This is a genomic window from Paenibacillus qinlingensis, assembly GCF_031455095.1.
Lineage (GTDB): Bacteria > Bacillota > Bacilli > Paenibacillales > NBRC-103111 > Paenibacillus_E > Paenibacillus_E qinlingensis_A.
The window spans coordinates 346,028-403,698 of sequence record NZ_JAVDSB010000004.1 but is presented as its reverse complement, the minus strand read 5'-3'; the positions used below and the strand labels follow the sequence as shown (position 1 = coordinate 403,698).

The window sequence follows — 57,671 nt, the reverse complement described above, 5'->3', positions numbered from 1 at the left end:
CAGGAATTTACAATCACAGCATAGGCGACGGACGTGAATTTGTGCTTACCGATCAAAGTGCCATGGAAATATCTGCTGAGGAAGGACGTTCCATTAAAAATATCAATATTACGCCTTTCATAAAATGGATACCCCAAGGTTCGGCTGAACAGTTTTCGACTGACTACGCCTCAGGTTCCACGTCACAAGCCGCAAATATTATGGAGGCCATCAACTATGGGTGTAAGCTAATTCTTATTGATGAAGACAGAAGTGCGACGAATTTTATGATTCAAGACAACAAAATGCGTTCATTAATCAAGCGTGAACCCATTACACCTTTTACAGAACGTGTCAGAGAGCTTTACGAGGTTGCCCAGGTATCCTCCGTTCTTGTTATTGGGGGTAGCGGTGAATTCTTATCCGTTGCCGATCAAATCATCCTGATGGACAATTTTGTGCCAATCAACGTAACCCAGGAAGCAAAAAGGTTATGCGAACACGATAAACCACACGAACGTATCCCGTTTACAAAATGGGAGATGGAAAGGAACATAACCTCCAATCACTTTTCGAGCTATCCGCAAGGTAGTGGTACAGAAAAGCTGAAGGTTTCAGCCATGGGATACTTGATGATAGGTGATGAACAAGTTGATATCAGAGGGCTTTACAATATCACATCACCAGCGCAGGTTGCGGCAATTGCTTTTTTAATTCGAAAAATCGCGATTAGTAATCAGGATCACATTATCATTCTTCATGAAAGGATCAAAAAAGCTCTAGACGATATTGAAAGGGAAGGCGTGGATATTGTATTTTCTTCCTTTTTTCCTGGTTTCGAAAGATGGCTTGAATTACCAAGAATAAATGAAGTATTATCTGTCATAAACCGAATGAAGCATTTGAATATTGTTCAATAGTCCTATGACCCGGAGGGTTGACACTTTAAAAAAAGTGCACACCCTCCGGGTCATTTACGTTAAATGGTTATTATCCTAAAAAAGTAAGATTCATCAAGTTAAAAAGGAAGATCCATCATTCTCTCTAGATTGAGGGTAGGCTTATAATAATACATGTTACCGTAATTATGATGGAGGAGGCATAACATGTACCAGGAGAGACAGGTTGATATAGTCATTTACGGAGGGACTGCGGCAGGCATTATGGCCGCTGTTCAAGCAAGAAAAATGGGTAAAAGTGCGGTCGTGGTCGAGCCAAGTCAGCGGATCGGCGGCTTGACAACTGGAGGCCTGGGCGATACAGACTTCGGGATGAAGCAAGCCATCGGGGGCTTGTCCTTAGAGTTTTACAAACGGGTAGCCCAGAAATATTCGCAAGATGGAGCTCGCTGGCTGTTTGAACCTAAGGTAGCGCTCGAAGTTTTGCAAGATTTGGTGGCGGAACATGACATTGAAGTTATATATGGAGAAAGGCTGCGACTTAAAGACGGGGTCACAAAGAAAGGTTCCCAAATTATCTCCATTTGTATGGAATCCGGGAACCTTTATCAAGGAAAAGTGTTTATTGATGCTACGTATGAAGGAGATTTAATGGGGAAATCGAGCATTTCCTACTTTGTCGGCCGGGAGTCTAATGCCCAATATGGGGAAACATTAAACGGTATTCATCCTGGCGATGAACTCAATGAACTACCCAGCGGGATCGATCCGTATGTCATAAAAGGGGTACCCTCGAGCGGCTTGCTTTTGCGTGTCAATCCTCACCGTGGTGGAGATTTTGGTGATGGAGACAACAAACTTCAAGCTTATAACTTCCGCATGTGTTTGACGAATAATCCGGACAATCGCGTGGAGATTGAAAAGCCTGAGGGATATAACGAAGCTGATTATGAAATTTTGTTCCGGGCTATTGAGCAAGGGCAAAGTTCAAAATTTTTTAAATTGAATATGGTAACTTCGGATAAGACAGATTCCAATAACAACAGTGGCATTTCTACGGATTACAACGGAATGAACCACAGTTATCCAGAGGCGGATTATGTTGAGCGGGAACAAATGTGGCATGCCCATCGCCTTTATCAGCAAGGCTATGTCTGGACCCTACAAAATCATCCACGAGTGCCGGAAGAAATCCGGGCAGTCTATAAGCCGTGGGGATTGCCGCTCGATGAATTTACCGAGACAGGTCACTGGACTCCCCAATTATACGTCAGAGAATCCCGCAGAATGATTGGCGACTACATCGTGACCGAGCATGTAGTTAGACTGGACAAACCAGTTCCTGATTCCATAGGCATGGGGTCCTTTGCGATGGATTCGCACCACACCCAATACTATGTAAACGAAGACGGGCATGTAAGCACGGAGGGTGGATTTTACGTAAAATTAAAAGCACCTTATCCGATAAGTTATCAGGCAATTGTGCCAAAACGGACGGAATGCACCAATTTAATCGTACCCGTATGCGTTTCAGCTACCCATGCAGCCTACGGTTCGATCCGAATGGAGCCCGTATTTATGATCCTGGGGCAATCGGCTGCTGCCGCAGCCGCACTTGCACTTGATACGGATGGCATCGTACAAAATGTAAAGTATGAGCAGCTTCATTCCTTACTCGTTGAAGAGAATCAGGTCTTATACGTAGACGCCCTAAGCCCGTATTAATAAGGATTGAGCCCATATCCAAATTTGCGCCGGTATTCGCCTGGGGGATGTCCAAATCGTTCGCGGAAAACTCGGCAAAAATGAGGGTAACTCTCAAATCCGGTATTTTCAGCGACATGCTCCAAAGCAAGATTGCTGTAGAGTACCTGCTGCTGCGCCAGCTTTAGTCTGACGTCAATACAGTAGGCGAACAGTGATTGGCCAAAAGCGGTTTTAAACAGATATGAGCAGCGTGAGACGCTTAATCCGACAGAGGCCGATATTTTTTCTAAACTAAGAGGTTCATTGGCATGACTTTCTATAAATAGCTTAAGTTTATGAGCGATATCTGCTCCTTTGGTGCGTTGTTTGCTCTGAATCACTTGCTCCAGTGTCAAACAAAGCGTTCTAAAAAGGTAGTCCATGATCTCTTCTTGGTTCTGCATGACTTTTTTCTTCTCGTTGATAATGTGCTTCCATAAGGTAATGACCGTATCATCAAAGCCAATGTTTGTTTTGGTAGGAAAGTCTTTGTTTTCCCACCAGGCGTCCAGCCATTCCCCGTTACCGGCCAGGAAGTAGTCGCCGACAGGTTGAACCGCATCCGAATCAGGAGCGCTTCGGGGCTGCACATTGAGTTCGTATGGCTGATGAGGAGGATAAATGAGCAGGTCACCGGGGATGATGGTTTCGGATTTCCCTCCCACCAGTGCGCGACAGGATCCTTCTGACTGAAGCCTGAACATGTAGAAGTTTAGCCCGTCTTTATACGTAACAGAGTGGGGCTTAGTGTGGGTGAAATAATTAGCATAAATGACGCTGGATTGGTGTTGAACTGACCTCGTCATAGGAAGATTCCTCCGGAAAATAACTATTCTGCTCCGATTATATAGCTTCTTCGTTGAGATTGACAGAGAAAAGAGAGGAATACGGATAATGAAACCCAATTTTAAATATGTAAATAAGCCGGTATTAGAACCGATACCAGGCTGTGACTGGGCCAGTAAAATGGTGCTGAATCCTGCCATCGTGCAAGATCCAGAGTCAAGCACATTGCATATGTTGTTTAGGGCAACGGGCCCTTGGGCACAAAAGCGGAGAGAAGGCTGCCACGACCCATACCCGATTTTCCTAGGTTATGCTACTAGCGAAGATAATGGGGAAACATGGGAAGCCGATTTCAGCGAGCCAGCGTTATCGCCGGCATTAGGCTATGAAGAACACGAACTTTACATTGCAGATATTCATGGCAATCGCGTACGCAATTATGCGAATGGCTGTATCGAAGATCCGCGTATTTTCCCAATTGAAGGGGAGCTATATGTTAGTGTGGCGTGTCGTCCATTTCCTCCGGGCCCATATTGGCTGTCGGATGTCCAGACGAGATTTGAATATGTACCAGAGTGGGTATTTAATGGAAGTGAAGAAGAAGACGCTTTTATTAAAACAGCGCGCTCCAATGATACGGTCACCGTTCTATATAAATTAGATTTGCAACAGTTGAAAATGCGTAACTATAGCGCAGCATTCCACTATATAGGTCCTCTGACGGAAGGACACGTTAGTGATAATCGGGACGTTTTTCTTTTTCCTGACAAAATGATGATTCAAGGAAGTTTACAATATGTGATGCTTCATCGTCCAATGAACGTGTTACCGTTCGAGCGAGGAATTGAGGTGAAGAAACCCTCTATCTATCTAGCAGCTGCCACTACGATTGAGGATTTCGCTTCCCCAAAAGCAACGCATCGTCTGCTTGCGACGAGTGTCTTTCACTGGGAGGATAACCGCATTGGTGCAAGTTGGCCGCCAATCCGTGTCTCGGACGACGAATGGCTCGTATCTTATCATGGAAAGAAAGATGTTGTGTTTGGCTACACGCAGTCCTTCATGATTGTGAAGGAGCAGCCGAACGATTTCCCCGTAGTAACACATCGTTGCTCAGAGCGGCTGATGTTCGCAGAAAGAGACTGGGAGATGCCTTCTGATTATCCGACGCCTTGCTTATTTACCACAGCTGGGATCGTCGTGGGAGATGAGCTGATCATGTCATACGGTGCTGCTGATCAGAAAATAGGAATTTCCTGGGTTAACTTTCAAGAGTTAACGGATTATATCCGTTGTTTCGATGAGAAAGGTAATAAACTGCTGTCTATCCATCGGTAAAGCTAAAAGACATGAGTCCGGTACAGTGCCGAATTCATGCCTTTTTAGTATTTATCGATTGGAGAGGGAAGCTCTTTCATTTATCTAAAACACCTTTTCGAAAAACAGTAAGATTCATCAAGTATAAAAGGAAGATCCATCATTCTCGCCAAACAGGAAAGCGTTTTATAATAGTGTTTGTAAGCTACTTGGAGGTGAACGTGATATGAGCGTTAGAACATTGGAAGTGAAACAACGTGTTGGAACAGCAAAGGTCAGCAAGAATCGGTGGAAACTGTTTCACACAAACATAGATCTCTATGTTTTGCTAATTCCAGGACTATTATTTTTACTGCTATTCAAATATACCCCGATGTATGGGATTATCATCGCGTTCATGGATTTTAACATTTTCGATGGGTTTATGGGAAGTAAATGGGTCGGTTTGGCGCAATTCGAGAAATTACTCCATTCAGAAGAGTTTATGCAAGTATTTATCAACACACTCTTAATCAGTTTGTACAAACTTGTGCTTCTCTTTCCAGTTCCGATTATGATTGCGCTACTGCTGAATGAAGTAAGGAAGAGCTGGTTCAAGCGTTCGATCCAAACGATTATTTTTCTGCCGCATTTCTTGTCTTGGGTCATTATTTCTGGACTGTTTATCACCATACTCTCCCCAAGCGGAGGTTTGGTTAACAATGTGATTCAGTTTTTCGGTGGTACCCCGATATCGTTCTTTCTTGATAATGACTATTTCCGAAGTGTGCTAGTGTTTACCGCAGGTTGGAAGGAATCCGGATGGAACGCGATCATCTTTATTGCGGCGATTGCGGGCATTGAGCAAGAGCAATATGAAGCAGCATCCATTGATGGTGCTGGGCGAATTCGCCAGATGATGCACATTACCCTGCCAGGTATCGTGCCTACAATCATCCTGATCCTTGTCTTGCGTCTTGGATACTTGCTCGAAGCAGGTACGGAACAAATTTTGACCATGTATAATTCCGTCGTGTATCAATCAGGTGATGTTATTGGGACTTATGTATATCGAATAGGTCTAGGACAGCAAGATTATAGCTTTAGTACAGCAGTAGGTTTGTTCAATTCCGTAATTGGTTTCCTCTTGATCGTGTTGGGTAATGAACTCAGCAAAAAAGTGGTCAAGCGAAGCATTTGGTAGGAGGTGCAGCTATGAAAAAGAAAACAATTGGCGATTGGTCCTTAGATATATGCGTATATGCTGCGCTGTTATTGTCTAGCGTGCTTACGCTATTGCCAATGCTTAACGTTTTATCCAAAGCATTAAGTGATGAATCATCCGTTATCTCAGGCAAGGTTGGCATCCTGCCAGTTGGGTTTCAATTAAATACCATGAAATATGTTGTATCCTCTAGCCAATTCTTACATTCGATATCGGTATCCTTAATTGTCATGGTTGTTGGGACAGTGCTGGCGATTATGTTGACGGCTTTAACGGCTTATCCCTTATCTAAGAAGCATCTCCCGGGAATTCCATTTGTTTTGATCTTGTTCATTTTTACGATGCTGTTTAATGGTGGCATCATCCCGAATTATTTACTTATGAAGGAACTACACCTCATTAATAGTTTATGGTCCTTAATGTTGCCTGCACTAATCAGCGTGTTTAATCTATTGGTCATTAAGAGCTACTATGAATCTTTACCCGAAGCGTTAGAGGAGTCAGCTAAAATAGATGGCGCCCGTAATTTTACGATTCTTTTTCGTATCATTCTTCCGCTCAGTACGCCGGTTATTGCTACAATTGCGCTATTCTATGCGGTGTATTTCTGGAATGATTACTTTCATCCTATGCTGTATATTTCGAAAGCAAGTTTGAAACCATTGCAATTATATCTAAGGGATATTGTCATGGATGCAGACAGCTCGACTGCCCTGAATAGCAGTGTGGATGACATGATGAAAATTTCTCCTGAAGGTATCCGATCCGCGACGGTTATTGCTTCTATTATTCCGATGCTGCTTGTCTATCCGTTTCTTCAAAAGCATTTCGTTAAGGGTGTTCTGATTGGCTCAGTGAAAGGTTAGAGCTTGCGTTAATGCCAAAGATGATTATCTGCGGCTTAATGATAATTACACAATGAACTAAGGGAGGGTTTTAAGTATGTTGAAAAAAAATAAAAAGATGCTGCTCGTTTCACTTACAGCTTGCTTGTCAGCTTCATCGCTCGTTGCTTGTTCCTCAGGTGGAACCAGTTCAAGTAGTAGCACGTCAGCGCCGGGGTCATCAACAGCATCGTCATCAGTACCAACGGCAGCGGCTGTAAAGCCGGAACTAAAGTCTCTGCAAATTTGGCAAAAGGATGATTATAACACGTACCCTGTTGCTACGTATTTAGAAAAAGCTACAGGCTATAAAGTTCAGTATGATATGCTTCCACAGGATAAACCCCAAGATAAACTGAATATCCTGATCGCTTCAGGAGAGGCGTACGATGCGGTGACTATATCAGGAACCACAGATTTTAAAGCGCTTTATTCCGATTATGCGAAAAAAGGGGCTTTAGTTGACCTTGGACCGCTCATTGATAAATATGGGCCGAATATTAAAGCTGTCATTGATCCTGAAGCTTTAGAGGCTGCCAAGGTAGATGGGAAGCTATATGCCATTCCAACGAAAAGTACCAAGACTGTTAATACAGACCTATATATTCGACAAGATTGGTTGGATAAAGTCGGACTCAAAATGCCGACAACCCTTGATGAATTAGTTACCGTTTTGAAAGCGTTTAAAGAAAAAGATCCAGGCGGGAATGGCGAAGGGAATATTCCTTTAACCGTCGGTGGTGATTCGTCCTTTATTCCAAATATTGTTGGTGCGTTCGGCATGCCGAATTTCTGGAATGATGTGAATGGTAAATTAACACCTCGTGTGTTAGACCCAGCTTTCAAAGATTATGCAGCGTTCGTAGCTGATTTATTTAAACAAGGCTTAATTGATAAAGAATTTGCCGCTAATAAGGCCGCAGCGACCAAAGAAAAATTTACAAGCGGTAAAGCCGGTATCCTGATGATGAACTGGTCGGATGTCCCTACAATTGCTGATGCTTTGACGAAAAATATTCCAACTGCGAAAGCCACATTTATCCCTGCAGTGAAAGGTAAAGATGGTAAAACGGGCCTATCCGCATCAAAAGGCTTTGACCGTATTACTTTCATCCCAAAAGCATCCAAGCATCCAGAGGATGCCATCAAATGGATGAATGCGAAGCTGGAGAAAGATACGTTCAGAACGATGGCGATTGGGGAAGAAAACAAGCATTACACGCTCAAAGATGGTGCCTATTCACCGATTCAACCGATTTTTACGGATGAGCGGAATCAAGCGAATAACTTTTTAACGGGAACGGACGATAAGAACTATCCTATTTATTGGCAGGCACGTGTACGTAAGGATATGCGTCTGTACGATGCCTGGAATTCATTGAATGGATTAGCACCTGAACCTACCAAAGTAACTGATCTGCTAGGTTACGCACCCTATATGGTGGAATTCTCAAAGAACTTCCAAACGCTAAATACGCAATCTAACGATTACACAACCAAGTTGATTTTTGGTGCTGAACCGTTTACGGGGATTGATGCATTCATTGCCAAATTCAAATCATCGGGCGGAGACGCTAGCTACAAAGAAGTTAATGACTGGTATGCAACTGTGAAGAAATAAGTAATTCATCATTATTTTATAATAAGAGGAGATCTTGCTTGCATGAACTGGAGTAGATCTCCTCTATTATCGGTGGAAAAGGGAAATGAATAATCATTTTAAGGAAGGATATGGTATAGCCATACAATCAACGTTCCCTTCGGGATATGTAACCTGGACTTGCAGACCCGACATAGCATCGACAACTTCCACTTGCAGCGGCTTGTCTCCCTCTGTGCAAGCACGGAAGATAGCAATAAACCGCGTGTTCTTCACTTGGAGCCGCCGGCGAATTATGGTACTGCGCTTGCCCATAGATGGCATGGCTGGAGACTCGGCCAAATAAATTTCTTCGGATGTTCCCTCTGTGGACGGCATTAGTCCATACACATCGAAATGATCTCCATTATGCTCCGCTTGATCCCAGCTCCATGTACGGTGCCATACCTCTGTCAGTTCCGGGCTCCATTGTATCGTTTGCTTAAGACAATCATAGCCATCTTGTTCTCCTAGCAAAATAGGCTCGACTGGCGTTTCCCGTCCTGCTGCCAGTACTGGAGAACCCTGTGTATGGATAATCCAATCCACATCCTGCGGTTCATCACAATAGACGTCGAACACATCTACCAGCAGCTTGTCAGTTAACACACAGTGCCTGCGTAGAACTGTTCCTGGATAAGCTTCACTCGTTTCAGTCTCCAGGTAAATCCAGCCCTTCTCATCCTGTTCGGCTTTCACAATAGTTCCTTCCGCCTCTGCTTGAGAGCAGCCCCCGATCGTAACTGTATTGTGAGCGATCGTTTGCTTGAAAAATCGCTCATGCATCGCATTGCCATACGGCAGCATCCCTGCATCATTCAACCAGGCATGGCCGCCTGTATAGTAGAGCAAGCTCAGCTTATCCCGATGACCATGATAGCCTCCATGCTTGCCAAAATCGACCATTGCCACCTGTGCAGATGCAGTCTGCTTCATGAGGATCATGCCGGCTTTTTTTAACTCTGTAAAGGCAGTTTCACGGCTGCTAGTCTGAGCTTCTCCATCCAGATGGGGAGGTCCATATAACAACGACATTAGCGAATCCCGCTCAGAAACGGCCGCTACCTCGTACCCTTCACCAAAGAACGCGCTGGAAAATTCAAAGAGATGCGAGAGCTTTTTCACATCAATCACATCCGAGTCATGAACAGGCGGCAGGGTACCGTCAGGAAGCATGCACTGCAGCGGTGCTCGGAACATCGACTGGAAGCGTTCATTTTTATATAAAGGTACATTCATATAGTGGGCCGCCAACACCAAATCAACTTGTGCACCCAACGTATAGAAGTGATAGCCCCAAGCCCCTTCGTACCAGAACCCGTCATCGGACAGACTATTTTCCATTTGAAATAAAAATCCATGCTTCGTGTCATACACGGCCTTCTCCAGTAAATCCTGCCGGTCAGTGGCCGCCGCTATCCATGCTCTTGCCGCATTGTGATACGACTGCCAGTTAGAAATGCCCAACTGGTTACCGTCGAGCAGAGGCACGATCTTTAACAGCCAGTTTTGCTCGATTCGCTGCTGTTCGGACAAGTTTACGACCCCATGTTGCTTCAAAATGCAGTACGCCTGGACCAGAGGAAGCACCCAGCTCGACTCTGACAGCGTCTGGCACATCACTTTCGCTGCGTCCTTGGACGTCCCACCAATGCGATCGTGCAGTACGTACTGCTCATAATGCTCTGCGTAAAACAAAAGCACTTGTTTAGTCCAAACCGCCGCACGCTCGGAGCCTGTTAGTCCATACAGTACAGCCATCTGCCAGGAGCCAACGCTGTAATCAATATGCTCATTTCTAATCGCTACTTCATCCCAAGGACTGCCGCTCCATATGTTGCCGCACGAAGGACAGCGGTGATGATGCCGGTCGATACGGACAAGCTTGGCCCCTTCGCCCGGACAATTATAGTCATGGCTCCAACCGCCCCCGAGCAGTGGAATGTCGATCAGACTTTCCCATCGTTTCTCCGCCTGCTGCTCCAATTTATCCAGAGCTTGCTGCGCCCAGGACACTTCATAGCACTTCTCCTGAATCTGCTTGAAAAACGCCGGGCTGAACAATGCTTCGTTCAATATGAACAACCCCCCCGTTAAAATTGTTAATTGTCACATCCATCTACTACATTATTCCATTAGTGAATAAACTACGCTACCATCTTTCCTTCTAACCGCCCCTCAATATCACTGTTTTATGCTATGCTTGGGTTAATCTATCTCTTTTATCAACATCAATTTAAACTTTGATTGTCGTTTCAACAAATTGATGGTAACGCATACAATTGCAAAATGTTAGATTAAACATAGAGGTCAGTTCATTTAGAGATAAAAGATACATAGGTAAAGAGGGTGGCCAACATCATATCTCGTTCATTTATGCAAAAACGTAATAGTTTTTTTTATAAGCTGCTCATGACACACATCATTATCTTTTTGGTACCCGTCATTATTGGCATGTTCGCTTATGGGAAGCTCGAGAAAGTGATTTACACGAATGCGACTCATACAAATCAGGCGCTGGTTAATCAATATCGTGAGCGAATTGACAGCCGAATTAAAGATGTCCAGCAATTTGCCACTAGCATTACCATTAACCCGACCATCCAAAATATTATTCTTCTCTCTAAAAGAGGAACAGAAAATGAGGAGTACTTAGCCTACTCCCTGTTCCTTGAATTAGCCAAATATCGATCTAGTAATCCTTTAATTGAGTCCTACTATATCCATCTTGCAGCTACAGACAGCATTGTGTCGAATAGCTTCAAGACCCAAACCGAACCATTTTATCGCATTCAACTTCAACAACCTCCGGGCGAATATGATCATTGGCGGAAGAAGCTTTTTGATGCACATTATTATCAGACTTTTTTACCGGCAGAGCACCGCTCGAGCGGCGTCAATTACGTTACCTTTGCGCAAACGATGCCCGTCTCTAGTCGGAATCAGGGGGACGCAACGCTCGTTCTGGATATCGCAGCAAACAAGATGTTAGACGATGTAGAAGCGACCGATGTGCGGGATGGCATGAGATTATATGTCTTAAATAAAGACAATGAAGTCATTATTAATACGAACACGGAGCATCCCTTCAATATGACGCTATTGGAGAACATGAAGGATGGCTCTAATACGTTTCGAATGCGAGGAGAAGGTGGTGAAGAGATCATCACCTATGAGATTTCCCAACAAACCGGATGGAAATACTTAGCTATTAAACCGACTGTCCAGTTTATGGCCCCGGTCACCAAAATTAAAAATATGGCCCTAATCGCGCTTCTGCTATGTATGCTAATCGGTATTCCTATTTCTTATATCGCAGCAAAGCGAAATTACAGCCCCTTAAGTAATTTAATCGGTTTAATACGCAATCGGCGTCGAGAAGGTGAGGTCAGCGGGAACGAATGGGATCTCGTGCAGTTCTCACTTGAAGAATCAATTGCTGAAGAGTCTCGTCTGCGGTCTAAGCTGCACATGCAATTCCCGGTGATGCGCTCAAGTTTTATTAGCAGGTTATTAAAAGGACAAATTGATTTCGAATCTTTTGATGATTCGACGCTTGAATTTGCAGGCATCCGATTTCATTCCAATACATTTGCCGTTGTGCTTATTGATATAGAAGATGTGGATGTGGCTCATCACGCCGAACGACAATGGGCTCATCATCGGTTCATCGTCGCCAACATTATGAATGATGCGCTGCTGGAACATGGACTCTTGGGGTATTCCGTAGAGATGTCGAGAGAGCGAATAGGTGTACTGGTTAACGGGGGTCCAGATGCAACGCTAGCAACACTAAAAGAGAAACTAAAAGTCATGCTTGCGGACTTCATGGCGTTGCTGCAGCAGCGTTTCGCGATCCAGTTGACCGTAGCTGTCAGCGATCATTGCGTAGGCATTGAAAGGATCAATAAGGGCTATATTGAAGCTTTGCGCACAATTGACTTCAAGCTTGTACGGGGAAGCTGCACCTTACTGTTTTTCGATGAACTGGGGGAGACAGAGAGTTCATTTTATTATCCAATTGAATTTGAAGCTCAAATTATTGCGGGTGTTAAGCTGGCAAATTTTGAGTCAATCAGCGAGCTGCTTGAACAAGTGTATCGGATGAATTTTCAATCGAATGCGCTTTCGCCTGAACGTGGGAAATGGCTGATGTACAATATGGTCAGCACATTGCTTAAAAGTCTACATAGTATGAACACGGACTATAAGGAAGTATTTCCGAATGAAGAAGATCCCGAACTAAGGCTTGGGCCGCATGGAACGATCCGAGAAATGTTCGAGGACATCAAATCCATGTATCAGGGCGTTTGCGACCATTTTAAGCTGGAAAAAAGTGAACGCGGAGAGCAGCTTCAGCTGCAAGTTACGGCTTATATTCACGAGCATGTGTATGATGTTATGCTGGGTCTTGTTTCCATCTCTGATCACTTTGGTCTCTCACCGCAATACATATCTAAGCTGTTTAAGATGCAGACAGGGGAAACCATTACAGAATGTATTGCGAAGATTCGCATTGAAGAAGCGAAACGACTTCTGATTGGGACTGACTTACCGGTAATGGATATATCCTTGAAGCTGGGCTACTCCACAGATATCGGTTTGACACGCATATTCAAGAAACATGAGGGAGTTACGCCTGGCAAATATAGAACCATGCATACGTAATTTGAATGTCTGATCCCCTTTTTCATGATTATGATGAGGGGATCTTCTTTTTTATAATCGGATGGTCTTGCTTCATTATTGATGGTGGAAGCGGAACAGGTGCGTGGCTATACTAAAGCCATCAAACATGAAGAGGGTGAATTTCTTGCATGATGGAGCGACATACTGGAGCCGGTTGCGCAAAGATTTAAAAAGAAATCAAATCATTTATTGGATGGTCTTGCCGGCGATCTTGTACTATGGCATCTTCCATTATGGTCCTATGTACGGAGCGCAAATTGCTTTCAAAACCTATGTGCCGGCTAAAGGGATTTGGGCCAGTCATTGGGTAGGCTTCGACCATTTTAAACTATTTTTTAACAGCTTTTATTTCTGGCGGGTACTAAAGAATACGCTGCTCATTAATCTGTATCAGCTTATCTTCGGGTTTCCTGCGCCAATTCTGTTGGCTTTGCTGCTCAACGAGGTCAGGGTGGCCATATTCAAACGGGCTGTTCAGACGGTTACGTACATTCCGCATTTTATTTCTGTTGTTGTCGTTGTCGGCATCGTGATTGATTTTTTCTCTTTGGATGGGTTAATCAATCGATTGTCCAGCCTGTTCGGCTTCAAACCGATTCAATTCGTGTTGGAGGCTGACTGGTTTCGTTTCTTGTTCGTAGGCTCGGATATTTGGCAAGGCGTTGGCTGGGGCTCGATCATTTACTTGGCTGCCATTGCCGGTATTGATCCGTCGCTTTACGAAGCGGCGAAAGTAGATGGGGCAGGCCGATTCCGGCAAATGTTTAGTATTACCATTCCAGGGATGGCACCGACTATTATCATATTGTTCATCTTGAACATTGGACATTTCATGAGTGTCGGCGCGGAGAAAATTATTTTGCTGTATAACCCGGCAACCTATGAAACAGCAGATGCTATTTCGTCTTTCGTTTATCGCAAAGGGTTATTAGAATCTAGCTTTAGCTTTAGCGCCGCAGTTGGTTTGTTTAATTCCGTGATCAATTTCGCGCTGCTCATTGTCGCGAATAGAATTAGCCGCAACGTATCCGAAACGAAGTTGTGGTAGAAGGAGAGGGTTGGGTATCATGAAACATAAGTCGATTTCCGATATTGTATTCGATGTTTGCAATTATATATTCCTAACGCTGCTTAGTTTATCGACGTTATATCCGTTCCTGTACATTTTATTTTCTTCACTTAGCAACCCTGTTGAATTGATGAAACGCACAGGCATTATACTCTGGCCAGCTGGATTCTCGCTGGAGGCGTACAAGCTTGTTTTTCAAAATCCCATGATTCCGACCGGTTATGCCAATACGTTGTTTTATGTAGCGATAGGTACCCTTCTTAATATTGTCTTTACTTCGCTTACGGCCTTCGCTTTATCCCGCAGAAATGTGATGCTGCGCGACCCAATTATGATGGCGATTGTCTTCACGATGTTCTTTGGAGGCGGACTTGTCCCGTCCTACCTGCTGGTGAAGGGAGTAGGTCTGTACGATACGCGCTGGGCGCTAATTATACCGGGACTGATCTCTACAATGAATCTAATTATTTTACGAACGTCTTTTCAGAGTATTCCGGAAAGCTTGGAAGAATCAGCTAAAATAGACGGTGCCAACGATTTTACAGTGTTTACAAAAGTCGTGATGCCGCTGTCCATTCCTGTGCTATCTGTCATGGTTTTGTTCTATGGCGTTGCACATTGGAATTCCTATTTCAGCGCACTTATTTACTTGCGATCACGGGATTTATATCCGTTGCAGCTCGTTCTTCGTGAAATTCTCATCACCAATAACAGTGAATCCATGCTTACGGATGTAGGAGCATTTGATAAGGCCTACGTAGGCGAGACCATTAAATACGCAACCATTATCATTGCAACACTGCCTATTTTGTTGTTGTATCCTTTTCTGCAAAAATACTTTGTAAAAGGTGTCATGATTGGCGCCATTAAAGGGTAATTAGGCTGTTATTTGCTCTTTTTGATGGTGAATACCGCATATGGATGGTGGGAAGTTGCCTCCGGAGCATGCTAGGATCATTTTGCAAGACATATCGATGAGATGGGGTTGAAGATCACATGAAGAAAATGTGGACCACAAAAACACTAAGCTGTATGGCTGCCTTGCTCGCAGTAACCATGGTTACCGCGTGCAGTAAGAATGGAACAGAGTCGAGCAGTGTACCGGCAAAGGAAGAGCAGAAGCCGAAGCTGACGAAATTGACGTATTTTAGCTTACTGGATAATAACATCGCGGCTTCAGTAAAAAGTGTAGGAGAAACCGAAGTTGCCAAGGAATTGGAGAAGCGCACAGGCGTGAAGGTGGAATACCAGCATCCTCCAGCAGGCGGCGGGCCTCAAATTAAACAACAATTTAACCTCATGGTGGCTTCGAATAGTTTTACAGATGTGATTGAATACAGCTTTACCAAAGATTATGAGGGAGGACCTGATAAAGCCATAAGTGACGGTGTCATTATCGACCTCAAGCCGATGCTTGAAAAATATGCCCCGAATTATTGGAAAATCTTAAAGGAAAACCCTAGCGTAATGAAGCAGGTCACAACGGACGGGGGTAAGATTTATTCCATTAACAAACTCAACATGGACCCGAATCAGCTAACCTTCTACGGACCGGGGATTCGCAAAGATTGGCTCGACAAGCTGGGACTTCAAGCACCCACGACGATTGATGAGTGGTACACCGTATTGAAAGCGTTTAAAGAGAAAGATCCGAACGGAAATGGCAAAGCAGATGAAATTCCTTTCAGCTTTTTCATGTCCGATCTGGAGAGTTCCTCGCTGTTCCTTGGCGCTTACGGAATTCCTATGAAGTTTTATCAAGAGGATAACAAGGTTAAATATGGCATGCTGCAGCCGCAGTTCAAAGAATTCCTTACTCAAATGAGCAAATGGTATAAGGAAGGACTCATCGATCCTGAATTTGCTGTAAACGATAGAAAGATGTTCGATGCCAAAATGACGGGAGACCGAACCGGCTCAAGTGTTTATTTGTTGGGCGGAGGTATTGGCAAATTTAACACGCTGATGAGACAGACTAACCCTAAATTTAATCTCGTCGGCGTACCGCTTCCAACACTGAAGCAAGGGGACAAACCGCTCTATGGACACCGAGCAAGCGAGGTAGGTCCGGGCGCCTCCATCTCGACCAGTAATAAGAATCCTGAGGAGACTTTAAAATGGCTCGATTACCGTTACAGCCCTGAAGGCAGTTTGCTGTTTAATTTCGGGATTGAGGGTGAGTCGTATAAGATGGTCAACGGCTATCCAACCTTCACTGATCTCGTTATGAAAAATCCGCAAGGGCTTACGGTTGCTGGTGCATTAGGGAAATATGCGAGTATTGCGGAGTCGCCTCGTTTAAGTGATCAACGATTCTTTGAACAGTATAGTCTTCCAGCACAAGAGCAGAAAGATGCCATTAAGCTGTGGAGTGCACCATCCAATAAAAATCAGATGCCGCCGAATCTCTCTCCGTCGCTGGAGGACAGTGCTAAATATGCAACTATCATGAGCGATGTTAACACGTACACGCAAGAGATGATCACTAAGTTTATTATGGGTGCAGAGCCGATGGAGAACTATGACAATTTTATCAAAAAGTTAAAGTCAATTGGTGCGGAGGATGCCGTGAAGATTATGCAATCTGCATTGGATCGCTTCAATAAGAGGTAATTCGTTTGAGGCGACTGCAATCACTATAGCTTATGTGATTGCAGTCTTTATTTTAATCGAACAGGAGGAACATAGTGAGACGTTTAGCTTGTAGTACGCTGCCTTGTGAAGGCTGGAAATTGGCGGATATAATTTCTTTTGCAAAGGAATGTGGATTTGCAGCTATGGAATTACGGGAAGGTCCAGCGTGGGCGGTCTCTACGGAAATGACCTTAGATGAGCGTTTAATGGCACTTCAATTATTTGAAGAGTCTGGTATAAAGGTAACGGATATTGGATCGAATGTTTGTTTCAATGGAAGTGATCGTGATCAGGCTATGTCGCAGCAATTTGAGAAAGTTGCACATCTGGCTCATGACTTAAAGGCGCAAGGCATTCGCGTTTTTTTAGGATATTTTAATAATCGTAGAGACAAGGTAGTTCCCGCTATCCACTATGAGAAAGTTGTCGATCGCATTAGGCTAGCCTGTGATTATGCCGCTTCCTTACAGGTACAGGTATGGCTAGAAACGCATAATGAATTTGCGACGGGTAAAGCACTTCGTAAGCTTTTGGATGATGTCGATCGGCCGAATTGTGCCGTGATCTATGATATTATTCATCCGCTTGAAGAGGGGGAATCCCCAGAGGAGACGATTGCACTTTTGGGAGACCAATGCGCGCATATTCATATGAAAGATGGCGTGCCGTTCGAAGATCCCATGGAAATCAATTGGACATATACGAAGGTTGGCGAAGGAGTCGTCCCTATCGTTGAGATTATTCACTTATTGGATGAGGCAGGTTATCAGGGCTATTTTAGCTTAGAGTGGGAAACGAAGTGGCGCAAGGAACTGCAGGTACCCGGTATGGAACCGGAATTGATTTTCCCTGCATACGTAGCTTATATGAATGATCTTTCTAAACTAAAATGAAATGAGGCGCTCCAGTGAGGACATTAGTTACGATTAAGAATCCGGAACTTAGAGAGTTAACCTGGCCGGAAGCGACACTTCAGAAGCTCAAGGGCTTTACTGAAGTTGATTTTATTCCGTTGCATGAGAAATTCACAAGTGAGGACTTAGCCGAACGAATTGGCGAATATGATGCCTGCATCACTTCATGGGGATCTCCTGTGTTTACGCCTGAGGTGCTGGCAAGAGCGACGAGATTGAAATTTATCGGTCATGGAGCTGGAAGTGTAGCGGTGATTGTCAAAGAGGATGTGTTTGAAACTGATATTACGGTGGTTAGTGCAAATAAGGTACTTGCGCTCTCGACAGCTGAATGCGCTTTCTCTATGATTTTTGCAGGGGCGTGGAATCTATCTTCACTGAGTGCTGGCTTGAAACAAGGGCAATGGAGCAACAACGGCCGTGATACCGTGTTGGGTGTAACTAGAAGAATCATAGGTTTGGTCGGTTATGGAGAAATATCCAAGCATGTCATTCGCATGTTAAAACCATTTAACGTAAAAATCTGGGTACATTCTAATTATTGCTCACAAGAGGAAGCGAAAGCTCAAGGATTTCAACTTTGCGAATTAAATGCGTTGTTCGAGCAATGTGATATTGTATCGATTCACAATACGCTGACGGATAGAACACGTGGCATGATAGGAACCGAACAATTGAAACGATTACGAGACGGTGCGCTATTGGTAAATACGGCACGAGGACCTGTCGTACAGGAGCATGCTTTGCTTGAAGAACTTCGCACAGGTCGCATTAACGCTATGTTGGATGTATACGATCGTGAGCCGCTTTCTATTGAACATGAACTGTTGAAGTTATCAAATGTCGTCTGCTTACCGCACATTGGGGGGTTCCACGGATTACTCAAGCGAGAGCTTTGCGACTTTATCGTTGATGAGTTGAAACGCTTTACGGAGGAGCAACCCTTGCTAGGCCATGTAACGCTTGATCACTACCGCAGATTGACGCGGAAATAAATAGGATTACTGACACTAGCAGAAAGAGACCTGTGGGGGAAGTTTATTAAATTAATTTTGAAAGGGGAAAATCCATTGTTTAAGAGGTGCGCAGTCCTCCTGCTGGCTATTGTCTTGTTCATAGCAGCAGTGCCCATTGATTTCAGCAAACAGTTCACAGCTTATGCGGATTCCGAAACGGTGCAAATTAAGATTCCCGTCAGTGAGGACTCCTATGTCAACGGAGGAACGACCGATTCAAATACAAACTATGGAAGTATGCCCGAAATGAAGGTGCGATACGACAGCAATTTGACCTATAACCGAAGGGCCTTCATTAAATTTAATCTGGGCGCAGCATCCATTCCAGGCGACATCGTGAAAGCAGAGCTCTATGTGTATGCTAACCGTGACCAAACGCCAAGCGGACAGCACAACCGATATATCTATTCTGTGAGCAGTGAGGACTGGAGTGAGAACACAATTACTTACAGCAACGCTCCCTCCATTTCACCGATCCCTGGCGCTTACTTCAGCAACACCAACCCTAACACGAGCTACTCCTGGAAAAATATTGATATTACCTCCCACATCCAACAGAAGAAGACGCTAGGCGCACAAAACGTCAGCTTGGCGATTACGGGCACGGCAGCGAATTCAGGAACAACGGCAGAGAAGGATATCCGCACGGTATCGATTCGGACGAAGGAAAACGGGTCGAATTCGGCTTACCTCCTAATCACCTCGACCTTGACGCCTTCGGTGATTGCTCCGGAACGAACGGCTCAAATTCCTGCGGATGGGGCTGTGAATGTTCCTCTGAATACGGAGATCAAGAGCACGTTTCAGACGGATATTGTACAGGGCTCTAGCTTCTCTGGAATTAAGCTGACGAAAGGCGGTGCGCCAGTATCTGTAACGGTGTCAACCTACAAGAATGAGCTTACCGTGAAGCCATCGGCCACTCTGTCTCATGGTTCTACCTACCAGCTCACCATTCCGGCAGGTGCGGTGAACAGCACGAACGGAACGCCGCTGGCCGAAACGCTTGTTTCAACGTTCTCTACCGTACTGAATCAACCCTATGTTACTAACACGATGCCAAAGGCCGATGCACTGAACGTATCGCTGAATACAGCGATTCAGATATCGTTTAACGAGCCGGTATACCAGCAAGTCTACGGAACGGTAGAATTGGTCAAATACGGGACGAACACCCCGGTGGCCTCAGCAATCAGTATGAATGGACAGCAGCTGGTCGTCACACCGAGCGTTCCGCTTGAATATGGCACGAAATATCAGCTGAATGTTACGGCTGACGCAATTAAAAGTTTGTATGGTTTGAATTTGGCACAGCCGACTAATCTAGTGTTCAAGACCATCGGTACGCCACTCTCAGGCACACTGCAAGTGGAATCCATCACAGAGCTAACGGAAACAGTGGCTCGTGCCTTGCCGGGAGCGGAGATTATACTTGCGAACGGTACCTACTCCGGTTTCCAGGCAGTGCTGAACGCCAACGGAACGGAAGCGAATCCTATCATCATACGCAGTGAAACGCCAGGAGGAGCGAGATTCACCGGTGCCAGCGGCTTCCAACTCAGTGGCAGCTACCTCGTGTTCCGCGACTTTTTCTTCGACAAGGTCGTGTATAATCCAGGGCATTCCATTCGCATTGTAGCCGGAAATCATATTCGGATTACGGGCAATTACTTCTACCAATGCGGAGATACGAATTCACCGTTTATCCATATTATCCGCATCGACAGCGGATCCCAGTACAATCGGGTCGACCATAATACGATGGAGGATAGCCGAGGTCAAGGGATTGGCGTTAAGATATCTTCTGGTGCCGACCAGCTGAACTTGTACAATACGATTGACCATAACTTCTTTAGAAATATTCGGTTTGTTGGGGATTGGTTCAATGACCCGGCTACAGGACTGCCTATGGAGAACGGGATTGAAGCCGTGCAAATCGGACAAGGAAGCAACAGCGTTCGCTCCTATACGACTGTCGAATACAACTTGTTCGAGAATGTGATGGGCGACAAGGCGGAAATCATCAGTAACAAGAGCTCCAATAATACAATACGTTACAATACATTTCTGAACAGCTGGTCCGGTCCGACGAACCGTCTCGGCAATTCATCCGTCTTCACAGGCAATTTCTTCTTCAATGGCAAGGACGGAATTCGGAATTATGGGGGAGATCAGATCATCTCCAATAACTACTTCTTTAATGTGAAAAATACACCTATTTCCGTACCAAGCGGCTCTGATGATCACGACCTAGCCACTAATACGAAGATTGTAAACAATACTTTGATTTACTCCGGAGATACGAGCAGCATTCAAGTATCTGGCGGTACCAGAGGGGCGGAAGACACTCTGATCGCCAATAACCTTGTAGCCACGAACCGGACAATCGCCATTAACAATTCACCAATCTCCACTGAGATGAAGACGAATGCAGTCTATGCCTGGGGCAACGGGACGGTAGGCAGCAATGTACCTAGCGTGCTTAGGGAAGATGTTGGATTGGAACGCAACGGATTGCTTTATCGGCCGGCTGCAGGCAGCAAAGTAGTTGATTATGGAACGTTGTATCCTTCTCTTCCGTTATCGGAAGACATGGACGGTCAGAAGCGGGTTGGCAACCCGGACGCGGGTGCGGATGAAATGACAGAGGGCGGAATCATACACAGGCCGCTAAGTATCATGGATGTGGGACCAGAGGATAAATGGTGGGTGCCAGCCAATTATTATGCGCTTGGTATGATTTTATGGAACGGCGTTCCCGTCTATGGCTTTCGCGGTGATCAGGTGGATTATGCGGTAACGCTGCCTGGCGGAACGACGTCGCCGCCCACAGTTGAAGCGCTTCTCTGGGAAGGCTCACGTGCAACGCTGCAAATTACACAGCCGACGAGTGTCACCGGTAAAGGTATCGTTAAGGTACTCGATCTGAATGGTAATGTGATGAAGACTAGAGATCTGAATGGTCATATGGTGGATGCGGTATTCACTATTCAATTCTCTGCCAATAGCGACCAGACGCAGCCAATCACCTCGCTGCAGACTAGCGCCGCCCCTGAGGATGGCTGGTATCCGAGCGGAGTAACGGTCAGCTTCTCTGCGACAGATGCGGAATCTGGCGTCAGTCGAGTAGAGTACCGACTGGACAACAGCCCAACCTGGAGTACGTACAATGAGGCTGTTGTCATTCCGAATGGGATTCACTTGCTGGAATATCGCGGAATCGATAAGGCAGGCAATGTGGAGGATACGCGAAGTCAGACCTTCCAAGTAGGAACCATTACGGATATAAATCCGCCGGTCGGGCAGCTTGGAACCATTGGCAATAGCTCGGTGCAACTAAGTTGGAGCCCTGTGGCTGGCAGTGTCAGCTACGCGGTCTATGCCAGTACCTCGTCAGGAAGCCGGGGTTCCATCTTGGACACATTTAATTCTGCCGTATACAGCTACCAGGCCACCGGATTAACGAACGGTGTAACGTACTATTTTACCATCGCAGCCGTCTTGCCTTACGGAGATGTCCTGTATTCAAATAGCTTAGATGCTATGCCGATGACTGTACCAGGAGCTCCAACCCATGTGTCGGCATCGTATCACAATGGAGGAGCATCTGTTACCTTCAGTGCACCGGATACCGATGGGGGCAGCTCCATTATTGGATATGAAGTAACGGTCTCCCCCGGAGGTGCTACCGCGCTTGGAGTGTCCAGCCCGATTGAGATTACAGGCTTATCTAACGGAAGCACCTATACGTTTACTGTAAAAGCTAAGAATGCGGTTGGGTTAGGTGCTGCGTCGGCGGCTTCCAACTCCGTGACTCTTCTCTCGAATTCGTCTGGTAAGAAGCTGCCGATGGCAAAAGTTAGAACCGTTGGCAATAGCTCGGTGCAGCTAAGCTGGAACCCTGTGGTCGGTAGTGTCAGCTACGTGGTTTATGCCAGCACCTCGTCAGGAAGCCTGGGTTCCGTATTGAGCACGGTAGATTCTGCCGTATACAGCTACGAGGCCACTGAACTGACAAACGGTGTAACGTACTATTTTACCATCGCAGCTGTCTTGCCTTCCGGAGAGGTCCTGTATTCGCATAGTCTGAAAAGTAAAATGCCCGAGAAGGGTGGCAAGAAGTAATAAGCGGAAGACATTCGAACCGCCTGATTCTTATAGTTAAGTAGTTGAACACTCTCATATGGAGGAGATAACGAACAATGAGAATAAAATGGATTTTGCTACTAGCTTCGACCTTGTTATTGTCTGGTTTACCGGTTGGTACGGAACAAAGGGCACAGGCTGCCGCTTGCGGCAGCGCGTCCAATGAAGTGACGGTGCTGTCGGATCTTCCGTCTAAGGTAAGCAGCGCCGCTCGAGGAAGCACGATTATCGTGTGTAACAATACGTACAGCAATGCTGGCACGATCACGCTAAGTAATACGACGGCAGCGACATCGGCATCGGACACAATCACCATTCGTGCAGAGACGCAAGGCGGTGTCGAGCTCACGGGCAAATTGACCTTCAAGTTATCCGGCAGCAGCTATCTTAAGCTCGACGGTTTTTATTTCAACAAGGTGCTTCATGAAGGAACAGACTCGCTTCGGCAAGTCGTTGTCTTCTCCAACTGTGACTATTGCACATTAAGTAATAACTATTTTTATTCCAGTGGAAACAAAGATACAACGGTAGGCTCAGATCCTGCACTGACGAACGGCGCATCAACACATATTGTTCGTTTTGAATCGGGAACCGAATTCAGTGTCATCGAGAACAATACGTTTGAGAACAGTATCTCTCAATCCGTCGGGATTGTGAACGGAACGTCACCAAATCTAAATACGAACAATACCGTTCGCTGGAATTACTTTGTTAACATCCCAAGCACCCAAACCGTCTGGGGCTCCGCTACGACCAACGGGATGGAGCCTATCCAGATTGGACAATCTGGCAGCACCTCCAACTTCAATATTGCAGAGTTCAATCTCATGCAAAACGTCATCGGCGATGCCTCGGAAATGATTAGCGTGAAATCTTCACAGAACACCGTCAGGTTCAACACGTTCCGCGATAGCGACTCCAGGGTCACGATTCGACTCGGGACGGGGTCATTGATCGAAGGCAACTTCTTCTTCAATAGCAACGGTGTACGCGCCTATGGAGATAATCATATTATTAAAAATAATTATATTCAAAATCCACAGTTCTCCGGGATTAATCTGGCCGATGGGAATGCTACCTCGCATCCGTCTTCTACCGGTACCGTAGTTATGAATAACACCATTGTCGATCAATCGGGTCCTTACAATTCCCTATACATTGGCAATAATGCAAGCAATATTAAGGTATACAATAATCTCGTGCGTAAGAGTACGACCGGGGAAGCCTATACCCAATCTGCAACAGGAACAAGTAGTATTGATTTTCAGAAAAATTTGTCGGATGTGACTGGCAGTGCAACGGCGAAGTCAGCCAACATTACAAGCGGTATAACCACGGCTGCAACAAATCTTGTTGCAAGCGGAGAGCTATTCAGAACACCTTCCTCGGGCATTGTACTATCCCATGGAGGGGTTGAGCTTACTGGGGTTATTGAGAAGACAGGTACTTATAGTACAGATATGGATGGCCAGTCGAGAGGGACTACAATTGACATAGGTGCTGATGAATACTCCTCTGGCAGTATTGTCAGGAAGCCATTAACGGTCTATGATGTCGGTCCTACCGGGAATTGGTGGTTAAATAAACGCAGCGATGGCCGGTATGCGATTGATGGCGGGAAGGATAGCTATCTGGAAGCGGAATGGTTTATGAACAAATCAGGAGCCTTCGATCTGGTCAATGACAGCAGCCGTTCCGGAGGTGCGTATATGTCCATTCCAGAGACAGCTGGCGATCACGTTTCCTCCATTTGGACGGAATATGGATTAGATGTGACTAACGGCGGGTCCTTTGATGTATGGATGCTGGCCAGTGCCGCCGACAATGGTTCGGACAGCTTTCAGCTGTCGGTTGATAATGGCACTGCCGTGGATGCTGTGATTACGTACAATAGCGGCTTTGTCTGGCGTAAGGCATATACGGGTCTATCCCTGTCTACTGGACAGCACTCGCTTAAAGTCATAGATAGAGAAGATGGGGCGATGGTCGACAAGATCATGCTGACCAAGAATACGAGTCATGCCGTGCCAGCAGGTAATGGGGATACCGCATTGTATCCTAAGCACCCGCAGATTGTGGCACCGGGGTTTTAAGCGTCACCAAATACGGACAGATAAAGGCGCCGTGAACGACAGTGCAATTGTGCATAGTCGTTCACGGCGCCTTATTGTGTCTATAGAAGAATTACGTATCTTCGTTCTCCTGAGTGTAAAGCTCGCTCGGCACGATCTTATGTCTGCTTTCGCTAACGATTCGTGGCAAGCGCCCTAGTCGAGCAGCCAACTGGGACAGCGACTGTTCGTAGAAGTAAGCGAGACCCGTGCGAATTGTGTCCTGGTAAGGTGCAGTCCAGCGATCGCGGTCAAAACCGTCGGGACCAAACCAGGCTCCGAGCAAGGAGCCGACGCTTGCACCGAAGCTGTCCGTATCGTTGCCTTGCGCGACTTGCTTGCATAACCCATCGCCAACATTCTCAGCAAACAGGAATGTGTTAATGAGTGTGCCGATTTCCTGATGGATGCCGCAATGTTGGAACTCACCGTATCGCGTGTGAATGGCGTCATACGCTTCAAGCCAATCGCCAGCTTGTAAGACAATGTCTCGACAAGTCGAGGCCGATTCGTAGAAGCGACTTCGCTGCGGGACGAACTGCAGAGCGGTATCAATGACTGCTAGCCGGTCATCCAACACTTGAGCAGCCGCAATCGCTGCGGCTAAGAACATTGTTGCATATACGCCAGTTCGGCGGTGCGTGAAGCTCGCGTCGCGCCAAGCAAGTTCAGCCGCGAGCGCGGGATTGCCCGGGCAGGCGTAACCGTAAGCGTCCGCGCGGATGGCAGCGCCGCACTGCTCGCTGTCCGGTGTCAGTACATCTGCCCAACGCGCAATCTCATCGAGCGGGATGGGCGACTTGTCATACTCCCAGTAACTTAGCCCAGATCGGAGCAGCATGATGCGCTCTGGTCCCCAAGTTGTGCTAATCGGGAGGTGATTGAGCCATAGATTGCGCAGATCTAGCTGCGTGAAGTCTGCCCCGAACTGCTCTAATGCGAGCATACCCATCAATGTGTAGTTGATGTCATCATCTGGAGCCACGAAGTGTATGCGATTACGTGCTGTTTCAAACCAAGACCAGTGACGTCTGCCGAGAGCATGAAGCATCTCATCCGATATGTAATCACGGATTGGCCATTCTCCGACTTTTGAGAAGGCTTCGCGCATCTCGTACAAATTCGGATTTACCTCCAGCGGCTTTCCAAGCATGGAGCCGCACACGGAAGAGAGAAATGCCGTCTCCACGCGGCGTGAGCTCTCTTCATAATTCACCTCACTCAGTAGGCCTAGCGGTCTAGCCGAATCGCATTCTTTCCAAATCTCTTCAATTGTGTCAGGTTCATAGTAGGGCCAGTCGTGCCGCAAGGGCATTGCTGCTAGAGATTGTGCAAATGAGAGATAAGCGTCATAGCTCGGGGGTAAACTTTCAAGACGATACAAATAACCAGATGTATCATGGCCTTGCGCAAATTTATTGCGAAGAATCGTGGAGAGCTGGTCTTTCAGGAAAGAAAGGGATGGTAACATAATTCGATCTGGCCTCCAATGTAATTGCGGTCATATTTACTCATATTGCAGGAGCTTCTTAAAGATAGGTTGAAGTCCCTCTGCCATATGCTTATAGCCCAAATCGGAGGGATGGATCCCGTCGGCCGTACATTCTTGATAGTCTGCGCCAAGAAGACCAGAGCCATCACAGAAATGAATATGGGCATCGCCCTCACGATTCAGACGCTCTACGATTCCACGTTGAAGTGCTTTTCGTTCTTCTTGGCGTTGGCGCAGCTCCTCATCGAAAGCTTCCTTGGCGTAAGGAATTTTTGAAATGACGAGGATGGGGACATCCGGATGAACATCACGGTAGATGCGAATGAACGTTGGCAGCGATTGTGCCAGATGCTCTGTGCTTGGCGTATTCCCTTCATAATCGAGCACAAGCAAGGCAGGATCTTGGATTTGACTGATGATATGTGCCAATTCAGGCTCTCCCTGTGCATTGCCGGAGAAGCCGAGACTGATGAACTCGAGCGGGAACATACGGCTTAATTGGTTCGGATAAGTCATCCCAGGTCGAGAGGCGCAAGCACCATGGGTGATGGAGGTGCCGTAAATAAGTACCTTTTTATCGGAGGAGAATCCCTGAAATTCAGACACTGAAGACGTAGGTGAAGTTCCGATCCACAGTTCCTTGACCCCTTGATAGAGGGGGAGGTTAAGCGTAATTTCCCGCAGTTCTGTGGAAAAGGATTCAAAGAGAGCGCTCTCATACTCAGCTTGTGCAAGCTCAAAACGCGTGGTGTTGACATATTGCTGCTCTCCAGCCGAGCCGATATAACAATCTACGCCGCACTGCGCTGTAGCGGGCATCTGGTACATTGTAGCTCTATCTGCCAGTACGATTCTAACGGCAAGTTTCGGGGAGTCCGTTCGAAAACGAACTTGCACGCCAGTTGTGAAATTAGCCAGACGATCCACTTCGGATCGGATAGGGTGGCTAGGATGCAGCGGCAATCTTCGATAAAGGCCATCCTGTGCCAGCCAAGGCAGACTGGTTAAGCGAAAAGGGGCGGCAAGCGGCGAATGCCATGCCCACTCGTCTGTACGGGGAGCATCGGGCTGCAAGTTCGCGTCAAGGTTTTGATTTGCATTCGCGGGTGGTTTCAATTGGTGGTTCCTCCAGTCAATGGGAAGGTTGCCGATCTGAATACTTCTCAATTGTAGGAAAAAAACGACGTTGAAACAATGAACATGAAGACGGTTTTTGGAGGAATTCTACGATTTGTAAGATTTAGATTTGGAGCTGTGAGGGCTCATTGCCACACCTTCAATCGCTCTTTTACGTAGGCAGAGGGCATGGTACCTGTTACCTTTTTGAATACTTTATTAAAATAGGACTGCTCGCAAAATCCGAGAAAATCGGAGATTTCTCCTATACTCATCTGGGAGCCAGTTAAGAGATCGCATGCGGCGGCTATTCGAATTTGTTGGATATAGTCCGTAATTGTTTGACCGGTCGTTTCCCGAAAGACGGTGCTGATATAGTTCGGTGTTCGGTCTACATGATTAGCCAGTTCTTTCATGTCGATGGGTACACGGTAATGATATAAGATGTAATCCTTCAGCTGCATCGTAATCCCATGAGCCTTAGGATGTGTAATAGGGCCTGAATTGGTTTCTTCGTTGATGATCGCGATGATTTCTAATAGTACGCTGTGGCATAGTGTTTGCGTGTGCATCGATTTTTGAAGCCAATACTGGGTGAGGGAGGAGAAGCGCTGCCTAATGTAATCGAAGTTGTACGGCCTTGTGAGTTGACAAGTTGGCTCAGCAAGCAGAGGCAATCCGTCCCCAATTCCCGAATACTTGAAGTGGGCAACATACATGTCGTGAATTCGCTTTGATTGATTTAGTGCACTGCGAATTTGTCCCTCCGGTACGAAGAGAAGATCACCTTTTTTCAGATGGAATGACTGGGATCCGACGGTGTACGTGATTTCACCGCCTGTCATCAAAATGAGAATATGATTATTGGCCGCCGCACGAGGGACGTGCCAGTCTGGCTCACAATGCTCGAAGTAAATCGCGATCGGGTGAATCATCGTGCAATTCTCCTTTCATTTCCAATCAACGGAAGTCTAGCTGATTATATCAAAATCGTAGCTTACCTCCAATAATAATTGTCATACTCATAGCCAAATTTATGCAAATATGATTATGCTGAAAGAAACAGACCATATTCGATATACCTAGTCTCTTATATAATAAGAAGAAAAGAAAGTTGCGGGTGAATCTGTGCGAAACGGCTGGAAAAATAGAAGGTTCTCGATTCTGGGTAAATTGATTGTGACGTTCTTGATCGTCATCTCGCCGATGTATGTCGTCGGTACGCGAATTAACGATTGGGGATCCACGCTCGTACGCCAAGAAATTTTCAAATCGCTCCAGTTCCAGCTGCTCTTTTATCGAACGTCGCTTGAGAATGAAATCGATCGATTGCTTCGTCTGCAGCGTGAGTATGTGAACGATGAAGATTTAGAATCACTTAGTATTACGAGCGAAAGCTTAACGGACTTCCAAAAGCTTGTCGCCATCAAGCGGTTTCAGGCCAGATTGAATGTCATGAAACAGTCGAGCCTCTACATTGCTAGGGCAAGCGCCTATATACCGCCAATCGGCAGGACCATTTCAACAGACGAACTGTCTGGTAATTTGTTACCAGAAAAGCTGTTGCAGTTGAAGAAAGATGCTACGGTTCCACATCGCGGACTTTTTTATCAGGACGGGGAGAAAGTGCTGCTGCGGGAGTATTACCCGACAACACAAGTAGTAGAAGGACGCGACCCGATGTTTGTTCTGGAGCTTGAGCTATCCATCCCCAAAATCAAACAATATTTGTCCCAAACGTCTGATAGTAAGCTCGGAGGAGCTGCGGTCATCCACCCAGATTGGGCAATTGTGAGTACTAGCAACCAAGAAGCCTATGAATCGATCAGTGGTCCGTTGCGCGAACAATCCTTACAACTGGAGAAAGCGGGAACGACGAATGCGCCAGCTGAAATGAAAACTGTCTCTATTGACAAACAGCCGTATTTAACGGTTTCGGCCTATTCGCCTATGCTTGGGGTAACGCTGCTGGCGTTTGTTCCCGAGAAAGCGGTGATGGGAGCCCTTGATCGGTATCGGTTATATATGTGGCTAATCACACTAGTTGCCATCGTGGTCGTCGTGCTCTTTTCATTTTATATGTACCGTATTATCCACAGACCGCTTCAAAAATTGATTCGCGCTTTCCGTAAGGTTGAATCTGGAGATCTACAGGTCTCACTCGCCTACAAGAGCAGCGATGAATTCCACGACTTATACGAACAATTCAACTATATGGTGTCACATTTAAATAAACTTGTGTTTGAAGTGTATGAGCACAAAATTCACGTCCAGCAATCTGAGCTGAAGCAGCTTCAATCTCAAATTAATCCGCATTTTTTGTATAACAGTTTCTACTTACTTTATCGGATGACGAAGGCGCATGATTTCGATAATTCGACCCGGTTTACGAAATATTTGGGCGATTACTTCCAATATGTAACTCGAAACGGAGAGGATGAGGTACCGCTAGAACTCGAGCTGCAACATGTCCGTGCGCTTTGTGAAATTCAAACGATCCGGTTCGCAGGACATATTACATTCTCGATTGAGGAGTTGCAGCAGTCGTATAACAAGGTCAAAGTCCCACGGCTCATTCTGCAGCCGCTTGTGGAGAATGCGTACCAACACGGTTTCGAGCAAGGACATGAGAATCGGCATATGAGCATTCATTTCACGACTGTCACTCACGATAATGGGAGCAAACTGTTGCTCATCGGCGTCGAAGATAACGGTAAGGGAATGACGAAAGATGAGCTCGAACGTTGGCACGGTTGGCTGAATGGTAAAGACCAATCCACTGAAATAACAGGAGTGCTGAATGTTCATCGACGGCTCCGGCTCAAATATGGTGAACTAGCGGGCGTTCGTATCGAATCGAGACCGAGTGGAGGGCTGCGCGTGGAGATTGTGTTACCGCTGCCTGAATCGGCTGAGAGTGAAATGGGGGAGTAACGGATGATCAGGCTAATGCTTGTCGATGATGAACCACTTGCGGTTAACTATTTGGCGGATGCACTGATGGAGTTGGACTGGCTGGATGCTGAGATTATAAAGGCATATTCTGGCATGGAAGCGCTAAATAAGTTTGGGGATGGGAAGATAGACTTACTCCTTACAGATATTCGTATGCCTGGCATGAGTGGGATGGAACTGGCAGATCTTACACGTGAAAAATGGCCTCGCTGTCGTGTCATCTTCTTGACCGGATATAACGATTTCAGCTACGCCCAGACGGCAATCCGCAAGGGGGGTATCGACTATGTCCTCAAGACGGAGGGGGACGAAGCGATTATACATGCGATTCGAAAGGCACTTGACGATATCGCACGGGAGCTGGACAGTGAAGAAATCTTAAAAAGATCTCGCGAACAACTGCATGTGGCCGTACCGTCACTCCAGCGTGATTATTTGTTGCAGCTCGCACAGGGGGAAGTTGATTCGCTAGATGCACGGATACGACGGTTCGCGGAGCTTGAGATTGCACTAGATGCTAGGCGTCCGGTGCACATCGCTTTGGGACGAATTGACGAGTGGGGCTCTTTCGTCCTACCGGGTGATAGAGCGCTGCTGTACTATTCCATTCAAAATATTGCGGAAGAATATCTGAAGGAAACGCTGAACTTTGCTGCGTTCCCTTATGACCGTGGCAGGTACGTTTGGCTTGTACAGAGCAGAGCTAGCGAAGAGCGGACGTCAGCAGAAGAGCATACATACAAATTGCTTGCAGGTCATGCCGAACTTATTCAAGCTGCAACAAAAAGCTTATTGAAAGTTCCGATCTCACTCATACTAGCCTCTGCTCCATGTTTGTGGGAAGACTTGGCTATTCGCGCGGATAGCCTCAAAATTCAGCTGGCTGGCGGAGCCTTTAACGGACAAGAGGTTTTGATGAGGGAACTTCCCGATGCGATCGGTGAGGAACGAAGGTCTAGTAAAGATTTTTTTGCAGAGAATGATCTGCGCGCTTACCTGCGGAACCTCGATTTGCTGGAAACTTATCTCGATAAAGGCGAAAGAGAAGCTTGTCGCAACTTGTTTGCCGAACTCGCGGTGAAGTCGTCCGTCCTGCCAGTTGGTCAAGAAGGGGAATTACTTAAACTAGAGCTGGTCGTCAATTTATCTGCTTTTTTGATCACTTATGTAAATAAGCGGCGTTTAGCTTCACTCATTGGTTCCGCCTTTAGCCTAGAAGCATTGATTCAACTGCCAGTACAGACCGATCTGACAGCGACGGTACGGCATTTGGCTGCTATGGCCGATTCACTGGCGGAGTATAACGGACGGAAGCAAGCAGAGCAGACGACGGATATGATCGGGCGGATCAGGCAATATGTAAACGAATTCCTGAATGAGGAGCTGTCTTTGACGAAGCTTTCTGAGCTAGTCCACTTAAGCCCTCCCTATTTATCGCGTATGTACAAACAGACTACGGGGCAAGGGTTACTTGAGTATGTAACAGAAGTTAGAATGAATAGAAGTAAACAATTACTCAGGACAACGGAGCATAAAATCCAAGATATAGCCGGTCTTGTTGGACTAGATTCAGCGGCTTATTTTACAAGGCTTTTTAAGAAGGAGACAGGGGTAACTCCGCTGGAGTACCGTGAATCTGTTGTGAAATAATCGTTAGGCGATCCTATTATTGGTCGCCTTTTTCATTTAGCTGTGCTCGCTTTTAAACTAGTTAATAAAAGTCAACTGCCGCAAGAATGTCCCGTTTCGAAGGGTGCTTATCTGAATCTATAATAAAGATGTACCGCAAAGGAACTATTTGACAAATAGGGGGAAAACGGAAATGTACATTGGAAATAAAAAGTTTGGAGCTGCTTCCGTGGGGACGCTCCTAGCCTTATCGCTCATTGCAAGCGCTTGTAGTAAGTCAGAAAATCTTCCTGCTCCATCAAGTAGTGCATCGGGAAATCCGTCGGGAAGTCCGTCACCTTCGGCTGCGGCAAGCGTGGGGCCTCTGGGCAAATACAATCCGCCAATCGAAGTTTCTACGGTTCGCTCTGTTGATGCAACGATGAAATACGCTGAAGGGGACTCCATTGATAGTAACATTTGGACAAAGATCTTTGAGAATGACTATGGCATTAAAGTTAAAAATGTATGGTCTGTCGATGCTTCTCAGTATCATCAGAAGCTCAACGTCTCGGTAGCATCGGGCGATCTTCCTGACTTTCTGGAAGTCAATAAAGAAGAAATGAAACGGCTTATTGATGCAGACATGTTGGAAGATCTCACGAAAGTGTGGGCACAATATGCGACCCCTTACTTGAAAAACGTTCTTAATCAGGACGGCAGTGTAGGGTTCAAAGCTGCAACAGTAGGCGGCAAACTGCTCGGAATCCCGAGAACATATTCCAACGGCGGTACTAGCACAGCGCCGATGCTTTATGTTCGAACCGATTGGTTGCAAAAGCTTAATCTGCCAGAGCCCAAAACGATGGACGACGTGTTCAAAACGGCAACAGCATTTGCTAAACAGGATCCAGATGGCAATGGTAAGGCAGATACGATCGGTCTTGCGCTCAACAAGGACTTCATGGATGGGGGGCATGGATCGCTAAACGGATTTTTTAACGGTTATCATGCCTATGTCGATCTGTTCGTCAAGGATGCTGGAGGCAAGCTTGTATACAGCTCTGTTCAGAAAGAGCTAAAGGAGCCTCTCAAAAAGCTGCAGCAGTTGTATAAGGATGGCGTGATTGATAAGGAATTCGGCGTAAAACCGGCAACCAAAATTCAAGAGGATGTGGCAGCCGGACGTGTTGGCTTGGCTTATGGGACTGTAGCTGATGGCGGCTTTATTCAAAAAGAGAACCATACGAAGGATCCGAAAGCACAATGGAAAGGGTATCCACTCATTTCCGCTGATGCACAGCCCGCTATTCCGCAACTTAATGATACAGCCAACACATTCTATGTCGTGAAGAAAGGCTCGAAACACCCAGAAGCTGTCATTCAGTTGGCTAATATTTATATAAATCGGTATTACGAAACTTCTTATGCCCCTAATCCGAATCCATTTATTACGGACAGCAAGACAGGGATATTCCCAGGCAAGTATGCGCCTGTCATTATCGATCCGCTGAATACCAATCTTGAAGCGTTCCGCAAAGTACAAGAAGCGCTTAAGAAAGGTGACGGCAGCAAGCTCGAGTTCCCAGCAACCATTCACTTCGAACGCTTGTCGAAATTTAAAGCGGGTGACGATACAATGTGGTTTTCGAATATGGTATTTGGAGCTGATGGTACTTTCAGTGTTATTGACAAGTACGACCAGGCTAAACTTGGTCAGTATAACCTGTTCCTGGGTTCTGCAACACCTGCAATGTCGGAGAAACTGCCAACCCTCAAAAAGAAAATATACGAGACGTATACGAAAATTATTATGGGTGACGCATCCATCGACGACTTTGACAAATTCGCTGACGAATTTAAGAAGCTTGGCGGCGATGCCATCGAGAAAGAAGTCAATGATTGGTACAGCAAAAATAAATAGGAAACACCAGGGGGCGGAGCTCAGGCTCTGCCCTTTATGTCTTAATTAAGAAATACGGAGTGGAGGGAAGACAGAATGAAAAGCAGAAACTGGAGAATCCAGCTCCCACTGCATACTATGTTGATTCCAGGCTTGGTCGCAATCTTCATATTTAGTTATTATCCAATGGCAGGAGCTGCCATTGCCTTTCAAAAGTTTATTCCGACGAAAGGTTTATTTCATTCCCAATGGATTGGCTTGGACAATTTCCGCTATGTCATGGAGCTTCCCGATTTTTATCAGGTCCTTTGGAATACGGTTTATATCGCCATCATGAAGATTATTGCCGGTCTTATCGTACCGATTGTCGTAGCACTCTTACTAAATGAAGTTCGCAAAGAAGCGATGAAAAGGTTCATGCAAACACTGATTTATTTGCCGCATTTCTTATCATGGGTCATTCTGAGCGGTATTCTACTCGATGTGCTTTCAGCAAAAACGGGGATCGTGAACGCAGGGCTTCGGGGTCTCGGAATGGAACCTATTTTCTTCCTGGGCGACAACCGTTGGTTCCCGTTTACATTGGTCATCTCGAACGAGTGGAAGGAATTTGGATTCAGCACGATCGTCTATTTAGCTGCCATCCTCGGTATCAATCCTGCACTGTACGAAGCTGCAAAAGTAGACGGGGCAGGCCGATGGAAGCAAACGCTCCACATTACACTGCCCGGCATGGCGCCGATTATCGTGTTGTTAGCTACGCTTAGTATTGGGAACGTACTTAATGCCGGTTTTGAGCAGGTATTTAATCTATATAGCCCTATCGTTTACGAAAGTGGGGATATCATCGACACGTTTGTATATCGAATCGGGATGGTTGATGCACAATACGGGGTAGCAACAGCAGTGGGGCTATTCAAATCACTGGTGTCGTTAATCCTCATTTCAGCTTCGTACTTTTTAGCCTACCGATTTGCCAACTACCGCATCTTTTAAAAAGGAGGACTCGTGATGCTCGAATCACCATCATGGTCGCGAAAAGTGTTCGTTATCTCGAACTACACGGTTCTTTTAGGCTTATCCATCTTGTGCATCTTGCCGCTTATCCATCTGCTGTCGCTGTCGCTCAGCTCGAATAACGCGGTGGCAGCAGGCGATGTGAGATTTTGGCCGGTCGATTTCACGTGGAAATCGTACGATTTTATTTTAAGTAAACCGGCATTTCTGACATCCTTATTCGTTACCCTCAAGAGGGTAGCACTCGGCGTGACGCTAAATATGGTACTGACGATTATGGTTGCCTATCCGCTCTCAAAGGAAAGTGCTGCGCTGAAAGGGCGAACGGTTTACGTCTGGCTTTTCGTTTTTACCATGCTGTTTAGCGGTGGTATTATTCCGCTCTATATGACAATACGCTCGCTTGGGCTGCTTGATTCGATCTGGGCACTCGTGCTGCACAATGCAGTTCCGGTATTCAACGTCGTGATCCTGCTTAATTTCTTCCGCAGTTTACCCAAGGAATTGGAGGAAGCTGCTCTGATGGACGGCGCCGGACATTGGCGCATTCTGTGGCGCATTTATGTGCCGTTGTCTACGCCATCCTTAGCGACATTGACGCTATTTGCCATAGTTTCACATTGGAATTCTTGGTTTGACGGCATCCTTTTCATGAATTCGCCAACACATTATCCGCTTCAAAGTTACTTGTACACGGTCGTGGTCGGCCTCGATTCGTTGGTTAAGAGTAATATCGATCTAGAGGTTATCGCGCTTGTATCCGATAGAACTGCACGTGCGGCACAAATCTTTCTTGGGGCGTTGCCAATTCTGATTGTATATCCTTTTCTGCAAAGGTACTTTACGAAAGGGATTGTTCTGGGCAGTGTGAAGGAGTAGGGGAGCTAATTCGTAGAATTACTCTAATTATAATTGTTCTGTTCATTGTTAAAAAAGCGCTGATTTAATACTCTATAAGTGTAGTTATTACCAATCAAAGGGGAACTGACAATGAGTGTATCATTCAAACGTGCATCAGCGCGCGTAGGCGTCATGAACGTAGGGCATGAGCCCTATTGGGAGCAATTTCCTGGGCTTCGGGAAGAATTGATCGGTTACGGTAAAGAGTTCGAAGCGATGCTAGGCGTTCATGAGGTTGAAGTCGTTTCGGCTGGCTTTGTAGATAATGTTGATAAATCATTCGCGGCTGCTTCGCATTTTAAGCGTCAAGATATTGATTTCCTGTTTGTCTTTTTGAGCACTTATGTAACCTCATCCTCGGCAGCAACTGCGATTCTGAATGTCGGCGTGCCGACGGTTCTGGTAGCGCTTCAGCCGAGAAAACGGCTTGATTATAGAAACACAACAACCTACATGCAGCTTGCGAATGATAATATCTGTTCGCTTCCAGAGATCGGGGGAGTACTGATACGCGCAGGGAAGCCTGCTGCAGGTATGATCGTAGGCACGCTCCATGATGATCCACGGGCAGCGAACGAGTTGAAGTCGTGGTGCCAAGTTGCGAATGCGCGTCGTGCGTTCAAGCATGCCCGAATTGGCTACTTGGGTCATACCTACGAGGGTATGTATGATATGAATTCGGACCCGACAGCATTTACAGCTGCCTTTGGGTCCCATGTGCAGATGCTGGAAATGTGCGATTTGGCTAAGCTGGTTAACGGGGTAACCGCCGCTGAAACAGCAAATAAGCTCGATGAGATTAAGAGCATATTTACGATCTCTGATCCGTTCATCGATCCTGTGACAAGACCAATTAAGCCGGAAGATTTGGATTGGTCAGCCAAGGTTGCTGTTGGGCTCGATAAGCTTGTAGCGGAGAATGGTTTAACGGGACTCGCGTATTATTACCGAGGATTGGATGGCAATGAATATGAACGAATCGGTTCCAATATGGTGCTGGGGAATTCCCTGCTGACAGGTAAAGGCATCCCACTTGCTGGCGAAGCGGATCTCAAAACTTGCGCAGCTATGCTGATCATGGACAGGCTCGAAGCAGGAGGATCATTCGCAGAGCTGCACCCTTGCGATTTCGTAGATGACATCGTGTTAGTGGGCCATGACGGACCGCATAACATTAAAATCAGCGATGGCAGTCCGATTATTCGCGGGCTGGACCTGTTCCACGGCAAGCGTGGTTCCGGCATCGGCGTTGAGTTCAGCATCAAATCAGGCCCAGTCACTTTGTTGGGGATTTCACAGACGGTAGACGGCAAGTTCAAGATGATCGCCACGGAAGGTGAGTCGATTAAAGGAGAAATTCCACAGACAGGCAACACGAACACACGCTGTAGTTTCGGCTGCTCCGTTGCCGAATTCGTTGAGAAATGGTGCTCCGCTGGTCCAACTCACCATTTCGCGCTTGGCGTTGGGCATGTCGCTCCGAAAATCCGCAATGTTGCCAAAGTGCTGGGCATTGAACTGGAAATCGTATAAGGGAGAGTGAACTGGCTTGAATAAGGTGACACATCAAGCAAACAGCGGTGCTAAGCAGTTGAAGCGCGCTACGTTGGAAATGAGTCTTAAACCGTTTAAAAGTCTGGAACAAGCTGCAATTGACGACGTGTGTACAGAGGCGCTGCGGCAATGGCAGCCGCTCATCGGTATGGCGGAATCGGCATCGCTTCTGCTGTGGGTATCGGATGGAAGTGAAATACTGACCTGGAACGGACAAGTTGAAGATGAATTCGAGTGGGGTCGGTATATCGGTTTTGCAAATGAAGAGATGTTCAGCCATGTCAAAGACAAAAACGATCCTCATGTAGCTCGTCTGTATATAGATAACCCAGTTCGTTTCACGTACGGCGATCTGCGCAAAGTCGTCGATTCCTTCAAACGGATAGCGCTGGATCAGTTCAATGTTCAGCTGGAGGTTGGTGTTCCTTTTGACGCGGGTCCGGAGTTTGCTTACTCTGATTTCAAATATAAAGATCACCCTGAAATCAATCGCGCGGAGCTTGGTGGAAGTTTCGTGTCCCTGAAGGCCGATTATACGGTCGTCTGTTCCTGGTCCAAGCTGAAGGCGGATACCAATGCCTATGCAGCTTATCCTGACGGTATCCCAGAAGGCACGCCGTTCGGGGAGTTCCTAGGGCGCCAATGCGCGAGTTTCCTGCCTGCGTTAGGCTTCGATTATATCTGGTTCTCCAATGGCTTCGCATTGTCATATTTCCCATGGACGTACTTAGGCGCTAACTATAACGGGACTGATCTCCCGCTAGCTGATTACAAGGAGCTTTCATCCAAAATTATGTCGTTCTGGGACTTGTTTAAACAGGAATGTCCTGGTGTGAGGACAGAGGTGCGTGGAACGAATTACGGAACCGGCATGGATTTAGCGAAGGATTACATTCCGCTGCTCGAGCTATATGAAAAGAAGTATCTCGATTTCCCGCCGCCTAACTCTCCATGGGGAGCGCTTAACTACGATTTTGGGCTGGAGCTGACGGGGTACATGTCCAGAATCGCAGAGCTGCCAGGAGAAACGTATCCGTACCGTTTTTATGTTAATGATCCGTGGTTTTGGCAAAATCCGTGGTGGGACTACTATGACCACGAACCTCACGACATTTACGGGCCGTTGTCGGTCGCACGCATGAATGCGGCTGGAGCCCTTGAAATGCCTGGCATCGTGGAAATCTTGACTATTGATACAGAGAAGGGCGAGTTATGGGCAGACGGACCTGCGGAAGTGATTCCCTATATACAAAAAGCGTTCCGTGAAGCGCCCGATGAACCAGGTCTCCTCACTTGGCTTTATCCGTTCCGTGAGCTACATGAGGCAGTCCAAGGGGATAACGAGGCTTCTAGCCGCGTGTTTTTCCATGATTGGTTCGTGCGTTGCGCCATTAATCATGGTTTTCCGCTCAATACCGTACTCGGCACGGACACGTTCCGAACGATGTCATCTGAAGCCCGGCGAAAGCTCGAGAGCACGATACTTTTTGTAAATGCGATGTGGCTAGACGACGCCAGTATTACTGAGTTAGCAGACATGATCCGCGATGGCGGCAAGGTCCTGGTGTATGGCGACGTCAGACAGGCGGCGCTGCTGGAGCTGCTGAATTTACAACCAACCGACGGTGTGGGGCTGGAGGGGGATTTTGACCTCGCGCTGTCGTTCGACGAGGACGAAATTTACGGAGATAAGGGTGAGCGTAAGTTACGGCATCGCGCGGACATCGGCGATGGTTCGCTGGGTGTTGTGCTGCGGAATAAGGCAGATGCAGGGACGCGGGTCGGTGCTGTCGCTATACAGGACGGTGAAGAACGAATATTCGCACTTTCACGTACACTGGTAGAATGGAACGGCGGTCGAATCGGTTGGGTGCGCGGCTCGCTGCCTTTCGCCAAGACAGGTGTTACCCATCTGCCGGTTCGGCAGGAGAACGAATGGATGGATACGTCGATTTTGCTGAGGTATATGCTTCAAGACTTCGGCATTATGATGAAGCAAGTAAAGCAAGATGCGGATTCACAATCTGTCCTTACCTTCGTTTCCCGACACCGGAATAGTTTCATCATGACAGGCTGCAAGCAGGATTCATCGGTGCAGTTGAAGCTGCGATTCCCAGATGGCGTACCGCTATTCCCAGGCCAAACGATTGTTCTTGGCGAGGGCGAAGCGGAGCTGTATTCGCTCGATCGAACGTTCCGGGACGAGTGCCGTGTTTTCGTGAACCAGCAAGAGCGGAGCCGGGTATCGTGCCGCGAGATTTCGCCAACTCCGTCTAAGGTGAAGCGAATGGTTCGAACTTTGAGCATCAGTAATTTGCTAAACGCAGATGTGACTATTTATCCGCCATTGGAGATGTTAGCGTTGGGAGCTATAGAAATTAAACAAGGTAATGGCAGCATTGTGGATTGGCATGGCATGCAGATCGGAAACCGGCTGCGACTTGACGGCATAACGGGAACGATTAACATTTCATGGTAATGATCGGCACAAGCTCAATCGCATGAACAGAGGTAAATCCGTTTGGAGCTTTTGCTAGAAGGGTAAATAGGGAGGAGACTGCATCGTTGCAGCTCCTCTTTTTTGTTGATTTAAGTGCGGGCGATTGTTAAAATCTATAATTAAATCTCATAAATCCATTAAGGTTGTTTTTGATCGAAGTGTTGGTTATTGTATGATGGATAAGAAAACTAGTACCTCAATGGTGTTTAAGCATAGGAGGAAGAAATGGCCTGGAGCAAATTGAAACAACAACTGGAGAGTTTTCTTAGTCCTACGCTAGAGGGAAGGGTCGAATATCTGTCAGCCAGCTACCGTTATTTACCGGATAAAACGGGGCTTTGTTATATTGCGGTAGATAAAAAGAAGGTACTTAATATTAGTGACTCCTTAGTCAGATGGTATCAGACGGAGTTAGAAATTAAGAATGATTCAACGATCCCTATTCCTATCAACAATGAAGAGATTGAAGCCGTCAGAAAAGATACCAAAGGGAATGTTCCCGAGGATCGTTTACAAGTAATAGCAAGAAGCAGAAAAATATCGGAATATGCCAAAGAGCTTTTGTCAGCACAGTCATCATTGAGTAAATCAAATTTTGTCGTCATAGCTAATAAGTTTTTATCTATTTCTATAGAGGAAAGCTTAGAGAGTAACGATATCTTGTTGAATATTCTTGCTTTGGTTGACAGACGCGTTGGAAAAAAGCGGATTTTGAACATGTCCGAGAAGATGCAGTTAAAGCATCCAATTGTACAGTATTTTTTTGAACTACGACTTCAAACATTCGATAATAAATAATGGTGGAATTAAATAAAAAAAAGAAAAACCCATTTTCATAAAATGAATGAAGTGGGTTTCTCGCGGTCTGTCCTATTACTGCTTCTTATTTAGGCAACATTATCTCTATACAAGTTCCTTCGCCGAGTTTACTTTGAATCGATAATGTACCTTTATGATTATTGATGATCCTGCGTGTGACCATCAAGCCTAAACCGTTTCCGTTTTCTTTGTTCGTATAGAAAGGCTCACCCACGTGACTCAGCTCCTCTTCCGATAGACCACAACCTTCGTCAATGACATGAATGCGGACGAAGCTCGGACTCGAGCTGTCTAGTTCTACTTTAATTTTTCCACCGCCTGGCATGGCTTCCATCGCATTTTTCATTACATTAATAAATACTTGCTTCAACTGATTAAGATCACATCGGATGTATGGATCCTGAACGGAATCAAGGTGCATTACAATTTCTACATTATCCATACTCGCTTGTGACTCAAGGAGTTTGCCTACATGGATCAAAATATCACGAATGTCTGCCTGTTGATATTGCACGGCCTGCGGCTTGGCTAGCACTAAAAACTCGCTGACAATAAAATTAATCCGATCCAATTCAGAGAGCATAAGGTCTAGTTGGCTTTCCTTAATTGCAACTTTTGACTTTTGTAGTTGGACAAAGCCTTTTATTGTAGTCAGTGGGTTTCGTATTTCATGAGCGACACCCGCAGCCAGCTGTCCGACGACAGACAACTTCTCCGATCTCCGAAGTACATCCTCTGCTTCTTTGCGTGCCGTAATGTTTCTCGTGATGGAAGCAATCGCGACAATCTGCCCATTTTCGTCCCAAATGGTGGAAATTGTGATGCTGACATCGATAATACGGCCATCCTTCGTATAGCGAATAGTTTCATAATCCGCTACCGGTTCGTTTCGAAGTATGCGCGCAATCAATTCTTCGTATTCACTAAGGCATTCTGGTGGAATGTTAGATAGCTTTTTACCAAGAAGTTCCTCAGGCGCCCAACCAAAGATACGCTCGTACGCCTGATTTAACTGCGTAACATTACCTGCGAGATCTGTTACATGAATAGCATCAGAGGTGTGATTGACAAAAGACTCCAGATAGCCTTTGGTATGACGAAGTTCATCGGCAACATCATGAAGCTGCCTTGTGTAGTTGTTTAAGTTGCTTGTCATCAAATTCACTTGGAAGGCAAGGTGACCGAGCTCATCTTTGCCTTTGTAATTTATGATACCTTCAAACTTGCCTTGTGCCACTTGGTTAACGACAGAAAGGATCTGTTGAATGGGCCGGATCAGCAAACTAGACAAAAGATAACTGCTAAACATTGTGAATATTAAGAGACTCAGTGAGATGATAACGAGTTCAATAAGCTGTTTTCGTAGCATGTCTTCGAGTGTTGTAGCTTTGAAAATTATGCGAATGACATATGGCTTAGCCGTGTTCATAACGGGTATAAGACTCTGTATGGCAGACTCATTCATGATCCGAATGTCAGTCGTTATCGTCTTTCTAGTTTCAAGCACATCTTGAATATGGGTGACTTCGTTCAATTCGTCTGCATAATTATAGGTTCCAAAAATAATATCCCGTACATCCAAATTAAATATAGGCTGCCCTTTTTTTATTTTTATAATGGGCTTCTTCCCAAAAAACTGAGGATCAATCCCAGTAACTTCTAAGCTATTGTTGTTTTTTAATAGCATCTTAGTAATGACGGCATCTGTCCCCGTAGTTTTCTGGAATTCGAGGATGTTTTCTGCATTGACATAAGGATTTATCATATAGTTCGTTGTACCATCGTAGTAATTGCCCCACTTATTAACGATAGAAGGATCGGATGTCGCATAATTAATAGGGCCTGACCAGTAATTATTGAGTTTTTGGCCTTGTGGGATAGTGACCTGGTGGTAATCAAAAAGCTGATTAAATGCCACATACCAGTAGTCCCATGTTTTGGAACTAAGATTAATTTCTTTCGGATCGCTTGAACGCAAAGCTACAATGTCATTATCTAATCTTTTCCAAAGAGTGATATGATCAACGCCAAGTTTGGCGCTAAGCTCGGCGAGTTGCTTATTCGTTACGTTTTCAATGTCGGGATCCAACTCTTGTTGAGCGGCAATAGCAACAGAACGGAGCCTTTCACCAATCGTATCCTCGATATGTTGACGTGCCTGCTGTGACACTTCAACCGTTGTGCTAATCTGTTCTGCCATTGTAATCATTTGCTGTTCGGCAGCTTTCTTCAAGCCCTCCTTCGAGCTGATGTAATAAATAGACATATTAAGAAGGAGAATTAAAGCAACTAATATAGAAATCCAGAACGTAAGCTTCACTTTTATTGACATGTTTCCTCCAGTAGGTCTAAGATTGCCCGTGTAATTACACTTAATATTATTAAAATTTTAGATACTGCTCAGTTGTAAGTATAGTATAAATGACGGTAAATGAAATAGTCATTTCGACCCTTAGTTTGATTTGGACTTTTGAATATATAAACCTAAATATACCGACGTTTGGCAGCTTTTTAAATGACTAATACATTTGGTACTTTACGGAGTGTTTTTCATTCCTTATTATGGATGGTATGTAAAATATACCTGATTAAGCGAGGACGTGCGTCAACATGAATGTGAACCATGATAATTATTACGACAAGGATTCATTAGCTTTTAAAGAAATGGCAAGGAGGAGTCTGAGAGAGAACTGGCCTTCAGCTCTGTTTGTAATGGCAGTAACCACGTTACTCGGTACATTGTTGGGGCCAAATACGCACTGGATCGTAGATATTGCCCTATTCCTATTTAGTGGAGCACTCATGCTAAGCTCGGTCCATTATTTCCTAAGACTGCATCGTAACGAACGTGCAGAGATCTCGGATCTTCTTTATGGATTCAATCAATTGATTTCTGCAACGCTGACGTATCTCTTGTTCTTACTCTTCATTCTGCTCTGGACACTCTTACTCATCATTCCTGGTATTATTGCAGGCCTTCGTTATGCAATGACCTTTTACATATTGAATGATGAACCAGACATAAAACCACATCAAGCCATTAAACGTAGTTCGGAAATGATGAATGGGCAGAAATGGAATTTTTTCAAGCTTCAATTAAGTTTTTTTGGCTGGTACTTACTCGGAATTATTGCAGGGCTTATCACTGTTGCAGCACTTCCATTTGTTCAAATGAATGACCCTTATTGGAGCGGTCTCATTATAGCCTTGTTTACGCTGCCTGTTCTTACATATACCGCTGCTGGTTCTGCTGCATTTTATGAAAATTTGAAAGCTATTCAGCAGGGGAAGCAAGTGTAAAACTACAAGAAACTCAACTGATTACCGGGAGTATGGGGGTAAAATGACGCTGTCATTACGCTCCCTCGGGAAACGTTTGTTGAATAAAGAGTAAAGGGGAGGCTGCCAGTAGATCGGCGGCCTTTCGCTCACCTAACGGGCAGTTTACTTCCAATATGTGATAAAATAAGACAAAACCTGTTTATGATTCATTTTTTGATTGGAGGACCTGAAATGCAAAAGTTAAGCAACTCTTGCAGTGGAGCGCTGCGGACATTTTCCTTTTGGTTAGCAAACGGTACTGTAGGATACCCATTGCTCGAAGGTATTGATTATTCTTGTATATTTGAAGAGCCAAGTTCATTAGAAAGAGCATATGCGATCTTTGCAAATGTGCTAGAAATGGACGACAAAGGAATGATTCTAAATGCTAAATATGCAGAAAAGTGAGCTGCACAGTATATTCGAAGTTATGTTGACAGTAGTTATCGTGTTGAGCCAGAGTTTGAAGATTGGGAAATTACACTTTATTAGCAGTAGTGCATAGTTTATAGAGTGAGGTGAACTCAGTGGGATACTGTCGCCTTAGTGGTAAAGAGGTTCATTATAAAAATATTAAAAAGATTACTCCTCAGGGTTTATATTACGAAGATGAAGGGGATACACTCTATATTGATTTCCTCGAGTGCAGAAAAAACTTTGTGAATTATGTGAATTCATCTAACGACTTTAATATAACAGATTTAAAAGAAATTGAATCGAAATGTGTTGCTTGGCGTTGCATGTTACAAATTGAATTTTTTTGTGAACCAAGAATAAAGATAATAATTCCTTACAAAAATACTCTTTGGGAGAGGATTACAAAGCGAAACTCTCGTAGGTGTTCTCGCATTTATTTAGACTTACTATATCAAATTCGGGATAACGGATGGTCAACTTTTGACTTAAGTTAACTGAATGATTCGCTGAACTAACGCAGAACGATAGCTTAAATAAAAAAGACACTGGAGTTGACTTTATGACTATCAGTAAAAAAGGGTCAAGAACGATTACTGTCGGGCAAGAATCGTACAGATGGGTAATCACTCCTTCAGCAAAGGGTATTCTCACTTTAACCGTTCAGCATAATGAAGTTGGCGGCCAATTACTCAGGGTTAATATAGAATCAGACATTAATGAGTTCTGGGTGGAGTTTCCGCATGTTGAGAAACTCAATAACAAAGTTGTAATGCCTGCTGAAGTGGCCCTAATAATTCCTGAAGCAATTAATCAGGGATGGAAACCTAGGGAAAAAGGTGCCTTATTAAGCTTCAAGTTGTCTGGAAGAAAGCTCGAATCGTTAAACTAAAGGAGAACGTTTGTTCAATACTTAGTAATGGGAGGCTGCCGGCACAATCGGCAGCCTTTCGCTCACCTAACGGGCAGAAGAGTGTAATAGCCACCGCAACTTGTTCGGTACAAGCAGCGTCTTATCAGTAATCTTTTTATTTGGGGGAAAGTATGAAGAAGACAATTTATATTTTTTCGTTGGTAACGGTTTTTGTCATTGGTTCGGCACTGATTTATGACTATTTCACGATTTCAAAGTCTGAAGCTATGCAAATCTCCGATAAATATATCGCTTCAAAATCGTTCAAATGGAAGATTAATGAGATAAAAAGTGAGAATCAGGTTTGGGTTGTACACTTAACACCTGCCCCTGGGGAATTTCAAAAGGAAGCAACATGGCTTTATATTGATAAACACAATGGGGAAATCGCCAAAGTTATTGAATCAGAATAGTAGAAACATTACGTTAACTGGGAACGATAGCTCAAAGACAACACGAAGGCAGCTGACTTGATGTCAGCTGCCTTTTTCATTAAAGTGTATTTTGGGGTCACAGAACAATGCGGTACCTTCGCCGTTTAGGTGGGAGGGGCCTTGTCGATCTGGCTACGCAAGCTGTTCGTGCTGGATTTCAGTTTGGCACGTTCGGGGATTTTCTTTATGTTCTGGCACGTCGCTGTGCTAGACATGCCTCATGTTCACTTTCGTTATATTTTTTTGACTCGATGCAGATTAAAACGGACTAGCGTAATTTCAAACGCTAGTCCGTTTCTGTTTGCTCATTATTCTCCTTGCCGAGCTTCTTTCGCTCGACATGGGCCGATCCCCTATTTCATCGCATTAACGGTTATGTCTATGTATCGTCTGTGTTTCTTGTCGTGCTGACCTCCGGGTATATGGCGCCTTACGCTACAGGTGGAAAAATAAGCAGTATGGGCTTTAACCTGCTTAATATGCTTTGGCTGTTCATTACGGCGGTAGCGCTTATCCATATTTTTAAAAAGAGGATTCCCCAGAACCGCCGATGGATGATACGGAGTTATGTTTTTTGTTATACGAATATGCTGATTCGCCTGCTCAGCTTCGCGTTTAACCGAATTGGCGGGATCGACTACGCAATGAGCTACATGATAAGCGTATACGCTTCGATAGCAGCTCTATTAGCTGTTCCGGAAGTGCTGTTCAGGTTCGAGAAACGGCGGTCTCCAGCTTGAACGATGGATCTGCAACTTGAATGATAAAAAAAAGCCAAGGCTGCCGATTCTAGCGGTAGCCTTGGCTTTTAAAATAAAGAAGCAACGAGGGAGTATCCAACGATCATCATTAGCAGTACCGTAATGTGACTTAACGAAAAAATAAACATCGAACGTGCCCACTTGCTCTCTTGTTTCCGACGAAAACCATTAATGCTTAGAAGCAACCAGCCCAAGCTCAGGATCGCGTTCGTTATCGCGATATAGGGATTAAAAGACCAGAACAGAAAGCTGCACAGGAACAGAGCAACCAAATAAATGTTCATTTGCACGTAGGTTCTTCGAATCCCTTTGACGACCGGCAGCATCGGGATGCTGGCCGCTCGATATTCCTCTAGGCGGCGAATCCCAATCGCATAAAAATGGGGCATCTGCCAAATCACCATAAGCACGAACAATGCAATGGCACCAGGATGTAAAATATCAGGTGAGATCGCAGCCCAACCGATCAACGGCGGCATCGCTCCTGATAAGCTGCCAACTTCAGTATTATAGATGGTTCTGCGTTTTGTCCAGATGGTATATGGCACGACATAGATGAAAAGTCCTAGAAATCCCAATAAAGCAGAAAGCGGAGAAGCGATATACAGCGCGACAAGACCACCGACAGCAATCCAAACCCCAATAAAAAGCCCACTCCAAAGGCCCATGATACCAGATACGGTCGGTCTATTTTTTGTCCGTTCCATTTTAATGTCGATATCACGGTCGTATAAATTGTTGAAGATGCCAGCCCCTCCGATCACTAAAGCTGCCCCGATCAATGCCAACACCACGTTTCCAATTTTATCGAAGAAGGATATGTCGTGAACAAACAGCGCCATACTAAGCCCTGTGATCACGGCAATGAGGTTGGACTTTGTAATGCCAATTTTTATCGATTCGAAGAGTACTTTCGTCACGGATATCGGATTCGATTCGAAACTTATAGTATTGCTTTGGATACGCATTAAAATAACACTCCTCTAGTGGATTCTATTTGAGTACTTGATTCCCCTTAATAATACGGTTCCATCATTAGGAACACAACAACCCCGGTTAAGCTGACATAGAGCCAGATCGGCATCGTCCAACGGGCGATTCTGCGATGTTTGTGCAGCTGGTTCGTCCATCCCCAAACGAGAGTGAACAAGGCAAGCGGCACGATGATTGCCGCCAGAATGCTGTGAGAGATCAGTATGAAGAAATAAATTGGACGCAGTATGCCTTCACCACCGAACCTCGCTGTCTCCGTAGACATGTAATGGAATGTTAGGTAGGAAACTAGGAACAAAAGTGTAGAAAAGAATGCGGCGAGAATGAACCGTTTGTGGAGCTTTACGTTCTTTCGTATGATCGCGATTAACCCAGCTAGCAGGAAAATGAAGGTGAAGCTGTTCAATACGCCATTGATTCTTGGAAAGATGGTAAGGTCGAAATCGATCTCTCCTTTGTAACCAATCGGGGAGAAGAACAAGAGTAAAATAGTGACATTTGCGAAGATAGAGATGGTGACGATGGCAGCCGTATAATTTTTGTTGCTGGCTTGCCGCAGTACTTGATGGTTATTGCTCATATGAATCAAAAATCTCCTTTCCTGCCACATGGAATTGGCTTCATTATAAACGGGTTTTGTCTAACCGCGATTAGGCTTTGATGTCGAAATAGCGATATTTTATTGACGATTATGTGTGTTAATATGGAGACAGTCACTTTAAACCAGAAATAGTAAGATTCCAATGGTACGATTCATTTTGATGACCGCGTGGTGGCGAGGGAGAATATTCTAAAAGTGATGGATTGCCGATCAAATTGATCTTACAGTAGATTAGATTTTGGAGAAAATAATGAATATATACTCTGAACCAACTTTTTTTCGCGATTTAGACATAATAGAAGGAAGCCAAGAAGTAATAAAGGAATTAAGCTAACATTACGAAATTTTTATCGTCACCGCTGCTATGGAAATTCCAACATCGTTTACATCCAAATACGAGTGGTTAAAAGAACATTTTCATTTTTTAAACGAGCGGAATTTTGTCTTCTGCGGGGACAAGAGCATTGTTAAAGCAGACTATTTAATAGATGATACTCCCAAACACTTTGAACGGTTTGATGGTCAGGGTATATTGTTTACTAATCCTTATAATATTTATGAAACTAAGTATTTTAGAGTAAATAACTGGCACGAAGTTAAGGAATATTTTTTATAATGAACAATAATTTGTTCAACTAACGGGTGACGTATGTTGAATAAACATAATTAGAGAAGCTGCCGTTACGATTGGCAGCTTCATTACGTTACGTGCAGGATTGAGTAGTCGTCCCTTGACTCCAGTGTGGTGTAGGAGAACCATGTTGCCATTTACATACAAACGTATGTTTGTTAAAATTGAGGGGAAATATGGGAGTGTGAAGTGCTTTGAACAGTTCAAATATAGTGATTGACCATCTCTTGAGGAAATACAAAGCAGACCAGAAATGGACTCGCATGGTGATCGAGCAGTTATCTGAAGAGGATATCTCCTGGTCACCGACACCCGAGAGTAACAGTATAGCTAATTTGGTTGCGCACATATCAGGGGCAGCACGATATTGGTTTGATGCCGCATACTTCGGCGCTCCATTGAACGAGTACAGGAGCATTGAATTCGAACGTGGATTACAAATGTCGAAAGATCAGGTACTGGAAATTTCGAAGAAATCATATGACTGCATCATTGGAGTTCTTGAAATGATGAAAGCAAATCCTGAGCGACTTTTAGAGCAGCCGTATTTAAATTACCCACCGTTCGACTCTGCAGCCTTGAATAATCAATCTACTATTCTAGAAATGCTTTTACATCAATTCAGACATTTGCCTAGTCACACGGGGCAAATCATATACATAGCAAAAATGAGAAAAGGGAATTTAATATGGGATTGAAACTTCGTTCAGCCTATTTAAATTTTCCCGTCAGCACCTTAAAAAGCTCTATGGAATGGTAAAGTAAACATTTCGATTTTAAGCGAGGAACGATTTTTCATTACAACATGACGGCAGCCAGCACACAATTGGCTGCCGTTGTCGGTTCAAGTAACGGGTAGTTTATTTCCAATTTGTGGTATTATGAAACCGCCAGTACTTTTTCAATTCAGAGGTGTTTAATAATTAAAATCTATTGAACTATTAGTGGGAAAAGACATATTAGAAGGAAAAACTTTGAGAATGAAAGGCAACTTTGTATAAATGAGAGATACGATTTCTCTTTAATTAATATTGATAATTTTCCGTTGGTAACTGACTTCGAATTGATATTAAGAGAAGGGAATTCCGATTCCTTAGGAAAACATTTATATTATTTTAGTAATGAACGAGGGTTTTTATCATCTTTCCCTTGGTGGGATCACGAAGATAAACAAATAGCTAGCTATTCTGTAGAAGATATTCCGTTAGGGACACTTAGTAAACCATATAATGATTGTGAGCAAAGCTGGCAAATCATTATTTTTAAGAAGAGAAATTACGTCTGTATTTTACAAGGCGATGAGCCTACATGCACTAATTTTAATGCCTGGTATAAAGTTCGAATAGAGGATTATTTAGATAATTGGAATATCCTGATTGAGTACCTGAAAGAGAATGTGGATGGATAAGTTATTGAAGTAACGGCGAACGATAGCACAATATCAGGGAGCAAACTGCCGCGACAGTTGCTCCCTATTTGCATTCAATTCAAATCCCATTCATTCCTTCTAATCAATAATGATATAGCATGAAATGCGTTGGAATAAATAAATGAGATCCAGTATGATGGCATTATTAAATTCCGGTAAGCGCACCGGAAGCCTATTGATATATCCAGTCTGGGGAACCAGTTCAGATTAAACGATCTCGATCATGTTAAAGCTATAACTATAAGGCGAGCTTGGTCATACGGTATTTTATAAAAAAAGGAGAAATAAAAATGATCCTTATAACTGGAGCAAACGGGAAAACTGGTCGTGCAGTAATTAAAGCTTTGCTTTCTAAAGGAGAGCGGATAAGAGCTTTGGTTCGTAGAACGGAACAAATTGAGGATATTAAATCATTAGGTGAGATGGAAGTCGTTACAGGAGATATGCTGGATCAAAAGGCTGTAAATGAGGCATTAGTCGGAATTAGGGCTGTATACCACATTTGTTCAGCTATGAATCCCGATGAAGTTCAAATCGGACAAATAATCATACAAGCAGCTCGCTTGGCTGAAGTTGAACATTTTGTATTCCATTCCGTCATACATCCCGTCATTCAAGAAATGCCGCATCATCAGAAAAAACTCATGGTTGAGGAGCTCCTGGTGAATTCAGATATCCCCTATACGATTATTCAGCCAGGTGTATTTATGCAGAACATACTCGAGTCTTGGAAGATGCTTAGTGAAAAAGGTATCTTTCAACAAAAGTATTTTACGACTCAAGAAACTCGCATATGCATGATTGACTTAGAAGACTTAGCCGAGGCAGCTGCAATCATACTTACTCATCCAGGACATACATGGGCTTCATATGAACTTTCTGGACCTGAAAATTTATCATTGTCTGATATGTTAGCAGCAATGGAACATCATTTTGGCCATGAAATCAAAGTTGAAACACCTCAAGACGAAATGTTCGCAGCACAATTAAAAAAGCGTGGATCAGGAGACTATCAAATAAATACAATATTAAAGATGTTTCAACATTACAATGAACATGGATCTATCGGTAATTCTAATGTTTTAACGTGGATATTAGGTCGAAAACCGAATGATTTTTCATCTTTCATTCATAGAACATTAAGACTATAAATACAAAAAAGCGGCAGCCATCATATGATTGGCTGCTGTTTTCAAATATATTTTATTGCCTAGGTTATAAAAGTAAGTCCAAAATGCGCGCCGACCGCGAATAACACTGTCCAGAAAGCTAGGCTGACGGTCATCCAGATCAGAACTTTGCGGCGCGGGGCTTTAAAAAGCATGCCGAAGGCGGCGGCGATCTCCGTCCCGATGAGGAGGGGGCCAATAATGGAGAGACCGGGTAGCCCGTATTTGACGAAAAGACTATGGGCGCGTTTGCTTTTTTTGCTATCCTGAGATGGATCATTATCTTGTCCTCTGGCGGCACGCTTCCGTTCTTTCCATTGCTGCCAGCGGTCAAACAAGAACACGACGAGCAGTACGGTCATCCAGTTACCAGCAAACGCCAGAATCGTGGAGAGTACGGGGTTCAATCCAAACGCAATGGCTATCACCACAATCGCGGACGATTCAACCCAAGGCAAGGCTGACAAGACGAACACGGCCAAGTAAGACCACTCTTGTAAATACTCCTCAATATTCATTTACTTCCTCCTATCTAGATGGTGACAATGAGTCAACTACGATCCCAATCTCGCAGCCCTTTCCAATACAAAATTTGCTGAAGAGCTCCTAAAAGAGATAATCCTCCAATCGCGGCAGCTTTGCCGTCTGGTATCAACACGACCAACCCGATTAGCAGTGGAATTGCTGAGTAGTACAGCATATATACCCGCCGGGTAACTTTGTAATTGATCCATTGCTGGCCTTCATCTTCTTCGCGAAACTCCGGCGGGATGAAAGTAGCGAGTCGAATGCGGCGCTTTGGATAACGTTTGTTATGAAAGAGAACCAGTGCCGTCCAAATTACAACCAAACTGACAGTACTAATGGTCATCGCATAACGCAGCCACTCCGGTGAGAATTCCCGGTAATGAAGGACCAGCATAGCGACACCGACGAGAAGAAAAATAAACGCGCCTAATAGCGGAGAACGGAGCAATCGTTCCAGCTTCATTCCATGATCCCTCCTTCAGGCTCTTCATGTGCTTCCAGGTAGAACACATCTTCAACCGACACTTTGAACACCCGAGCTATTTTCAAAGCCAGCAAGGTTGAAGGCGAGTAATCGCTCTTCTCGATCATTCCGACCGTCTGGCGGGTGATGCCGGTTCGTTTGGCTAAATCCTCCTGCGTCCAATCGAAGCGGGCACGTAATTCTTTTACACGGTTCTTCACGAGACAGCCGCCTCTCTGTATATCATGGAAATGGACTTCGACAATGCAACTTATATATTACAAAATGTAAAGGATCGTTGTCATTATGTCAAGTATCATTTGCGTATAGTAACACAGGTTTACCTGTACTATACGCCACTTAGTACCAATCATGACTCGGAGCATTTGTTGGTGGATTCGTATTTTAGCACAAGCAACTGATATTGACATTTATTGATTTTGATGCAAAAATGAATTAACTGAATGTTCGAATAAAATTCATTGACGAGAAAGAGTAAGCTAATCCCCTTGTTCCACAGAGAGTTGGCACATGCTGAAAGCCAACGTTCAAGACTTAGCCGAAAATCCTCTCCGAGAAGGAAAGCTGAAGTAGTTCAGTAAGCTGACCCGGGATCCAGCCGTTACAATGGACGCGTATGATGGTACGTAGTGAGAGGTGTCGTAAGATCATGGGTTGCATGATCATTACGGAACTAGGGTGGTATCGCGAGATGAAATCTCGTCCCTTATGGGGCGGGATTTTTCTGCGTTTTTCCACGGTGCCGTCAATGAAAAGAACATCAAGTTGTATCTAGAGAGAGGATGAGAAGTATGAGAAAAGTGGATGTAAAAGAGATGGCAAGGAACCGTGAGCTTCGTGTTCTTGAGCAGTGGAAACGAAACGATACATTCCGCAAATCGATTGAAAACCGGGAGAATAAACCGAATTTTGTCTTCTACGAAGGTCCACCAACTGCGAATGGGGAGCCTCATATTGGGCATGTACTTGGTCGTGTCATCAAAGACTTTATCGGCCGTTACAAAACGATGTCGGGTTACCGCGTCGTTCGTAAAGCGGGTTGGGATACACATGGTCTTCCTGTGGAGCTTGGTGTGGAGAAAAGATTAGGTATTTCGGGCAAACAAGAAATCGAGACTTACGGTATCGCCGAATTCGTGGAGAAGTGTAAAAGTAGTGTTTTTGAATATGAGAAACAGTGGCGTGAAATGACCGAAGCGATCGGCTACTGGACGGATATGGAGAACCCGTATGTTACACTGACGAATGATTATATCGAGAGTGTATGGCATATTTTATCCACCATTCATCGAAAAGGGCTGCTGTATAAAGGACATCGCGTCAGCCCGTATTGCCCCGATTGCCAGACAACGCTTAGCTCTCACGAAGTCGCGCAAGGTTATGAAGATGTTAAAGATCTGAGTGCTACGGTGAAATTCACAAGTGCCAATGGTCAGGAACATTTTCTGGCGTGGACGACAACGCCGTGGACGCTGCCTGCTAACGTTGCTTTGGCTGTAAATAAAGATCTGGATTATGTCAAAGTAAAGCAGAACGGTGAAGTTTATATTTTAGCCAGCAATCTAGTTGAAAAGGTCATGAAAGAAAACTATGAGATCCTTTCCACGCATAAGGGTTCTGAATTTGTAGGCACTTCCTATATAGCACCATTTGGCTATTTGCGTGTGAGCAAAGGACATATCGTTGTAGACGCGGACTATGTCAGCGATACTAGCGGTACTGGCATTGTCCATATTGCTCCAGCTCACGGAGAAGATGACTATCGCACTGTTCGCCAGCACGAATTGGATTTCGTGAATGTCGTAAACGCGGCAGGTCGTTATACCGATGAGATCACTGATTTTGCAGGACGGTTTGTGAAGGATTGCGATATCGATATAGTTAAAAACTTGTCGGAGCGTCATTTATTGTTTTCGAAAGAACGTTATGAGCATAGCTATCCATTCTGCTGGCGCTGTAAATCACCACTTCTGTATTATGCAACGGAGAGTTGGTTCATCAAAACGACCGCTATCAAAGATCAGTTGATCGAGAACAATAGTAAAGTCACCTGGTATCCTTCGCATCTTCGTGAAGGTCGATTTGGTAAATTTCTGGAAGATCTCGTTGATTGGAACATTAGTCGGAATCGCTATTGGGGGACTCCTCTCAATGTATGGGTATGCCAAGATTGTTCAGTGGAATATGCACCAGACAGCCATAAGGATCTTCGTGAGCGGTCAATCGATCCTATCGAGGAAAGTCTTGAGTTGCATAAACCTTATGTGGATAAAGTAAAGCTTCGGTGCTCATGTGGTGGTGTTATGGAAAGAACTTCAGAGGTGATTGATGTCTGGTTCGATAGCGGGTCCATGCCATTTGCCCAGTATCATCAGCCGTTTGAACACACAGCGCAATTCCAGGAACAGTATCCTGCTGATATGATCTGCGAGGGGATCGATCAAACGAGGGGATGGTTTTTCAGCTTACTGGCCGTCTCCACCCTATATAATGTGAAAGCTCCCTATAAGGCTGTTTTATCAACAGGTCATGTACTGGATGAAAATGGTCAAAAAATGTCCAAAAGCAAGGGCAACGGTATTGATCCTTGGGAAATCATTAACGAATATGGCGCTGATGCCTTCCGGTGGGCATTGTTATCTGATAGCGCACCATGGAATAGTAAACGATTCTCCAAGCAAATCGTGGCCGAAGCAAAATCCAAAGTCATCGATACGATCAATAATACACATGCTTTCTATGCGTTGTATGCGACGATTGATGGATATAAACCGGAAGAGCATCCGCGGCAGGCTTCTACACATGTATTGGACCGTTGGATACTGTCGAGATTGAATAGCACCTTGCAGCATGTTGTAAAAGGGTTGGAGGTCTATGATTTCTTAAATCCAGCGAAGCAAATGGAGTCTTTTGTAGATGAACTAAGCAATTGGTATATCAGGCGTTCGCGGGATCGGTTTTGGGGGAGTGGATTAACTGCTGATAAACTAGCAGCGTACCAAACGTTACGTGACGTTCTAGTGACACTTGCACGAATGATAGCACCGTATGCACCGCTCATCGCAGATGATTTGTATGCAAATTTGGGAGGGTTGGAAAGTGTTCATCTCACCGATTATCCAACGTTAAACGAGACTGCACGTGATTTATCACTTGAAAATGATATGGAAGCTGTGCGGCAAATCGTAGAATTGGCTCGCAATATCCGGAATGAAACGGGCATCAAGACCCGGATACCGCTGTCCGAATTGCTCATTTCATTGGATGGTGACTGCAATTTGAGTCAATTCGAAGATATCATTAAAGATGAGATCAACGTCAAAGAAATCCGAGTTGTACAGAGTGATGCGGGCTTCGTACACTACCATTTCAAATTAAACTTGAAGTCTGCAGGTAAAAAGTACGGCAAATTCGTTGGGCCTGTGCAAAATCATTTGAAGAAATTGTCCATTGAGGAGACAAAAGCGGCCATCGACAATGGCCATCTGGATGTCACGATCGATGGTGAAAAGCTGCATATCCTGCTCGATGATTTGCTTGTGGAAAAACAAGCGAATGATGGCTATGCATCAGCAACCGGTTACCGAATGACAGTCGCGTTAAATACGATAATGACCGAGGAGCTAGAACAGGAAGGTATCGTAAGGGAAGTCATACGTATCGTTCAAGACTATCGTAAAAAGCTAGAACTCCCTATCGAAAAACATGTTAATCTCATTCTCGATGTAGATGAGAAGCTGAAAGCAGCGTTACTGCGTTTTGAGCATGTTTTGAAGGAAAATGTGCTGCTATCCCGTGTTAAATATGCGAAAGAAGCCGACATGGAAAAAGCTTCATTCGGGGAATATCAATTTGGTTTGCTGATTGAGTAGTGTAAAAGAAAATGTTTGTGGCAGTCCTTAAAAAGGACTGCTTTTTTTTACTGTTCAATGATTAATACAGATTTTTGGTGCTTTTTCGTATTTACATCTCTTTATAGTACTTATAGCGGTAATAAGTACAATATCCAATGATAAACATGTAGGCAAAAACAAATAACAGTAACACGATTAAATCTATACCCATCAAGGCAAGTGGAGTAAGCAAGGCTCCAAACATAAAGACCATCATGTCATATGCTTTCGCTTTTGCCCGCTGAGTGATGGCCAAATTACGCTCATCTTTCATTTCAATCTCTAGCTGCTTGGCAGCGGAGGAATTATTCCTCATAGCGTGTAGGACGAGGATTTCTCCCATACTGTGACCGAAAATACTACTGCCAAGCCCGAAACAGAGATAGGGCAACGCTCGCAAAATACCTTGTGGATCTTCCATTGTTTTGATGAAGTACAGGCCAACTGCTAGTAGCGCTAAGCCTACGACGGTAAGCAAATAAGATGAGGTCGTTTTTGTCATACAGTTTCATCCTCCTCATAAATAAAAATGTCTTCGATACTCATGCCGAAATAACGAGCAATTTTGAATGCTAAGAGGATCGATGGGTTATAACGTCCGTTTTCCAGTGAACCGATCGTTTGCCTGGACACTTCAAGAGCCAAAGCCAATTCTTCTTGCTTAATTCCGCGTTGCTTGCGGATATCTTCTAAACGGTTCTTCACTGCGGTTATCCTCCTAACGGAAAGCTAACTTTCCATGGTTGTAGTATATCGTGCAACTTAAATGATGTCAAGCTAGCTTTCCATTTTGGTGAAAATTCATCCGATAGCGGCGATCTTGATATCACAAATTCGGAATCCATGCTTGTTTTTGAACATTGACAAAGGGGAGGCAGTTGTCTAAGATATGCTGTAATCTACATGTTGGGAGGGAAATTATTGAAAGGGTTTACAAACAAACTGTTTTTCAATCGCTCCTTATTTCGAAAACAGCTGCTCTCCTACTTCATTACCGTTCTCATTCCAATTTCGATGATTGTTTCCGTATATGCGTATACGATTAATGAAGATTTATCTTCCCAAATTGAGCAGACTTCGAATGCTAGCATCCAGCGAACTTCCAAAAATTTGGATAATTTAATTGACCAGATTAATTATTTTGCCCTCCAACTCTCCTTCTTGCCGGATATGAACAACATGTTAAAAAATCCTAACGCCTTT

The 57,671-nt window shown here is 44.9% G+C and carries 45 protein-coding genes, 1 pseudogene and 1 other annotated feature (2 of these 47 running past the window's edge); of the genes and pseudogenes, 33 read left to right on the top strand and 13 right to left on the bottom strand.

The genetic code is table 11. The annotated features are described in order from the left end of the window. Together J2736_RS15085 and J2736_RS15080 are read left to right on the top strand one after the other, a co-directional pair. Positions 1 to 899 carry the 3' portion of a P-loop domain-containing protein gene (locus J2736_RS15085; RefSeq protein ID WP_310499425.1) on the top strand. The gene continues 745 nt to the left of window position 1, outside the view, so only the last 899 of its 1,644 coding nucleotides appear in the window; its start codon lies off the left edge, out of view; its stop codon occupies positions 897 to 899. A 186-nt stretch (positions 900 to 1,085) separates the two neighbouring features. Then, the gene (locus tag J2736_RS15080) at positions 1,086 to 2,603 is read left to right on the top strand and encodes an FAD-dependent oxidoreductase (RefSeq protein ID WP_310499424.1); all 1,518 of its coding nucleotides are present in this window, start codon (positions 1,086 to 1,088) and stop codon (positions 2,601 to 2,603) included. On the opposite strand, the gene J2736_RS15075 is transcribed toward J2736_RS15080, so the two are convergent. Beyond that, positions 2,600 to 3,430: an AraC family transcriptional regulator gene (locus J2736_RS15075; RefSeq protein ID WP_310499423.1), complete on the bottom strand. Its 831-nt coding sequence runs from the start codon at positions 3,428 to 3,430 to the stop codon at positions 2,600 to 2,602. The genes J2736_RS15080 and J2736_RS15075 overlap by 4 nt on opposite strands. A gap of 88 nt (positions 3,431 to 3,518) precedes the next feature. Here J2736_RS15075 and J2736_RS15070 point away from each other — a divergent pair, with 88 nt between their 5' ends. The 4 genes from J2736_RS15070 to J2736_RS15055 all read left to right on the top strand — a co-directional run bounded on the left by J2736_RS15070 (position 3,519) and on the right by J2736_RS15055 (position 8,436). Further along, positions 3,519 to 4,748 (top strand): glycoside hydrolase family 130 protein, encoded by a 1,230-nt coding sequence (locus J2736_RS15070; protein WP_310499422.1) that lies wholly within the window; start codon positions 3,519 to 3,521, stop codon positions 4,746 to 4,748. A 205-nt stretch (positions 4,749 to 4,953) separates the two neighbouring features. Further along, positions 4,954 to 5,910 carry an ABC transporter permease gene (locus tag J2736_RS15065; protein ID WP_310499421.1) on the top strand — a complete coding sequence of 319 codons (957 nt, stop codon included), beginning with the start codon at positions 4,954 to 4,956 and terminating at the stop codon, positions 5,908 to 5,910. Between the two features lie 11 nt (positions 5,911 to 5,921). After that, the gene (locus J2736_RS15060) at positions 5,922 to 6,797 is read left to right on the top strand and encodes a carbohydrate ABC transporter permease (RefSeq protein WP_310499420.1); all 876 of its coding nucleotides are present in this window, start codon (positions 5,922 to 5,924) and stop codon (positions 6,795 to 6,797) included. Between the two features lie 76 nt (positions 6,798 to 6,873). Further along, a complete protein-coding gene (locus J2736_RS15055; protein ID WP_310499419.1) occupies positions 6,874 to 8,436 on the top strand; it encodes an extracellular solute-binding protein in 1,563 nt (520 codons plus the stop codon). Between the two features lie 93 nt (positions 8,437 to 8,529). Here the strand turns inward: J2736_RS15055 and J2736_RS15050 are convergent, their stop codons facing one another. Further along, positions 8,530 to 10,530, bottom strand: coding sequence for a heparinase II/III domain-containing protein (locus tag J2736_RS15050; RefSeq protein ID WP_310499418.1), 2,001 nt, complete (start codon positions 10,528 to 10,530; stop codon positions 8,530 to 8,532). 300 nt (positions 10,531 to 10,830) lie between these two features. Here J2736_RS15050 and J2736_RS15045 point away from each other — a divergent pair, with 300 nt between their 5' ends. From J2736_RS15045 to J2736_RS15010, 8 genes are all read left to right on the top strand, one after another. After that, entirely contained in the window at positions 10,831 to 13,122 is a 2,292-nt protein-coding gene (locus tag J2736_RS15045; protein WP_310499417.1) for an AraC family transcriptional regulator, read from the top strand. Between the two features lie 127 nt (positions 13,123 to 13,249). Further along, positions 13,250 to 14,191 (top strand): ABC transporter permease, encoded by a 942-nt coding sequence (locus J2736_RS15040; RefSeq protein ID WP_310499416.1) that lies wholly within the window; start codon positions 13,250 to 13,252, stop codon positions 14,189 to 14,191. A 19-nt stretch (positions 14,192 to 14,210) separates the two neighbouring features. Then, a complete protein-coding gene (locus J2736_RS15035; protein ID WP_310499415.1) occupies positions 14,211 to 15,089 on the top strand; it encodes a carbohydrate ABC transporter permease in 879 nt (292 codons plus the stop codon). Positions 15,090 to 15,208: 119 nt separating this feature from the next. Next, complete coding sequence (locus J2736_RS15030) at positions 15,209 to 16,825, top strand: extracellular solute-binding protein (protein ID WP_310499414.1); 1,617 nt, start codon at positions 15,209 to 15,211, stop codon at positions 16,823 to 16,825. 74 nt (positions 16,826 to 16,899) lie between these two features. Then, positions 16,900 to 17,739, top strand: coding sequence for a sugar phosphate isomerase/epimerase family protein (locus J2736_RS15025; protein WP_310499413.1), 840 nt, complete (start codon positions 16,900 to 16,902; stop codon positions 17,737 to 17,739). 14 nt (positions 17,740 to 17,753) lie between these two features. Further along, positions 17,754 to 18,755, top strand: a complete 1,002-nt coding sequence (locus J2736_RS15020; RefSeq protein ID WP_310499412.1) for a hydroxyacid dehydrogenase — start codon at positions 17,754 to 17,756, stop codon at positions 18,753 to 18,755. 75 nt (positions 18,756 to 18,830) lie between these two features. Further along, the gene (locus J2736_RS15015) at positions 18,831 to 22,901 is read left to right on the top strand and encodes a chondroitinase-B domain-containing protein (protein WP_310499411.1); all 4,071 of its coding nucleotides are present in this window, start codon (positions 18,831 to 18,833) and stop codon (positions 22,899 to 22,901) included. Positions 22,902 to 22,978: 77 nt separating this feature from the next. Further along, positions 22,979 to 25,015, top strand: a complete 2,037-nt coding sequence (locus J2736_RS15010) for a chondroitinase-B domain-containing protein (RefSeq protein ID WP_310499410.1) — start codon at positions 22,979 to 22,981, stop codon at positions 25,013 to 25,015. A 91-nt stretch (positions 25,016 to 25,106) separates the two neighbouring features. Here the strand turns inward: J2736_RS15010 and J2736_RS15005 are convergent, their stop codons facing one another. From J2736_RS15005 to J2736_RS14995, 3 genes are all read right to left on the bottom strand, one after another. After that, positions 25,107 to 26,504 (bottom strand): ADP-ribosylglycohydrolase family protein, encoded by a 1,398-nt coding sequence (locus J2736_RS15005; protein WP_310499409.1) that lies wholly within the window; start codon positions 26,502 to 26,504, stop codon positions 25,107 to 25,109. A gap of 36 nt (positions 26,505 to 26,540) precedes the next feature. Then, positions 26,541 to 27,641 (bottom strand): SGNH/GDSL hydrolase family protein, encoded by a 1,101-nt coding sequence (locus tag J2736_RS15000; protein WP_310499408.1) that lies wholly within the window; start codon positions 27,639 to 27,641, stop codon positions 26,541 to 26,543. Between the two features lie 146 nt (positions 27,642 to 27,787). Beyond that, positions 27,788 to 28,576, bottom strand: coding sequence for an AraC family transcriptional regulator (locus tag J2736_RS14995; RefSeq protein ID WP_310499407.1), 789 nt, complete (start codon positions 28,574 to 28,576; stop codon positions 27,788 to 27,790). A gap of 193 nt (positions 28,577 to 28,769) precedes the next feature. Here J2736_RS14995 and J2736_RS14990 point away from each other — a divergent pair, with 193 nt between their 5' ends. From J2736_RS14990 to J2736_RS14955, 8 genes are all read left to right on the top strand, one after another. Continuing rightward, positions 28,770 to 30,575 carry a sensor histidine kinase gene (locus J2736_RS14990; protein ID WP_310499406.1) on the top strand — a complete coding sequence of 602 codons (1,806 nt, stop codon included), beginning with the start codon at positions 28,770 to 28,772 and terminating at the stop codon, positions 30,573 to 30,575. Positions 30,576 to 30,578: 3 nt separating this feature from the next. Further along, positions 30,579 to 32,246: a response regulator transcription factor gene (locus J2736_RS14985; protein WP_310499405.1), complete on the top strand. Its 1,668-nt coding sequence runs from the start codon at positions 30,579 to 30,581 to the stop codon at positions 32,244 to 32,246. A gap of 172 nt (positions 32,247 to 32,418) precedes the next feature. Then, on the top strand, positions 32,419 to 34,128 hold the full coding sequence (locus J2736_RS14980; RefSeq protein ID WP_310499404.1) for a type 2 periplasmic-binding domain-containing protein: 1,710 nt from the start codon (positions 32,419 to 32,421) through the stop codon (positions 34,126 to 34,128). 75 nt (positions 34,129 to 34,203) lie between these two features. Continuing rightward, positions 34,204 to 35,103 (top strand): ABC transporter permease, encoded by a 900-nt coding sequence (locus tag J2736_RS14975; RefSeq protein ID WP_310499403.1) that lies wholly within the window; start codon positions 34,204 to 34,206, stop codon positions 35,101 to 35,103. Positions 35,104 to 35,118: 15 nt separating this feature from the next. Next, entirely contained in the window at positions 35,119 to 36,003 is an 885-nt protein-coding gene (locus J2736_RS14970) for a carbohydrate ABC transporter permease (protein WP_310499402.1), read from the top strand. A gap of 111 nt (positions 36,004 to 36,114) precedes the next feature. Beyond that, on the top strand, positions 36,115 to 37,557 hold the full coding sequence (locus J2736_RS14965) for an L-fucose/L-arabinose isomerase family protein (RefSeq protein WP_310499401.1): 1,443 nt from the start codon (positions 36,115 to 36,117) through the stop codon (positions 37,555 to 37,557). Between the two features lie 16 nt (positions 37,558 to 37,573). Then, positions 37,574 to 40,057 (top strand): hypothetical protein, encoded by a 2,484-nt coding sequence (locus tag J2736_RS14960; RefSeq protein ID WP_310499400.1) that lies wholly within the window; start codon positions 37,574 to 37,576, stop codon positions 40,055 to 40,057. Positions 40,058 to 40,303: 246 nt separating this feature from the next. Further along, a complete protein-coding gene (locus J2736_RS14955; protein ID WP_310499399.1) occupies positions 40,304 to 40,876 on the top strand; it encodes an SF0329 family protein in 573 nt (190 codons plus the stop codon). An 85-nt stretch (positions 40,877 to 40,961) separates the two neighbouring features. On the opposite strand, the gene J2736_RS14950 is transcribed toward J2736_RS14955, so the two are convergent. After that, complete coding sequence (locus tag J2736_RS14950) at positions 40,962 to 43,229, bottom strand: PAS domain S-box protein (protein WP_310499398.1); 2,268 nt, start codon at positions 43,227 to 43,229, stop codon at positions 40,962 to 40,964. 278 nt (positions 43,230 to 43,507) lie between these two features. Here J2736_RS14950 and J2736_RS14945 point away from each other — a divergent pair, with 278 nt between their 5' ends. From J2736_RS14945 to J2736_RS14925, 5 genes and pseudogenes are all read left to right on the top strand, one after another. Further along, a complete protein-coding gene (locus J2736_RS14945) occupies positions 43,508 to 44,197 on the top strand; it encodes a DUF975 family protein (RefSeq protein ID WP_310499397.1) in 690 nt (229 codons plus the stop codon). A 183-nt stretch (positions 44,198 to 44,380) separates the two neighbouring features. Further along, positions 44,381 to 44,710: pseudogene (locus J2736_RS14940) on the top strand (DUF7677 family protein). Positions 44,711 to 45,194: 484 nt separating this feature from the next. Further along, complete coding sequence (locus J2736_RS14935; protein ID WP_310499395.1) at positions 45,195 to 45,524, top strand: hypothetical protein; 330 nt, start codon at positions 45,195 to 45,197, stop codon at positions 45,522 to 45,524. 152 nt (positions 45,525 to 45,676) lie between these two features. Further along, complete coding sequence (locus J2736_RS14930) at positions 45,677 to 45,958, top strand: hypothetical protein (RefSeq protein WP_310499394.1); 282 nt, start codon at positions 45,677 to 45,679, stop codon at positions 45,956 to 45,958. A gap of 338 nt (positions 45,959 to 46,296) precedes the next feature. Then, positions 46,297 to 46,719, top strand: a complete 423-nt coding sequence (locus tag J2736_RS14925) for a DUF2306 domain-containing protein (RefSeq protein ID WP_310499393.1) — start codon at positions 46,297 to 46,299, stop codon at positions 46,717 to 46,719. Positions 46,720 to 46,787: 68 nt separating this feature from the next. On the opposite strand, the gene cyoE is transcribed toward J2736_RS14925, so the two are convergent. Together cyoE and J2736_RS14915 are read right to left on the bottom strand one after the other, a co-directional pair. Then, positions 46,788 to 47,708 carry a heme o synthase gene (cyoE, locus tag J2736_RS14920; protein ID WP_310499392.1) on the bottom strand — a complete coding sequence of 307 codons (921 nt, stop codon included), beginning with the start codon at positions 47,706 to 47,708 and terminating at the stop codon, positions 46,788 to 46,790. A gap of 47 nt (positions 47,709 to 47,755) precedes the next feature. Continuing rightward, positions 47,756 to 48,313 carry a DUF420 domain-containing protein gene (locus J2736_RS14915; RefSeq protein ID WP_310499391.1) on the bottom strand — a complete coding sequence of 186 codons (558 nt, stop codon included), beginning with the start codon at positions 48,311 to 48,313 and terminating at the stop codon, positions 47,756 to 47,758. Between the two features lie 364 nt (positions 48,314 to 48,677). Between J2736_RS14915 and J2736_RS14910 the strand changes: the two genes are divergently transcribed. The 4 genes from J2736_RS14910 to J2736_RS14895 all read left to right on the top strand — a co-directional run bounded on the left by J2736_RS14910 (position 48,678) and on the right by J2736_RS14895 (position 51,545). Continuing rightward, positions 48,678 to 48,950, top strand: a complete 273-nt coding sequence (locus J2736_RS14910) for a 5' nucleotidase, NT5C type (protein ID WP_310499565.1) — start codon at positions 48,678 to 48,680, stop codon at positions 48,948 to 48,950. Between the two features lie 209 nt (positions 48,951 to 49,159). Then, a complete protein-coding gene (locus J2736_RS14905) occupies positions 49,160 to 49,663 on the top strand; it encodes a DinB family protein (RefSeq protein ID WP_310499390.1) in 504 nt (167 codons plus the stop codon). Positions 49,664 to 50,010: 347 nt separating this feature from the next. Next, positions 50,011 to 50,373 carry a hypothetical protein gene (locus tag J2736_RS14900; RefSeq protein WP_310499389.1) on the top strand — a complete coding sequence of 121 codons (363 nt, stop codon included), beginning with the start codon at positions 50,011 to 50,013 and terminating at the stop codon, positions 50,371 to 50,373. A gap of 311 nt (positions 50,374 to 50,684) precedes the next feature. Next, on the top strand, positions 50,685 to 51,545 hold the full coding sequence (locus J2736_RS14895) for an SDR family oxidoreductase (RefSeq protein ID WP_310499388.1): 861 nt from the start codon (positions 50,685 to 50,687) through the stop codon (positions 51,543 to 51,545). A gap of 59 nt (positions 51,546 to 51,604) precedes the next feature. On the opposite strand, the gene J2736_RS14890 is transcribed toward J2736_RS14895, so the two are convergent. From J2736_RS14890 to J2736_RS14880, 3 genes are read right to left on the bottom strand one after another with little or no spacing between them, the layout of a single operon-like run. After that, the gene (locus J2736_RS14890; protein ID WP_310499387.1) at positions 51,605 to 52,081 is read right to left on the bottom strand and encodes a small multi-drug export protein; all 477 of its coding nucleotides are present in this window, start codon (positions 52,079 to 52,081) and stop codon (positions 51,605 to 51,607) included. 32 nt (positions 52,082 to 52,113) lie between these two features. Then, on the bottom strand, positions 52,114 to 52,554 hold the full coding sequence (locus J2736_RS14885) for a hypothetical protein (protein WP_310499386.1): 441 nt from the start codon (positions 52,552 to 52,554) through the stop codon (positions 52,114 to 52,116). Then, a complete protein-coding gene (locus tag J2736_RS14880) occupies positions 52,551 to 52,775 on the bottom strand; it encodes a helix-turn-helix transcriptional regulator (RefSeq protein ID WP_310499385.1) in 225 nt (74 codons plus the stop codon). Before J2736_RS14880 ends, J2736_RS14885 begins: the two co-directional genes overlap by 4 nt. 252 nt (positions 52,776 to 53,027) lie before the next feature. Continuing rightward, positions 53,028 to 53,285 (top strand) — a binding site (T-box leader). 81 nt (positions 53,286 to 53,366) lie between these two features. Here J2736_RS14880 and ileS point away from each other — a divergent pair. Further along, entirely contained in the window at positions 53,367 to 56,447 is a 3,081-nt protein-coding gene (gene ileS / locus J2736_RS14875; RefSeq protein ID WP_310499384.1) for an isoleucine--tRNA ligase, read from the top strand. A gap of 91 nt (positions 56,448 to 56,538) precedes the next feature. Here the strand turns inward: ileS and J2736_RS14870 are convergent, their stop codons facing one another. Together J2736_RS14870 and J2736_RS14865 are read right to left on the bottom strand one after the other, a co-directional pair. Then, positions 56,539 to 56,970, bottom strand: coding sequence for a hypothetical protein (locus J2736_RS14870; RefSeq protein ID WP_310499383.1), 432 nt, complete (start codon positions 56,968 to 56,970; stop codon positions 56,539 to 56,541). Further along, a complete protein-coding gene (locus tag J2736_RS14865) occupies positions 56,967 to 57,173 on the bottom strand; it encodes a helix-turn-helix transcriptional regulator (RefSeq protein WP_310499382.1) in 207 nt (68 codons plus the stop codon). The genes J2736_RS14870 and J2736_RS14865 overlap by 4 nt, the downstream gene beginning before the upstream one ends. A 216-nt stretch (positions 57,174 to 57,389) precedes the next feature. Between J2736_RS14865 and J2736_RS14860 the strand changes: the two genes are divergently transcribed. Next, positions 57,390 to 57,671, top strand: the 5' portion of a protein-coding gene (locus tag J2736_RS14860; RefSeq protein ID WP_310499381.1) for an AraC family transcriptional regulator. 1,941 nt of this gene lie beyond the right edge of the window; the window shows 282 of its 2,223 coding nt (coding positions 1–282); the start codon lies at positions 57,390 to 57,392; the stop codon falls past the right edge of the window.

Coding starts and splice junctions, on each gene's coding strand:
- J2736_RS15080 (WP_310499424.1), top strand. CDS start 1,086: ATGTACCAGGAGAGACAGGTTGATATAGTCATTTACGGAGGGACTGCG.
- J2736_RS15075 (WP_310499423.1), bottom strand. CDS start 3,430: ATGACGAGGTCAGTTCAACACCAATCCAGCGTCATTTATGCTAATTAT.
- J2736_RS15070 (WP_310499422.1), top strand. CDS start 3,519: ATGAAACCCAATTTTAAATATGTAAATAAGCCGGTATTAGAACCGATA.
- J2736_RS15065 (WP_310499421.1), top strand. CDS start 4,954: ATGAGCGTTAGAACATTGGAAGTGAAACAACGTGTTGGAACAGCAAAG.
- J2736_RS15060 (WP_310499420.1), top strand. CDS start 5,922: ATGAAAAAGAAAACAATTGGCGATTGGTCCTTAGATATATGCGTATAT.
- J2736_RS15055 (WP_310499419.1), top strand. CDS start 6,874: ATGTTGAAAAAAAATAAAAAGATGCTGCTCGTTTCACTTACAGCTTGC.
- J2736_RS15045 (WP_310499417.1), top strand. CDS start 10,831: ATGCAAAAACGTAATAGTTTTTTTTATAAGCTGCTCATGACACACATC.
- J2736_RS15040 (WP_310499416.1), top strand. CDS start 13,250: ATGAAGAGGGTGAATTTCTTGCATGATGGAGCGACATACTGGAGCCGG.
- J2736_RS15035 (WP_310499415.1), top strand. CDS start 14,211: ATGAAACATAAGTCGATTTCCGATATTGTATTCGATGTTTGCAATTAT.
- J2736_RS15030 (WP_310499414.1), top strand. CDS start 15,209: ATGAAGAAAATGTGGACCACAAAAACACTAAGCTGTATGGCTGCCTTG.
- J2736_RS15010 (WP_310499410.1), top strand. CDS start 22,979: ATGAGAATAAAATGGATTTTGCTACTAGCTTCGACCTTGTTATTGTCT.
- J2736_RS15005 (WP_310499409.1), bottom strand. CDS start 26,504: ATGTTACCATCCCTTTCTTTCCTGAAAGACCAGCTCTCCACGATTCTT.
- J2736_RS14995 (WP_310499407.1), bottom strand. CDS start 28,576: ATGATTCACCCGATCGCGATTTACTTCGAGCATTGTGAGCCAGACTGG.
- J2736_RS14985 (WP_310499405.1), top strand. CDS start 30,579: ATGATCAGGCTAATGCTTGTCGATGATGAACCACTTGCGGTTAACTAT.
- J2736_RS14980 (WP_310499404.1), top strand. CDS start 32,419: ATGTACATTGGAAATAAAAAGTTTGGAGCTGCTTCCGTGGGGACGCTC.
- J2736_RS14975 (WP_310499403.1), top strand. CDS start 34,204: ATGAAAAGCAGAAACTGGAGAATCCAGCTCCCACTGCATACTATGTTG.
- J2736_RS14970 (WP_310499402.1), top strand. CDS start 35,119: ATGCTCGAATCACCATCATGGTCGCGAAAAGTGTTCGTTATCTCGAAC.
- J2736_RS14965 (WP_310499401.1), top strand. CDS start 36,115: ATGAGTGTATCATTCAAACGTGCATCAGCGCGCGTAGGCGTCATGAAC.
- J2736_RS14955 (WP_310499399.1), top strand. CDS start 40,304: ATGGCCTGGAGCAAATTGAAACAACAACTGGAGAGTTTTCTTAGTCCT.
- J2736_RS14950 (WP_310499398.1), bottom strand. CDS start 43,229: ATGTCAATAAAAGTGAAGCTTACGTTCTGGATTTCTATATTAGTTGCT.
- J2736_RS14945 (WP_310499397.1), top strand. CDS start 43,508: ATGAATGTGAACCATGATAATTATTACGACAAGGATTCATTAGCTTTT.
- J2736_RS14935 (WP_310499395.1), top strand. CDS start 45,195: ATGACTATCAGTAAAAAAGGGTCAAGAACGATTACTGTCGGGCAAGAA.
- J2736_RS14930 (WP_310499394.1), top strand. CDS start 45,677: ATGAAGAAGACAATTTATATTTTTTCGTTGGTAACGGTTTTTGTCATT.
- cyoE (WP_310499392.1), bottom strand. CDS start 47,708: ATGCGTATCCAAAGCAATACTATAAGTTTCGAATCGAATCCGATATCC.
- J2736_RS14915 (WP_310499391.1), bottom strand. CDS start 48,313: ATGAGCAATAACCATCAAGTACTGCGGCAAGCCAGCAACAAAAATTAT.
- J2736_RS14895 (WP_310499388.1), top strand. CDS start 50,685: ATGATCCTTATAACTGGAGCAAACGGGAAAACTGGTCGTGCAGTAATT.
- J2736_RS14890 (WP_310499387.1), bottom strand. CDS start 52,081: ATGAATATTGAGGAGTATTTACAAGAGTGGTCTTACTTGGCCGTGTTC.
- J2736_RS14885 (WP_310499386.1), bottom strand. CDS start 52,554: ATGAAGCTGGAACGATTGCTCCGTTCTCCGCTATTAGGCGCGTTTATT.
- ileS (WP_310499384.1), top strand. CDS start 53,367: ATGAGAAAAGTGGATGTAAAAGAGATGGCAAGGAACCGTGAGCTTCGT.
- J2736_RS14870 (WP_310499383.1), bottom strand. CDS start 56,970: ATGACAAAAACGACCTCATCTTATTTGCTTACCGTCGTAGGCTTAGCG.